Source organism: Staphylococcus sp. HMSC070D05, assembly GCF_001815595.1.
Taxonomy (GTDB): domain Bacteria; phylum Bacillota; class Bacilli; order Staphylococcales; family Staphylococcaceae; genus Staphylococcus; species Staphylococcus hominis.
Map to the genome: position 1 here is coordinate 52659 of NZ_KV821149.1, position 57671 is coordinate 110329.

56 protein-coding genes and 1 tRNA gene (1 of these 57 only partly in view) are annotated in these 57671 nt (G+C 31.4%); 43 read left to right on the forward strand and 14 right to left on the reverse strand.

Annotation, left to right across the window (positions count from 1 at the left end; genetic code table 11):
* Positions 1–65 precede the first annotated feature (65 nt).
* The 3 genes from rnjA to def form a co-directional block, all read right to left on the reverse strand.
* A complete protein-coding gene (gene rnjA / locus HMPREF3046_RS08545; protein WP_070718669.1) occupies positions 66–1745 on the reverse strand; it encodes a ribonuclease J1 in 1680 nt (559 codons plus the stop codon).
* Positions 1745–1963 carry a DNA-dependent RNA polymerase subunit epsilon gene (locus HMPREF3046_RS08550; RefSeq protein ID WP_002448185.1) on the reverse strand — a complete coding sequence of 73 codons (219 nt, stop codon included), beginning with the start codon at positions 1961–1963 and terminating at the stop codon, positions 1745–1747. The genes rnjA and HMPREF3046_RS08550 overlap by 1 nt, the downstream gene beginning before the upstream one ends.
* A gap of 356 nt (positions 1964–2319) precedes the next feature.
* On the reverse strand, positions 2320–2871 hold the full coding sequence (gene def / locus HMPREF3046_RS08555) for a peptide deformylase (RefSeq protein ID WP_002448106.1): 552 nt from the start codon (positions 2869–2871) through the stop codon (positions 2320–2322).
* Between the two features lie 134 nt (positions 2872–3005).
* On the opposite strand from def, the gene HMPREF3046_RS08560 reads away from it, so the two are divergent.
* The 12 genes from HMPREF3046_RS08560 (at position 3006) to auxB (ending at position 14886) form a co-directional block, all read left to right on the forward strand.
* Positions 3006–3635 carry a YkyA family protein gene (locus HMPREF3046_RS08560; protein WP_070718671.1) on the forward strand — a complete coding sequence of 210 codons (630 nt, stop codon included), beginning with the start codon at positions 3006–3008 and terminating at the stop codon, positions 3633–3635.
* Positions 3636–3801: 166 nt separating this feature from the next.
* Positions 3802–4914, forward strand: a complete 1113-nt coding sequence (gene pdhA, locus HMPREF3046_RS08565) for a pyruvate dehydrogenase (acetyl-transferring) E1 component subunit alpha (protein ID WP_002448048.1) — start codon at positions 3802–3804, stop codon at positions 4912–4914.
* 3 nt (positions 4915–4917) lie between these two features.
* A complete protein-coding gene (locus HMPREF3046_RS08570; RefSeq protein WP_070718674.1) occupies positions 4918–5895 on the forward strand; it encodes an alpha-ketoacid dehydrogenase subunit beta in 978 nt (325 codons plus the stop codon).
* Positions 5896–6103: 208 nt separating this feature from the next.
* A complete protein-coding gene (locus HMPREF3046_RS08575) occupies positions 6104–7408 on the forward strand; it encodes a dihydrolipoamide acetyltransferase family protein (protein ID WP_002488351.1) in 1305 nt (434 codons plus the stop codon).
* Between the two features lie 3 nt (positions 7409–7411).
* Entirely contained in the window at positions 7412–8818 is a 1407-nt protein-coding gene (lpdA, locus tag HMPREF3046_RS08580) for a dihydrolipoyl dehydrogenase (RefSeq protein ID WP_002455496.1), read from the forward strand.
* 142 nt (positions 8819–8960) lie between these two features.
* On the forward strand, positions 8961–9233 hold the full coding sequence (locus HMPREF3046_RS08585) for a UPF0223 family protein (RefSeq protein ID WP_070718677.1): 273 nt from the start codon (positions 8961–8963) through the stop codon (positions 9231–9233).
* Positions 9234–9363: 130 nt separating this feature from the next.
* Complete coding sequence (locus tag HMPREF3046_RS08590; protein WP_070718680.1) at positions 9364–9903, forward strand: helix-turn-helix domain-containing protein; 540 nt, start codon at positions 9364–9366, stop codon at positions 9901–9903.
* A 13-nt stretch (positions 9904–9916) separates the two neighbouring features.
* The gene (locus tag HMPREF3046_RS08595; protein WP_070718683.1) at positions 9917–11011 is read left to right on the forward strand and encodes an ABC transporter ATP-binding protein; all 1095 of its coding nucleotides are present in this window, start codon (positions 9917–9919) and stop codon (positions 11009–11011) included.
* Positions 11004–11807, forward strand: coding sequence for an ABC transporter permease (locus HMPREF3046_RS08600; RefSeq protein WP_070718688.1), 804 nt, complete (start codon positions 11004–11006; stop codon positions 11805–11807). The genes HMPREF3046_RS08595 and HMPREF3046_RS08600 overlap by 8 nt, the downstream gene beginning before the upstream one ends.
* Before the next feature lie 5 nt (positions 11808–11812).
* Positions 11813–12622 (forward strand): ABC transporter permease, encoded by an 810-nt coding sequence (locus tag HMPREF3046_RS08605; protein WP_070718690.1) that lies wholly within the window; start codon positions 11813–11815, stop codon positions 12620–12622.
* Positions 12619–13692 (forward strand): ABC transporter substrate-binding protein, encoded by a 1074-nt coding sequence (locus HMPREF3046_RS08610; RefSeq protein ID WP_070718693.1) that lies wholly within the window; start codon positions 12619–12621, stop codon positions 13690–13692. Before HMPREF3046_RS08605 ends, HMPREF3046_RS08610 begins: the two co-directional genes overlap by 4 nt.
* Before the next feature lie 72 nt (positions 13693–13764).
* Positions 13765–14886, forward strand: a complete 1122-nt coding sequence (gene auxB / locus HMPREF3046_RS08615; protein ID WP_070718696.1) for a lipoteichoic acid stability factor AuxB — start codon at positions 13765–13767, stop codon at positions 14884–14886.
* 376 nt (positions 14887–15262) lie between these two features.
* Here auxB and HMPREF3046_RS08620 read toward each other — a convergent pair whose 3' ends face one another.
* Together HMPREF3046_RS08620 and HMPREF3046_RS08625 are read right to left on the reverse strand one after the other, a co-directional pair.
* Positions 15263–16618 (reverse strand): Nramp family divalent metal transporter, encoded by a 1356-nt coding sequence (locus HMPREF3046_RS08620; protein ID WP_070718698.1) that lies wholly within the window; start codon positions 16616–16618, stop codon positions 15263–15265.
* 174 nt (positions 16619–16792) lie between these two features.
* Positions 16793–17404 (reverse strand): YktB family protein, encoded by a 612-nt coding sequence (locus tag HMPREF3046_RS08625; RefSeq protein ID WP_070718701.1) that lies wholly within the window; start codon positions 17402–17404, stop codon positions 16793–16795.
* Positions 17405–17940: 536 nt separating this feature from the next.
* On the opposite strand from HMPREF3046_RS08625, the gene HMPREF3046_RS08630 reads away from it, so the two are divergent.
* Entirely contained in the window at positions 17941–18756 is an 816-nt protein-coding gene (locus HMPREF3046_RS08630) for an inositol monophosphatase family protein (protein WP_070718704.1), read from the forward strand.
* A gap of 68 nt (positions 18757–18824) precedes the next feature.
* Here the strand turns inward: HMPREF3046_RS08630 and HMPREF3046_RS08635 are convergent, their stop codons facing one another.
* A complete protein-coding gene (locus HMPREF3046_RS08635) occupies positions 18825–19016 on the reverse strand; it encodes a DUF5325 family protein (RefSeq protein WP_002448174.1) in 192 nt (63 codons plus the stop codon).
* A 97-nt stretch (positions 19017–19113) separates the two neighbouring features.
* On the opposite strand from HMPREF3046_RS08635, the gene typA reads away from it, so the two are divergent.
* Positions 19114–20958: a translational GTPase TypA gene (typA, locus tag HMPREF3046_RS08640; RefSeq protein ID WP_070718707.1), complete on the forward strand. Its 1845-nt coding sequence runs from the start codon at positions 19114–19116 to the stop codon at positions 20956–20958.
* Positions 20959–21030: 72 nt separating this feature from the next.
* Here typA and HMPREF3046_RS08645 read toward each other — a convergent pair whose 3' ends face one another.
* Both HMPREF3046_RS08645 and HMPREF3046_RS08650 read right to left on the reverse strand, forming a co-directional pair.
* A complete protein-coding gene (locus tag HMPREF3046_RS08645; protein ID WP_070718710.1) occupies positions 21031–21225 on the reverse strand; it encodes a DUF2197 domain-containing protein in 195 nt (64 codons plus the stop codon).
* Between the two features lies 1 nt (position 21226).
* Entirely contained in the window at positions 21227–21712 is a 486-nt protein-coding gene (locus HMPREF3046_RS08650; protein ID WP_070718712.1) for a hypothetical protein, read from the reverse strand.
* Positions 21713–21850: 138 nt separating this feature from the next.
* On the opposite strand from HMPREF3046_RS08650, the gene HMPREF3046_RS08655 reads away from it, so the two are divergent.
* The 3 genes from HMPREF3046_RS08655 to HMPREF3046_RS08665 all read left to right on the forward strand — a co-directional run bounded on the left by HMPREF3046_RS08655 (position 21851) and on the right by HMPREF3046_RS08665 (position 27390).
* A complete protein-coding gene (locus HMPREF3046_RS08655) occupies positions 21851–22132 on the forward strand; it encodes an Fpa/YlaN family protein (RefSeq protein WP_070718715.1) in 282 nt (93 codons plus the stop codon).
* Between the two features lie 239 nt (positions 22133–22371).
* Complete coding sequence (gene ftsW, locus HMPREF3046_RS08660; protein WP_070718717.1) at positions 22372–23604, forward strand: cell division peptidoglycan polymerase FtsW; 1233 nt, start codon at positions 22372–22374, stop codon at positions 23602–23604.
* Positions 23605–23940: 336 nt separating this feature from the next.
* Positions 23941–27390, forward strand: a complete 3450-nt coding sequence (locus tag HMPREF3046_RS08665; protein ID WP_070718720.1) for a pyruvate carboxylase — start codon at positions 23941–23943, stop codon at positions 27388–27390.
* Between the two features lie 123 nt (positions 27391–27513).
* Here HMPREF3046_RS08665 and HMPREF3046_RS08670 read toward each other — a convergent pair whose 3' ends face one another.
* Complete coding sequence (locus HMPREF3046_RS08670; protein WP_070718724.1) at positions 27514–28434, reverse strand: COX15/CtaA family protein; 921 nt, start codon at positions 28432–28434, stop codon at positions 27514–27516.
* Positions 28435–28672: 238 nt separating this feature from the next.
* Here HMPREF3046_RS08670 and cyoE point away from each other — a divergent pair, with 238 nt between their 5' ends.
* From cyoE to HMPREF3046_RS08690, 4 genes are all read left to right on the forward strand, one after another.
* Positions 28673–29584, forward strand: coding sequence for a heme o synthase (gene cyoE, locus HMPREF3046_RS08675; RefSeq protein ID WP_070718728.1), 912 nt, complete (start codon positions 28673–28675; stop codon positions 29582–29584).
* Between the two features lie 29 nt (positions 29585–29613).
* Positions 29614–30075 (forward strand): DUF420 domain-containing protein, encoded by a 462-nt coding sequence (locus tag HMPREF3046_RS08680; RefSeq protein ID WP_070718731.1) that lies wholly within the window; start codon positions 29614–29616, stop codon positions 30073–30075.
* A gap of 342 nt (positions 30076–30417) precedes the next feature.
* The gene (locus HMPREF3046_RS08685) at positions 30418–31476 is read left to right on the forward strand and encodes a CAP-associated domain-containing protein (protein WP_070718732.1); all 1059 of its coding nucleotides are present in this window, start codon (positions 30418–30420) and stop codon (positions 31474–31476) included.
* A gap of 18 nt (positions 31477–31494) precedes the next feature.
* The gene (locus HMPREF3046_RS08690; protein ID WP_070718735.1) at positions 31495–31929 is read left to right on the forward strand and encodes a YlbF/YmcA family competence regulator; all 435 of its coding nucleotides are present in this window, start codon (positions 31495–31497) and stop codon (positions 31927–31929) included.
* Between the two features lie 167 nt (positions 31930–32096).
* Here the strand turns inward: HMPREF3046_RS08690 and HMPREF3046_RS08695 are convergent, their stop codons facing one another.
* Entirely contained in the window at positions 32097–33032 is a 936-nt protein-coding gene (locus HMPREF3046_RS08695) for a glycerophosphodiester phosphodiesterase family protein (protein WP_070718737.1), read from the reverse strand.
* A gap of 144 nt (positions 33033–33176) precedes the next feature.
* Between HMPREF3046_RS08695 and HMPREF3046_RS08700 the strand changes: the two genes are divergently transcribed.
* Entirely contained in the window at positions 33177–33428 is a 252-nt protein-coding gene (locus HMPREF3046_RS08700; RefSeq protein ID WP_070718738.1) for a DUF2129 domain-containing protein, read from the forward strand.
* A gap of 17 nt (positions 33429–33445) precedes the next feature.
* Here HMPREF3046_RS08700 and HMPREF3046_RS08705 read toward each other — a convergent pair whose 3' ends face one another.
* A complete protein-coding gene (locus HMPREF3046_RS08705) occupies positions 33446–33835 on the reverse strand; it encodes a DUF7147 family protein (RefSeq protein WP_070718741.1) in 390 nt (129 codons plus the stop codon).
* Positions 33836–33905: 70 nt separating this feature from the next.
* Between HMPREF3046_RS08705 and rsmD the strand changes: the two genes are divergently transcribed.
* Complete coding sequence (gene rsmD / locus HMPREF3046_RS08710; RefSeq protein ID WP_070718743.1) at positions 33906–34457, forward strand: 16S rRNA (guanine(966)-N(2))-methyltransferase RsmD; 552 nt, start codon at positions 33906–33908, stop codon at positions 34455–34457.
* Complete coding sequence (gene coaD / locus HMPREF3046_RS08715) at positions 34450–34935, forward strand: pantetheine-phosphate adenylyltransferase (RefSeq protein ID WP_070718746.1); 486 nt, start codon at positions 34450–34452, stop codon at positions 34933–34935. The genes rsmD and coaD overlap by 8 nt, the downstream gene beginning before the upstream one ends.
* 46 nt (positions 34936–34981) lie before the next feature.
* Here coaD and HMPREF3046_RS08720 read toward each other — a convergent pair whose 3' ends face one another.
* The gene (locus tag HMPREF3046_RS08720; protein ID WP_070718748.1) at positions 34982–36121 is read right to left on the reverse strand and encodes a nucleotidyltransferase; all 1140 of its coding nucleotides are present in this window, start codon (positions 36119–36121) and stop codon (positions 34982–34984) included.
* 126 nt (positions 36122–36247) lie between these two features.
* On the opposite strand from HMPREF3046_RS08720, the gene HMPREF3046_RS08725 reads away from it, so the two are divergent.
* The 6 genes from HMPREF3046_RS08725 (at position 36248) to HMPREF3046_RS11380 (ending at position 42154) form a co-directional block, all read left to right on the forward strand.
* The gene (locus tag HMPREF3046_RS08725) at positions 36248–36802 is read left to right on the forward strand and encodes a YceD family protein (protein ID WP_070718752.1); all 555 of its coding nucleotides are present in this window, start codon (positions 36248–36250) and stop codon (positions 36800–36802) included.
* 84 nt (positions 36803–36886) lie between these two features.
* Positions 36887–37060: a 50S ribosomal protein L32 gene (rpmF, locus tag HMPREF3046_RS08730; protein ID WP_001830121.1), complete on the forward strand. Its 174-nt coding sequence runs from the start codon at positions 36887–36889 to the stop codon at positions 37058–37060.
* 115 nt (positions 37061–37175) lie between these two features.
* Positions 37176–37916: a TrmH family RNA methyltransferase gene (locus HMPREF3046_RS08735; RefSeq protein ID WP_070718754.1), complete on the forward strand. Its 741-nt coding sequence runs from the start codon at positions 37176–37178 to the stop codon at positions 37914–37916.
* Positions 37917–38267: 351 nt separating this feature from the next.
* Positions 38268–39332: a phenylalanine--tRNA ligase subunit alpha gene (gene pheS, locus HMPREF3046_RS08740; RefSeq protein ID WP_070718757.1), complete on the forward strand. Its 1065-nt coding sequence runs from the start codon at positions 38268–38270 to the stop codon at positions 39330–39332.
* The gene (gene pheT / locus HMPREF3046_RS08745) at positions 39326–41728 is read left to right on the forward strand and encodes a phenylalanine--tRNA ligase subunit beta (protein ID WP_070718759.1); all 2403 of its coding nucleotides are present in this window, start codon (positions 39326–39328) and stop codon (positions 41726–41728) included. Before pheS ends, pheT begins: the two co-directional genes overlap by 7 nt.
* 285 nt (positions 41729–42013) lie before the next feature.
* Complete coding sequence (locus HMPREF3046_RS11380) at positions 42014–42154, forward strand: hypothetical protein (RefSeq protein WP_176746081.1); 141 nt, start codon at positions 42014–42016, stop codon at positions 42152–42154.
* Between the two features lie 16 nt (positions 42155–42170).
* On the opposite strand, the gene rnhC is transcribed toward HMPREF3046_RS11380, so the two are convergent.
* Positions 42171–43097 (reverse strand): ribonuclease HIII, encoded by a 927-nt coding sequence (gene rnhC / locus HMPREF3046_RS08750; protein WP_070718761.1) that lies wholly within the window; start codon positions 43095–43097, stop codon positions 42171–42173.
* Between the two features lie 209 nt (positions 43098–43306).
* On the opposite strand from rnhC, the gene zapA reads away from it, so the two are divergent.
* The 13 genes from zapA (at position 43307) to HMPREF3046_RS08815 (ending at position 56749) form a co-directional block, all read left to right on the forward strand.
* Positions 43307–43573, forward strand: coding sequence for a cell division protein ZapA (zapA, locus tag HMPREF3046_RS08755; protein WP_070718764.1), 267 nt, complete (start codon positions 43307–43309; stop codon positions 43571–43573).
* A complete protein-coding gene (locus HMPREF3046_RS08760; RefSeq protein ID WP_070718767.1) occupies positions 43574–44095 on the forward strand; it encodes a CvpA family protein in 522 nt (173 codons plus the stop codon).
* Positions 44096–44166: 71 nt separating this feature from the next.
* Positions 44167–45879, forward strand: a complete 1713-nt coding sequence (gene polX, locus HMPREF3046_RS08765) for a DNA polymerase/3'-5' exonuclease PolX (RefSeq protein ID WP_070718771.1) — start codon at positions 44167–44169, stop codon at positions 45877–45879.
* 9 nt (positions 45880–45888) lie between these two features.
* Positions 45889–48240: an endonuclease MutS2 gene (locus HMPREF3046_RS08770; protein WP_070718775.1), complete on the forward strand. Its 2352-nt coding sequence runs from the start codon at positions 45889–45891 to the stop codon at positions 48238–48240.
* A 180-nt stretch (positions 48241–48420) separates the two neighbouring features.
* The gene (gene trxA / locus HMPREF3046_RS08775; protein ID WP_070718777.1) at positions 48421–48735 is read left to right on the forward strand and encodes a thioredoxin; all 315 of its coding nucleotides are present in this window, start codon (positions 48421–48423) and stop codon (positions 48733–48735) included.
* 96 nt (positions 48736–48831) lie between these two features.
* Positions 48832–50616 carry an excinuclease ABC subunit UvrC gene (gene uvrC, locus HMPREF3046_RS08780; protein WP_070718780.1) on the forward strand — a complete coding sequence of 595 codons (1785 nt, stop codon included), beginning with the start codon at positions 48832–48834 and terminating at the stop codon, positions 50614–50616.
* A gap of 419 nt (positions 50617–51035) precedes the next feature.
* Positions 51036–51650, forward strand: coding sequence for a succinate dehydrogenase cytochrome b558 subunit (locus HMPREF3046_RS08785; protein WP_070718783.1), 615 nt, complete (start codon positions 51036–51038; stop codon positions 51648–51650).
* A gap of 80 nt (positions 51651–51730) precedes the next feature.
* Entirely contained in the window at positions 51731–53497 is a 1767-nt protein-coding gene (gene sdhA, locus HMPREF3046_RS08790; RefSeq protein WP_070718787.1) for a succinate dehydrogenase flavoprotein subunit, read from the forward strand.
* Complete coding sequence (sdhB, locus tag HMPREF3046_RS08795; RefSeq protein ID WP_037556106.1) at positions 53497–54354, forward strand: succinate dehydrogenase iron-sulfur subunit; 858 nt, start codon at positions 53497–53499, stop codon at positions 54352–54354. The genes sdhA and sdhB overlap by 1 nt, the downstream gene beginning before the upstream one ends.
* A gap of 176 nt (positions 54355–54530) precedes the next feature.
* Complete coding sequence (gene racE, locus HMPREF3046_RS08800; RefSeq protein WP_070718790.1) at positions 54531–55328, forward strand: glutamate racemase; 798 nt, start codon at positions 54531–54533, stop codon at positions 55326–55328.
* Between the two features lie 30 nt (positions 55329–55358).
* Positions 55359–55940 (forward strand): XTP/dITP diphosphatase, encoded by a 582-nt coding sequence (locus HMPREF3046_RS08805; protein ID WP_070718793.1) that lies wholly within the window; start codon positions 55359–55361, stop codon positions 55938–55940.
* Complete coding sequence (locus HMPREF3046_RS08810; RefSeq protein ID WP_070718796.1) at positions 55940–56452, forward strand: YfcE family phosphodiesterase; 513 nt, start codon at positions 55940–55942, stop codon at positions 56450–56452. Before HMPREF3046_RS08805 ends, HMPREF3046_RS08810 begins: the two co-directional genes overlap by 1 nt.
* 223 nt (positions 56453–56675) lie before the next feature.
* A tRNA-Arg gene (locus HMPREF3046_RS08815) sits at positions 56676–56749 on the forward strand.
* A gap of 131 nt (positions 56750–56880) precedes the next feature.
* On the opposite strand, the gene HMPREF3046_RS08820 is transcribed toward HMPREF3046_RS08815, so the two are convergent.
* Positions 56881–57671 carry the 3' portion of a tyrosine-type recombinase/integrase gene (locus HMPREF3046_RS08820; RefSeq protein WP_070718798.1) on the reverse strand. 235 nt of this gene lie beyond the right edge of the window, so the window shows 791 of its 1026 coding nt (coding positions 236–1026); its start codon lies beyond the right edge, outside the window — the gene reads right to left on this strand; the stop codon is at positions 56881–56883.

Sequence of the window (57671 nt, forward strand, 5' to 3'; positions counted from 1 at the left end):
TCTATATTATTTCAATAGAAATTGTCCTTTTTCACTTATCCAGAAACTTTAAGTCCCGGACTTTTTTATTCTTCATTTACTTTCATAATTACTGGTAAAATCATTGGACGACGAGCTGTTTTTTCATATAAATATGGCTGTAACGTTTCAATGATTGAAGATTTAATTTGATGCCATTGAATATCATCATTTGAATTTAGTTTTGAAATAACATCTGTTTTAATTTTTCGTTGTGCATCATAAATTAATTGGCCAGATTCACGCATGTAAACAAAACCACGTGAAATAATATCTGGACCTGAAAGAAGTTTATTTGTTTTAAAATCAATACTTACTACAACAATAACCAATCCTTCTTCAGATAATAATTTACGATCTCGAATGACAACATTACCAATATCACCGATGCCACTTCCATCAACTAATACATTACCAGATGGAATTCGACCAGCTTTACGCGCAGAATCGTGTGTTAAAGCTAAGACATCACCAATATCAAAAATAAAGACATTTTCTTCTTTAACACCACAATCAATACCTGTTTGACCATGAGCTTTTAACATACGATATTCACCATGAATAGGTAAGAAGTATTTAGGTTGGATTAAACGAAGCATTAACTGTTGGTCGCCTTGGGAACCATGTCCTGAAGTATGAATGTTAGAAATCTTACTGTGAATAACATCAGCACCAGCTTTATATAATGCGTTAATTGTACGATTGATACTTTTAGTATTCCCTGGAATAGGAGAAGAACTGAATACTACAGTATCGTCAGGTATAATTTTGATTTGTTTGTGTGTACCATTAGCGATACGTGAAAGTGCAGCCATTGGTTCACCTTGAGAGCCAGTGCATAAAATAAGTAACTCGTGTTTAGGAATATTATTAATTTTGTTAGGCTCAACAAATGTTTCTGGAGGTGCTTTGATATAACCAAGCTCCATACCAATCTTAATATTATTTTCCATTGAACGGCCAAAAGTTACAATTTTACGATTATATTTAATTGCTGCTTCCACCGCTTGTTGGACACGATAGATGTTTGATGCAAAGGTTGCGAAAATAATACGACCTTTACAATTACGAAAAATTTTATCGACATTTTGTCCAACTTCACGTTCACTTAATGTGAAATCAGGAACTAGCGCATTAGTAGAGTCAGATAACAAGCATAATACGCCTTCTTTACCAAGTTCTGCCATTTTTGCAATATTTGCAGGCGCACCAACAGGTGTAAAATCAAATTTGAAGTCACCAGTATGGACAATTTTACCTTCAGGTGTGTCAACAACAACACCATATGCTTCCGGGATACTATGCGTAGTTAAGTAAAAAGAAATTTCAAAATGTTTAGATTTTATAACACTATCTTCTGTAATTTCATTTAGACTAGCATTACGCAGTAAATTGTGTTCTTCTAATTTATTGCGTATTAAACCTAAAGCTAAAGGGCCACCATAAATAGGAACATTAATTTGTTTTAGTAGGTAGGGCACACCACCTATATGGTCTTCATGTCCATGAGTAATAAATAAACCAACAATTTTATCTTGATTTTGTTCTAAGTAGGTATAATCAGGAATAACATAGTCTATACCTAATAAATTATCATCAGGGAATTTGATTCCAGCATCGATGATAACAATTTCATCTTTATACTCCACAGCATAAGTGTTTTTACCAACCTCACCTAACCCGCCTAGAGCATATACACCTACTTCATTAGAATGTAATTGTTTCATTATTGAGCGTTCTCCACATTAAAGTGATCAGAATGTTCTTTTTCATATTCTAAATGTGCGCCCTCTAATTTAGTAATAAATTCGATATTATAATTGCGATCTTTTAAATAACGTCTTACTTGTTCTTCAGTTTCACCTTCAACATAAATTGTATTTGTGTTCTCACGAACAATTACTTCGTCTTTATTATGTTGAAAAAATACTTTAAATACTGCCATGATATATATTTCCTCCTAAATAAATGTTTATTTATTGTCTTATGAGCACAAGTAGAAAATAAATAAAATATACATGTTTATTTATTTTCACATCTAACGTGAATGCTACATAACAGGCATTTTAAATTTTTAATATAAAATAATATTTATTTTACTGTGCTTAAAGGCAAATCATACATGTCGTTCATTTTTTGAAAGATAGTAATTTACTATGATTTCAGTTAATTTTTATTTTACCTTATGTATCAGAATAAATAAAGCAGTTTATATGTAGTAAAAGTAGAAGGAAATTGAATAAAAAAAGAAAAACCTAACACATTTATTACAATAATGTAAAAATGCATTAGGCTTAAATATTAGACTTCAACTGAGTCTGGTAATGGAGTAAGAGGATGATCTTTATCGATATAATCGTAGAACATAATACCATTTAAATGATCAATTTCATGTTGAAATACAATTGCTGGATAACCTTTTAAACGTAATTTAACTTCATTACCATCAATATCATAAGCTTTAATTGTTGTTCTATAATGACGATGAACTAAACCAGGTATATTTTCATCTACACTTAAACAACCCTCACCAGTAGGTAAATAAGCGTGTTGAACACTATGACTAATTACTTTAGGATTGACCAACATATAGTCGTAAGATTTACCTTCCCCATCGTCAGGTAAATACACAGCTATCATTTTTTTTGAAATATTAATTTGTGGTGCAGCTAAACCTACTCCAGAGCGTAGACCATATTTTTTAGCAATTTCATCATCTTGGCTATTAATTAAAAATTCACGCATATCACGCAAAGTATTTTTGTCTTCTTCAGAAAGAGGTAAATTCACGTCTTTTGCTTTTTCGCGTAACGTAGGATGTCCATCTCTAATAATATCTTTCATTGTTAACATGTTATACACCTTCCTTATATAATATAAAATATAACAGATAATATACATTTACGTACATTATATAGTTTCATTTGATTTATAAACTATCTTTATATAATATTACAATCGAAACACTATGAGGAGGAATGACATTAATGAAATTACGTAAAACCATAGTTGTTGCAGCTGCCTCTACACTTTTATTAGCTGGTTGTACAACTGATAAAAAAGAGGTAAAAGCTTATGACGATAATGTTCAAAAAGCATTTGATAAAGAACAATCTATAAATGAGGTTAGTAAAAAACTAAATTCACTTGAAGAAAAGAAACAAGGTTTGTATAAAAAAGCAAATAGTAATGACAGTAATACACGTAGTAAAGCAGCTGACGATGTACTTGATAATATTGATAAACGAGAAAAAACCTTTGATAAGGAAGTTTCAATTTTAAAAAATTCCGAAAAGCAATTTAAAAAAGGCGATTCTCATATTAACGATATTAAAAATGATAATAAAAGAAAAGAAGTTAAACAACTTGATGATGCTATAAAAAACAAATATAAAACACATGACGACTATGCTAAGGCTTATAAAAATGTATTAAGTAAAGAAAAAGATTTATTTGAATTAGTCAAACAAGATGGAGTAACGCAATCTCAAGTAGACGAAAAAAACAATGCGCTTAATAAAGCTCAAGAAAACTTTAAGAAAAAATTCCAGGCTTATGCTAAGGCAATGAATACAGTTAATAAAGAAAAACAAGACGTCGATCATTTAATCTCTTAACATCACTAATACAGTGTTAATTGTTACATTGATACAGTTTCTCAGACTGTATCTTTTTTTAGTAATACAGAACTTTATGAAAATGTTTAACAGTCTAAAATAATTGTGGTACACTATGAGTGGATAAAATGAATTTCTATTATATGGGAAAGGTATGGTGAATTGAATGGCTCCTAAGTTACAAGCCCAATTCGATGCAGTAAAAGTATTAAATGATACTCAGTCGAAATTTGAAATGGTTCAAATTTTGGACGTAGATGGTAATGTCGTAAATGAAGACTTAGTACCTGATTTAACTGATGAACAATTAGTAGAATTAATGGAAAGAATGGTGTGGACACGTATTCTTGACCAACGTTCTATTTCTTTAAATAGACAAGGTCGTTTAGGTTTCTATGCTCCAACAGCAGGACAAGAAGCATCTCAATTAGCTTCTCAATATGCTTTAGAAAAAGAAGACTTCATTTTACCTGGTTACCGTGATGTACCACAACTTATTTGGCACGGTTTACCGTTAACTGATGCCTTCTTATTCTCAAGAGGTCACTTTAAAGGTAACCAATTCCCTGAAGGCGTAAACGCATTCAGTCCACAAATCATTATCGGTGCACAATATATCCAAACAGCTGGTGTGGCATTCGGTATTAAAAAACGTGGTAAAAAAGCAGTTGCTATCACTTACACTGGTGATGGTGGTTCTTCACAAGGTGATTTCTACGAAGGTATTAACTTTGCTTCTGCTTATAAAGCACCAGCAATCTTTGTTATCCAAAACAATAACTATGCTATTTCTACTCCACGTAGTAAACAAACAGCTGCTACTACATTAGCTCAAAAAGCAATTGCAGTAGGTATCCCTGGTATCCAAGTTGATGGTATGGATGCATTAGCTGTATATCAAGCTACTAAAGAAGCTCGTGATCGCGCAATTAATGGTGAAGGTCCAACATTAATCGAAACTATGACTTATCGTTATGGTCCACATACAATGGCTGGAGATGATCCAACTCGTTACAGAACTTCAGATGAAGATGCAGAGTGGGAGAAAAAAGACCCGTTAGTTCGTTTTAGAAAATTCTTAGAAAATAAAGGATTATGGAGCGAAGAGAAAGAAAACGAAGTTATTGAACGTGCTAAAGACGACATCAAGAAAGCAATTAAAGAGGCTGACAATACTCCAAAACAAACTGTTCTTGATTTAATGGATATCATGTATGAAGATATGCCTCAAAATTTAGCTGAACAATATGAAATTTACAAAGAGAAGGAGTCGAAATAAGCCATGGCACAAATGACAATGGTTCAAGCGATTAACAATGCGCTTAAAACTGAATTGCAAAATGACGAAAACGTTTTAATTTTCGGTGAAGACGTTGGTGTTAACGGCGGTGTATTCCGTGTTACTGAAGGTTTACAAAAAGAATTCGGTGAAGACCGTGTATTCGACACACCATTAGCTGAATCTGGTATTGGTGGTTTAGCTCTTGGTTTAACTGCAGAAGGTTTCCGTCCTGTAATGGAAATTCAATTCTTAGGATTCGTATTTGAAGTGTTTGATGAAGTTGCTGGTCAAATTGCTCGTACGCGTTTCCGTTCAGGTGGTTCTAAAACTGCTCCTGTAACAATTCGTACACCATTTGGTGGTGGGGTACACACTCCAGAATTACACGCAGATAACTTAGAAGGTATTTTAGCTCAATCACCAGGTATTAAAGTAGTTATTCCATCTGGTCCTTATGATGCTAAAGGTTTATTACTTTCATCAATCAGATCAAACGATCCAGTTGTATATTTAGAGCACATGAAATTATATCGTTCATTCCGTGAAGAAGTTCCTGAAGAAGAATATACAATTGAAATTGGTAAAGCAAATGTCAAAAAAGAAGGTAATGACATTACATTAATTGCATACGGTGCAATGGTACAAGAATCTGAAAAAGCTGCAGAAGAACTTGAAAAAGAAGGTTACTCTGTAGAAGTTATCGATTTACGTACAGTTCAACCAATCGATATTGATACATTAGTTGCATCAGTTGAAAAAACTGGTCGTGCAGTAGTTGTTCAAGAAGCTCAACGTCAAGCTGGTGTTGGTGCTACTGTAGCAGCTGAATTAGCTGAACGTGCTATTCTTTCATTAGAAGCTCCAATTGCACGTGTTGCTGCTGCTGATACTGTATATCCATTTACTCAAGCTGAAAACGTTTGGTTACCAAATAAAAATGATATTATTGAACAAGCTAAAGCTACTTTAGAATTCTAATAGTATATACAAAACAGTAAGCTATATATGAATCTATATATTTAAAATAAGTATTTTCTATTTATTTTATGTATATATAATTAATTGTAAACTAGAGACGTAGGACAAAATGATAAAGTGTTAACAGACACGACATATTATTCTGTCCTTCCTCTATGTTATAAATTTATTTAAATAATAAATATTTAAATCTTAGGAGGATAAGAACGTGGCATTTGAATTTAGACTACCCGACATTGGTGAAGGTATCCACGAAGGTGAAATCGTTAAGTGGTTTGTTTCAGCCGGAGATACAATTGAAGAGGATGACGTATTAGCAGAGGTTCAAAATGATAAATCTGTAGTAGAAATCCCATCTCCTGTAAGCGGTACAATTGAAGAAGTAGTAGTTGAAGAAGGCACTGTAGCAGTTGTAGGTGATGTCATTGTTAAAATTGACGCACCAGATGCAGAAGAAATGCAATTTAAAGGTCATGATGATGACGATGCTTCATCTAAAGAAGAAGAACCTGCAAAAGAAGAAGCTAAAACTGAAGAAACTCCAGCAGCTTCAACATCACAAGATGAAAAAGTAGACGAAAACAGACGAATTAAAGCAATGCCATCTGTACGTAAATATGCACGTGAAAAAGGCGTGAACATTAAAGCAGTTTCTGGTTCAGGTAAAAATGGACGTATTACTAAAGAAGACATCGATAACCACTTAAATGGTGGCGGTGCTCAAGCAGCAACAGCTTCAAATGAAAGTGCAGCTGCTTCAACATCAGAAGATACTTCTGCAGTTCAAACTCAATCAGTACCTGAAGGAGACTTCCCTGAAACTACAGAAAAAATCCCTGCTATGCGTAAAGCAATTGCTAAAGCAATGGTTAACTCAAAACACACTGCTCCACACGTAACATTAATGGATGAAATTGATGTTCAAGACTTATGGGATCACCGTAAAAAATTCAAAGAAGTTGCAGCTGAACAAGGTATTAAGTTAACCTTCTTACCATATGTTGTTAAAGCACTTGTTTCTGCACTTAAAAAATACCCAGCACTTAATACGTCATTTAATGAAGAAGCTGGTGAAATTGTACACAAACATTACTGGAATATTGGTATCGCTGCAGATACTGAAAGAGGTTTATTAGTACCTGTAGTTAAAAATGCAGATCGTAAATCTATTTTCCAAATTTCAGATGAAATTAATGAATTAGCTGTTAAAGCTCGTGATGGTAAATTAACATCTCAAGAAATGAGCGGTGCTACATGTACAATTAGTAATATAGGTTCTGCTGGTGGACAATGGTTCACTCCAGTTATCAATCACCCAGAAGTAGCTATTTTAGGTATTGGACGTATTGCTCAAAAACCTATTGTTAAAGATGGTGAAATTGTAGCAGCTCCAGTATTAGCATTATCATTAAGCTTTGACCACAGACAAATTGATGGTGCAACTGGTCAAAATGCTATGAATCATATCAAACGCTTATTAAATAATCCAGAATTATTATTAATGGAGGGGTAAAACATGGTAGTTGGAGATTTCCCAATTGAAACAGATACTATTGTAATCGGAGCAGGTCCTGGTGGATATGTTGCTGCAATTCGTGCAGCTCAATTAGGACAAAAAGTTACTATTGTTGAAAAAGGTGACTTAGGTGGTGTGTGCTTAAACGTTGGATGTATTCCATCAAAAGCGTTATTACATGCTTCTCATCGTTTCGTAGAAGCTCAACACTCTGAAAATTTAGGAATTATTGCTGAAAGCGTATCACTTAAATTTGATAAAGTTCAAGAATTTAAACAATCAGTTGTTAATAAATTAACTGGCGGTGTTGAAGGATTATTAAAAGGTAATAAAGTTGACATCGTTCGTGGTGAAGCTTATTTCGTAGATGAAAATAGTTTACGTGTTATGGACGAGAAAAGTGCTCAAACGTATAACTTCAAAAATGCTATTATTGCAACTGGTTCAAGACCAATTGAAATTCCTAATTTTGAATTTGGTAAACGTGTTATCGATTCAACAGGGGCTTTAAACTTACAAGAAGTTCCTGGTAAATTAGTAGTTGTCGGCGGCGGTTATATTGGTTCAGAACTTGGTACTGCATTTGCTAACTTCGGTTCTGAAGTTACAATTTTAGAAGGTGCTAAAGAAATTCTTGGCGGTTTCGAAAAACAAATGGTTCAACCTGTTAAAAAAGGTATGAAAGAAAAAGGCGTTGAAATTATCACTGAAGCTATGGCTAAAAACGCTGAAGAAACTGAAAATGGTGTTAAAGTTACTTACGAAGCTAAAGGTGAAGAAAAAACAATCGAAGCTGATTATGTATTAGTAACTGTAGGACGTCGTCCAAATACTGACGAATTAGGCTTAGAAGAGTTAGGTCTTAAATTTGCTGATCGTGGATTATTAGAAGTAGACAAACAAAGTCGTACTTCTATTAAAAACATCTACGCAATTGGTGATATCGTACCTGGTTTACCACTTGCACACAAAGCAAGTTATGAAGGTAAAGTAGCTGCAGAAGTAATCTCAGGTCAAGCATCAGAAGTTGATTACATTGGTATGCCTGCTGTATGCTTCACTGAACCAGAATTAGCTCAAGTTGGTTATACTGAAGCTCAAGCTAAAGAAGAAGGTTTAGATTTCAAAGCATCTAAATTCCCTTATGCTGCTAACGGACGTGCTTTATCATTAGATGATACAACTGGTTTTGTTAAATTAATTACATTAAAAGAAGATGACACAGTTATTGGCGCTCAAGTAGCAGGTAATGGTGCTTCTGATATTATTTCTGAATTAGGTTTAGCTATCGAAGCAGGTATGAATGCTGAAGATATCGCATTAACTGTTCATGCTCACCCAACATTAGGTGAAATGACTATGGAAGTTGCTGAAAAAGCTATTGGATTACCAATCCATACTATGTAATTTCTTTTTGAAATAATTGAGAATTAAATCGACGTATTTAATTGAAATAATTGAAATAACCATTTACGGTGGGACTATGATTTTTATAAAAATCTAGTTCCACCTTTTTTATAGAAATAAGTTTATATTTTGGAGGGTAACTATGGAATATCAATATCCACTAGATTTAGATTGGTCTAATGATGAAATGATTGATGTTATTAAATTTTTTAATCAAATTGAAAACTATTATGAAAAATCTATAATAGGTACTGAGCTAATGGAACAGTATAAAAGATTTAAACAAATTGTGCCAAGTAAAGCTGAAGAAAAACAAATTTTTAAAGAATTTGAAGAAAAAAGTGGCTATAATAGCTATAAAGTCATCCAAGAAGTTAAAAAACATCCCGATCAAGAAAATTTTAGTAAACATTAAGATTTCTAATTCAATCTAAATTTTTTAATATATCTATTGAATTTAAAGCTGTATTTTGATATTTTTATTAAGCATTAAACAAAATGTTTGATAATAGTAAACAAGATACAGCTTTTTTAGGTGGTTGGTTATGCAAATTGGATATAAATTAAAAAATATAAGACGTCAAAAAAATCTCACTCAAGAAGAGTTAGCGGAACGAACTGATTTATCAAAAGGATACATATCACAAATTGAAAGTGAATATGCGTCTCCAAGTATGGAAACATTTTTAAGTATATTAGAAGTATTAGGTACTACACCAAGTGATTTTTTTAAAGAAAAAGCGAAAGAAAAAGTATTATATAAAAAAAGTGAACGAACGATTTATGATGAATATGACAGAGGATATATTTTAAATTGGGTTGTACCCAGTTCAAATGAATATGAAATGGAACCTCTTATATTAACAATTAAACCTGGATCATCGTACAAATCTTTTGAACCTTCTGAATCTGATACTTTTATTTATTGTTTAGAGGGATGTGTAACACTTACGTTAGGTAAAGAGCGCTATCAAGCTTATGAAGGAGATGTACTTTATTTTAGAGCAAATGAATTACATCAATTACATAATAATTCAAAACATGAAGTTAAAATTCTAATTGTAGCAACAGCATCATATTTATAAAGGAGAAAATGGATTGGAGTCACTATTATCTTTTAAAAAAGTTACTAAGAAATTTGATAATACAACAATATTAAATAATATGAACTTAGTTATTGAATCGGGATATTTTTATACTTTGCTTGGTCCCTCAGGATGTGGTAAAACTACGATTTTAAAACTTATTGCAGGATTTGAACAACCTAATGAAGGTCAAATTATTTATAAAAATCAGTCTATCGAAAAATTACCTGCCAATAAACGTAAAGTAAATACAGTCTTTCAAGATTATGCTTTATTTCCTCATTTAAATGTATATGAGAATATTGCTTTTGGTTTAAGACTAAAAAAGTTTTCTAAAAAAGAAATTGATAAGGAAGTTAAAGAAGCATTAAAACTTGTTAAGTTAACAGGTTATGAACAACGTCATATTAATGAAATGAGTGGGGGACAAAAACAGAGAGTTGCTATTGCCAGAGCTATTGTAAATAAACCAGAAATTTTATTATTAGATGAATCTCTTTCGGCACTAGATTTAAAATTACGTACTGAAATGCAATATGAACTTCGTGAGTTACAAAAAAGATTAGGCATCACTTTTATTTTTGTTACTCATGATCAAGAAGAAGCATTGGCACTTAGTGATTATATTTTTGTGATGAAAGATGGTGAAATACAACAATTTGGTACACCAACAGATATTTATGATGAACCAGTGAATCGATTCGTGGCTGATTTTATTGGAGAATCTAATATTGTTGATGGCACAATGGTTAAAGATTTTGTAGTGAATATATATGGTCAGGATTTTGAATGTGTTGATGCTCGGATTCCATCTGGGAAAAAAATTGAAGTAGTGATTCGTCCAGAGGATATTTCTTTAGTTGAATCGACACAAGGTTTATTCACTGCAACTGTCGATTCAATGCTTTTTAGAGGTGTACATTACGAAATTTGTTGTATTGATGAAAAAGGGTATGAATGGGTTATTCAATCTACTAAAAAGACAACAATAGGAAGTCAGGTAGGTTTGTTTTTTGAACCTGAAGCTATTCATATTATGGTTCCTGGAGAAACTGAAGAAGAATTTGATAAACGTATTGAAAGTTATGAGGATATTGAACATGCGTAATTTAAATAAATTTCTCATCATTCCATATTTATTATGGATGATTATTTTTATTATTATTCCTGTGCTATTACTTGTATATTTTTCATTTATCGATATAAATGGTCACTTTAGTTTTACAAATTATCGACAAGTTTTTTCAATGAAATATTTAAAAATGATGTGGGATTCTATTTTTTATGCGACACTTATAACAATCATTACACTCATTATAAGTTATCCTGCAGCCTATTTTATTAGATCTTCAAAATTCCAAAATATTTGGTTACTTATATTAATCATACCCACATGGATTAATTTATTGTTAAAAACTTATGCTTTTATTGGAATTTTAAGTCACGAAGGTATGATTAATAAAATGTTAGGTATAATGCATATTGGTCCACTAAATTTGTTGTTTACATCAGGTGCGTTTTTACTTGTTGCAAGTTATATTTATATACCATTTATGATTTTGCCTATTTTTAATAGCATGAAATCAATTCCTAATAATTTATTACAAGCTTCAAGTGATTTAGGTGCAAATACATTTACTACTTTTCGTAAAGTCATACTTCCTTTAACTAAAGAAGGTGTGATGACAGGTGTTCAAGTTACATTTATACCAGCACTATCATTATTTATGATTACTAGATTGATAGCTGGAAATAAAGTGATTAATATTGGGACATCTATTGAGGAACAATTTTTAGTTATTCAAAACTACGGAATGGGTTCGACAATAGCTATCTTTTTAATTGTATTTATGGCCTTTGTCTTAATTATTACTAAATCTAAAGAAACAAATGGAAGAGGGTGAATTAAATGAAATGGTACGGGAAACTTTATATAGGAATATTACTTGTTGTATTATATCTTCCTATTTTTTTCTTAATGTTTTATTCGTTTAATTCAGCTGGAAATATGATACATTTTGAACATTTTACTTTAGAACATTATCAATCGTTATTTCAAGATGATTATTTAATGTCTGTAATATTCAATACAATAACAGTTGCATTGCTATCCGCAGCAGTATCTACTATTATAGGAACATTTGGAGCAATATCAATTTATTATTTGCGAAATAAGAAGTTTAAATTGACATTACTTACATTAAATAATGTACTAATGGTTTCATCTGATGTTGTCATAGGTGCCTCATTTTTAATTATGTTCACAGCTTTAGGACATATATTTGGATTAGGGTTAGGATTTGGAACAGTATTAGCATCTCATATTGCATTCTGTATACCTATAGTAGTCATTCTTGTGCTACCACAGCTATATGAAATGAATCATAACATGTTAAATGCAGCTCGTGATTTAGGCGCTACAGAATCTCAAGTACTCGGACGTATACTTTTACCAAACTTAATGCCTGCTATTATTGGTGGGTTTTTTATGGCACTTACTTATTCCTTAGATGATTTTACTGTAAGTTTTTTTGTGACAGGTAATGGATTTAGTGTCTTATCAGTAGAGGTGTATGCCATGGCTCGAAAAGGTATCAGTATGGAAATAAATGCTATTTCAACAATCTTATTTTTAGCTATTGTGCTAGGTATTATTGGATACTATGCACTTCAAAATATATTAAAACGTAGAAGTGCTAAAAGAGGGGCAATAGAATGAAACAATTTTTTCAGTTAATTATCGGTGCCATTGTAGTAGGATTGATATGTTTAGGAATAAGTCATTGGTTTAATTCTCAAGATAATACAAAAACTGGTAAAAAAGTTTATGTATATAACTGGGGAGAATACATTGATCCTGATTTAATAAAGAAATTTGAAAAAGAGACAGGTATGCAAGTTGTTTATGAAACATTTGATTCGAATGAAGCCATGGAAGCAAAAATTAAAAATGGTGGTACACATTATGATGTTGCATTTCCAAGTGAATATACTGTTCAAAAATTAAAAAGAGAACATTTATTAGAACCTTTAGATCATCAGAAAATACCTAATATTAAAAATTTGGATTCTGATTATATGAATATGGCTTATGATCCACATAATAACTATTCAATACCGTATTTTTTTGGAACGGTAGGTATTCTATACAATAAAAAAGTGTATCCTAATGAACAATTTGATAATTGGAGCGATTTATATCAGTCTAAATACAAAAATGATATATTACTTGTTGACGGAGCTAGAGAAATTATAGGATTAGCTTTAAATAAATTGGGTTATAGTTTAAATGATTCCAATCCTGTTCATATTAAACAAGCAGAACAAGACTTACAATCTCTTACACCTCAAGTTAGAGGGGTAGTAGGCGATGAAATTACTATGATGCTTCAACAAAATGAAGGCCATATTGCTGTAGTATGGAGTGGCATAGCAGCGCCACTTGTTCAAGAGGGAGATACTTATGATTATGTGGTTCCTAAAGAAGGTTCTAATTTATGGTTTGATAATATGGTCATTCCTAAAACTGCTCAAAATAAAGAAGGAGCATACCAATTTATTAACTTTTTATTAGATGCTAAAAATAATAAACAAAATACAGAATGGGTTGGGTATGCTACTCCTAATAAGGCGGCTAGAAATTTATTACCAAATAATATAAAAAACGATCACCGTTTTTATCCAACTCAAAAAGAACAAAAACGTTTAGAAATTTATAAAGATTTAGAAGGGAAAACATTAGGAGAATATAACGAAAGTTTCTTGAATTTTAAAATGTCTTTAAAATAAGTGATAATTAGTAGTTATTTTCCTATAAATTAGATATAATAATTTGACAAGTCAATTAAGGAGTTGTAATAAATGTCAGGAGAACGATACACACAAATCAAACGACCTGTGAGCCGTTTAACTGAGAAACTTTTAGGTTGGATTAGTTGGACTTTCTTATTAATATTAACGGTTATTACAATGTTTATTGCACTCGTATCATTCAGTAATGATACATCCATTCAAAATCTTGAAAATTCCATGAATAATAATCAACTAATACAACAAATACTAGTTAATAATAGTCTAAATACGACTCAATTTGTTATATGGTTACAAAATGGAATTTGGGCAATTATCGTGTACTTTATCATTTGTTTATTAATTTCATTTTTGGCATTAATTTCTATGAATATTAGAATTTTATCTGGAATATTATTTTTAATTGCTTCCATTATTACTTTGCCTTTAGTGTTATTATTTATTACATTAATTATTCCAATCTTCTTCTTCATTACAGCGATTATGATGTTTGCAAGAAGAAGTAAATTAGAAACAGTTCCAGCGTATGGTTCTACTTATGATTATCCGACTTATTATAATCAAAGAGATGATTATGATGAAGAACCTACTCAATATTATGATGAAGAAGAGTACATAGAACCCCCTCGTAAGAATAAAAAATCAGAACGTCGTACTCGTCGTAAACCTTCAAGTTATTATAATGAAAGAGAACATGATGATGAAGGTTATACTCATATTACTCAAAACAATAATGAGCAAGATTTTAATGAGGATATTGAGGAAGATAAATATAATCAATACCCTAAACGTGCTGTAACAAGTGAATATCAACAATCTTCAAATGAGGATGATACTTCTGGCGTGCTTTCAAGACAAAGAAAGTATAAATATAAATCAAAAAATAGTATGCCGAATGAAGTTAATGATGATGATGAAAATATATTCAATGAAAATAATATAGAAACAGACTCATATATTGATAAGAAAGAGCAAAAAGCACAACGTAAAAGAGAAAAAGCGGAATTACGTGCTAAGAAAAAAGAAAAACGTAAAGCTTATAATCAACGTATGAAAGAAAAAAGAAAGAATCAGCCAAGTGCCGTTAATCAACGTCGAATGAATTATGAAGAGCGTAAGCAAATTTTAAATAAAGAAGAAAACAAAGAGAAACACTCAGTTGATCAGGAATAATTGAAGGGTATTCGTTTTACGTATAACTCCCAAGCAATTTGAATTAAATTGCTTGGGAGTTTATTTATAATCAATAAAAATAAAATTGTATAAGTATATAATCATAGAAAGATAGAAATTAAAAAATACTCCAATAGAAATGATCATTGCGACTATATCATTTCTATTGGAGTATTTGTAAAACCTACATTATATAACACAGTTAAGTCATTAATTATTAAAATTAAATCTATACTATTCATATTATTACATTGATACGAATGTTTAATATAGTGTGGTTTGTGATGATATTACGCAAGTTATATTGAATTCAAAGAATACAAATAAAAAACTATTGTTAAGATATCATGTTCAATAACTTAACAATAGTTTCATTTTATGCAAATGATGCAAAAAATTCTTTAAACGTTTCGATGATTAAATAAACATTAAGTAGGCTTAGAATAATAATTAAACTCCAAGAACAACAATTAATCCAGTTTTTATTATAAAAGGGCCCCATTAATTTTTTGTTGCTTGTTGCAAGTTGTAAAGGGATGAGTGAAAACGGTAAAGCGATACTTAAAAATACTTGAGAAAATACTAAAAGTTGTTCCATTTTATTTTCATTACCTTTAAATACGATTAAACAAATAATAACAGGAATGACAGCTAAACCTCTAGTAATTAATCGTCTTAACCAGTTTGGAATTGATAATCTTAAAAACCCTTCCATAACAATTTGACCTGAGAGTGTTCCAGTGATTGTAGAATTTTGCCCAGATGCAAGTAGTGCAATAGCGAATAAAGTACTCATTATACTGCCAAGTACTGATCCTAGAAGCGGCTGAGTTTTAAGGGCATGATATAAATCATAAAATCCTCCTAATTTGTCAGCATTAACACCATAAAATAGCGCAGCACCTAATACAAGTAACAAGCAATTTACTATAAAAGCGATGCTTAATTGTATATTAGAATCAATTGTTGCATATGTAATTGCTTGTGCCTTATCGTTCTCATTAGTTCTATCATATTTACGTGATTGTACAATCGAAGAATGTAAATAGAGATTATGAGGCATAATTGTAGCACCAATAATCCCTAAAGCAATATACAGCATACTATGATTTGTAACGATATCCTTATGCGGAATAAAACCGTTAAGAATATTAATCACTTTAGGTGATGAAATAAATACTTCGAATAAGAAAATAATTAGAACAGTAAAAATTAATGTTCCGACAATAGCTTCGATTTTTCTGAAGCCAAATTTCATAATAAAGAGTAAAAGAAAAACATCTAAAACAGTTATAAGTGCACCTATAATTAAAGGAATATTAAACAATAAGTCTAGAGCTATTGCACTTCCGATAATTTCAGCAATGTCTGTAGCGATAATAGCTAGTTCTGCTATTATCCAAAACATAATTGCTAACGGACGATTTAAATAATGTCGTGTCATTTGTGCTAAATCCATATCTGTAGCAATACCTAATCTAACTGTCATGCTTTGCAAAAGCATTGCAGATAAACTTGAAACTAAAATAATAAAAAGAAGGATATAACCAAATTGTGCTCCACCTTGCATAGATGTAATCCAGTTACCTGGATCCATATATCCCACCGCTACTAATAATCCTGGACCTAAAAAAGCTAAAAATTTTTGGCTTGCACTTTTATTACTACTAAAGTCTACTGTATTATTAATTTCATCTAAGCTGCGTTGTTTTTTATCACTAATATGATTCATTCATAAACTCCTAAAATCTTTTTAATTATATTAACCTAATTATATTTTTAGGTCAACCTAAAAATAAAAAAGAATATTACTGAATTTAGATGGGTCCTCAAGACAGTCAGCGACTATCAATAAAATAAAAAATACCTGAGACTTCTAGTAAAGTCTCAGGCAGAAGAATAGTATTTATTCATATAATTTTAAGAATTCATCAAATGTTTCTTTAATAAAAGCTAAAAATGTTTCATCTGATTCTAATCGTTCATCACTAGGAGCTAAAGTACGTGCTATAAAAAATTCTCCTTTTTTCACATTTTTAACACGATCAATAGCTTGATGTAAATCAGTATCACTTAAATCTTTAATATATTGTTTATCTTTTTTCATGTGATCTAAACTAATTTGATAATCATTTGGAAGTTGTTTTAATGCATTAAAATGTTTATCAAAAATTTTAACACGTTCTTCTTTATTTTTTCCTTCATGCATTATTCCATACATGATAAATAATTGATCCCTAAAAAGGCCAATTTGGAAGTGAGGTAACATTTTATAACCACGTTTATTAGGTGCAAAAGCGACCCAGGTATCTATAGGAGGATTAACACTTCTACGCGCATGTTTAGCAACATGTGCATAAAATGTTTCTCCAGTTTGAGAAGTGAAATACTCACTAAAATAATCGCCTAACTGATGTAATTGAGGTCTAATATATTTGTTTAAAGCTTCCATTCGTTCATCTAAACCCTCAACGTCAAATGTTTTAAAATCCTTAGGTGTAAAGGTGTATTGTGTCATTGACCTTCCTCCTATTTTAATAGTATGTTGAGTTTATTGTAGCATATATTTCAAAGTGATAATGATAGAATAGTAATATATAATATAGATAGTTAATTTAAAAAAAAGGTAGATCCAGTACCTAGATGTCAGTCATTTAATTTTTGGGATTTTATCCCTTATGGTTAGGAGAGTGTCATGAGATTAACAAAAATAAACGTAAAAGAAAGAGACTGTAATACAATACTAAAAATTTGAGAGAGATTTGTAGTAAAAATGCATGATTTTTTAAACAAGAAGATAGAATACAATTAAAAAATGATTTTTTACTTATTTTTCTTCCATAATCATAAGATGAATGTACATGTCTATTCATATATTTTAAATGTTTTCAGTCTTTTATAGCATGGATTTGATAGGTTGTCTTTATTATCGACCTATTTTTATGCTTATAACTATTCATAAGAGTTTAATATATAGTGATGAAGGTATAAAATGATGTATAACAATTATAAAATTGTTTTGATGTATAATAGTAAGCAACAGGAGATGATAGTATGTCGCTATATGATTTTGCTAAAGGCTTAGTTTTAGAAGCAGGAAATAAAGTTAGAATAATGATGAAGGAAGAATTAAATATTGAAACAAAATCAAATCCGAATGACTTAGTTACAAATGTGGATAAAGCTACTGAAAATTATATATATGATGCAATTACCCATAGCTATCCAGAACATCGTGTTATTGGAGAAGAAGGACATGGTCATGATTTAACTCACGTTGAAGGTGTCGTGTGGGTAGTGGATCCAATTGATGGCACATTAAACTTTGTACATCAAAAAGAAAATTTTGCTATCTCAATTGGTATCTACCGAAATGGTAAACCATACGCTGGCTTTGTATATGATGTAATGAAAGATGTTTTATATCACGCCAAGGTAGGTGAGGGTGCATTTGAAAATAAACATCCATTATCTACGATTGAATCTACTACTCTAAAGAAAAGCTTAATTGGTATCAATCCAAATTGGGTAACCAAACCTAAAATGGGTCTTATATTTCAAGATATGGTAAATGATGCAAGAAGTTGTAGAGCATATGGTAGTGCAGCTTTAGAAATTATAAGTGTAGCTAAAGGACAATTAGCTGCTTATATCACACCTCGATTACAGCCTTGGGACTTTGCTGGTGGTCTTATTGTATTAAATGAAGTTGGAGGCGTAGCTAGCAACTTATTAGGTGAACCATTAAGTATTTCAAATGCGAATTCAGTACTAGTAGGAAATTCAAATATTCATAAAGAAATATTAGAAAATTATCTAGCATCTAATACAGCTACTTTAATAGAATTACATCAACGCTTTAAAAAATAAAAAATCTAATTTCAATAAAAAAAGCTTGAGACAACAATATCTCAAGCTTTATATATCTTAATGGTTGATTATAACCAATTGTTTTCACGATACTTTTTCTTAAGCGTAAATCCAGCACCAAACGTTGCAATGAATAGTATAAATGTTAAAATCATCATTGGAATACTTCCGGCACCCACGCTGAAACTAAAGAGCACTAAAAATATAACTGCTACAATAGAAAGTATCCAGAATATACCTTTAGATTTTGGTTTTTCCATCCCCATCCCCACCTTTTAGTTATCTTTTGTTAATATTATGATATAATAAAAAAGTTGTAATTAAAAGTGGGAATTACTCAAGAAAGGATATTATAAAATGACTAATAAAAGAGAAGATGTTCGTAATATTGCAATTATTGCTCACGTTGACCATGGTAAAACAACACTAGTTGACGAATTGCTTAAACAATCTGGAATCTTCAGAGAAAATGAGCATGTTGATGAAAGAGCAATGGACTCTAATGACTTAGAAAGAGAACGTGGTATTACAATTCTTGCTAAAAATACTGCGATAAATTATAAAGGTACAAGAATTAACATCTTAGATACACCAGGACATGCTGACTTTGGTGGTGAAGTTGAACGTATCATGAAAATGGTAGATGGTGTTGTACTTGTTGTAGATGCCTATGAAGGTACTATGCCACAAACACGTTTCGTATTAAAAAAAGCATTAGAACAAAATTTAAAACCTGTTGTAGTAGTTAATAAAATTGATAAACCATCTGCTAGACCAGAAGCGGTAGTAGATGAAGTATTAGATTTATTTATTGAACTTGAAGCAAATGATGAACAACTTGATTTCCCAGTTGTTTATGCATCAGCTGTAAATGGAACAGCGAGTCTTGACCCTGAAAAACAAGATGAAAACATGCAGTCTTTATATGAAACGATTCTTGATTACGTGCCTGCTCCAATTGATAACAGTGATGAACCACTACAATTCCAAGTAGCATTATTAGACTATAATGATTATGTTGGTCGTATTGGTATTGGCCGTGTATTTAGAGGTAAAATGCGTGTCGGCGATAACGTATCGCTTATTAAATTAGATGGTACAGTGAAAAACTTCCGTGTAACAAAAATCTTTGGTTTCTTTGGTTTAAAACGTGAAGAAATTGAAGAAGCACAAGCAGGAGATTTAATTGCTGTATCAGGAATGGAAGATATCAACGTAGGTGAAACAGTTACTCCACATGATCATCAAGAAGCGTTACCAGTATTGCGTATTGATGAACCTACACTTGAAATGACATTCAAAGTAAATAATTCACCATTTGCTGGTCGTGAAGGTGATTTTGTAACGGCTCGTCAAATCCAAGAACGTTTAGATCAACAACTTGAAACAGATGTATCTTTAAAAGTTACACCGACAGATTCTCCAGATACGTGGGTTGTAGCTGGCCGTGGAGAATTGCACTTATCTATTTTAATTGAAAATATGAGACGTGAAGGGTTTGAACTTCAGGTTTCTAAACCTCAAGTTATTTTACGCGAAATTGATGGCGTATTAAGTGAACCATTTGAACGTGTTCAATGTGAAGTTCCATCTGAAAATGCTGGAGCAGTGATTGAATCACTTGGTGCGCGTAAAGGTGAAATGTTAGATATGTTAACAACTGATAATGGATTAACACGTTTAATCTTTATGGTACCTGCACGTGGTATGATTGGATATACAACTGAATTTATGTCTATGACACGTGGTTATGGCATTATTAATCATACATTTGAAGAATTTAGACCTCGTGTTAAAGCACAAATTGGTGGTCGTCGTAATGGTGCACTAATTTCAATGGATCAAGGACAGGCAACAGCCTATGCCATCATCGGTCTAGAGGACAGAGGTGTAAACTTCATGGAACCAGGTACTGAAGTTTACGAAGGCATGATTGTAGGAGAACATAACCGTGAAAACGACTTAACGGTTAATATTACTAAAGCTAAACATCAAACTAACGTACGTTCAGCAACAAAAGATCAAACTCAAACAATGAATCGTCCAAGAATTTTAACGTTAGAAGAGGCATTGGAATATATTAATGATGATGAATTGGTTGAAGTAACGCCTCAAAGCATTCGTTTAAGAAAGAAAATCTTAAATAAAGCGGCACGCGAAAAAGAAGCGAAACGTGTAAAACAAATGATGCAAGATCAATAATAAAAAGACGCAAAATCAAATTTGATTTTGCGTCTTTTTATTATTGAAAAATACATGAACATATATGATAGGTTATTCGTTTTCATCTGAAAAATGGAGATTAAATTTACGATTCTCATTTGGTCGTTGTCTAGGTGTATCTAATCGACTTTTACAGTCACTACACATGAATGTTTTGATTGGATTATTACGTAGACGTTTAGCTTCAACTGTACGTTCATCAATTAAGACCTTAGTATCACAAATAATACATTGTACTTCTCGCAACTTAAATCACCTCAATACGAGTTACATATTTAAAGTGATATGAATAGGTGTTCTCCTCGGGGTTATAAACAAAGCTATCTACTGAATTATCATCATACAATCTCTTACCATCTTTAGCAAACTGGAAAAATAGATAAGGTAATAATTCTAATGGGATGTCAATTGAAGATGTATCATTTGAAAGTTTAATTGTAGTTGCACTTTCTAAAGGCTCTGCATTTTTAAAAAATGGTGTCATATTTATTGCAAATGAATCTTCTAATACAGAACGTTTACGATACTTAATTTCAGAGTTTAAAGTAGGAGGATTGGTTTGTCCTTCTAAAATAGCTCTATTCCATTCGCGGTTATCTTCAAATTTAATAGGTTTAGTTCCTTCAAAAATACCGTTTTCAATATCCTCTATTTTTACTTTTCTATCATCAAAAATCCATGTTGTGCTATCTAAAGTAATAGGAAATTTGACGTCTCCTTTAATTTGAATCATCTTGCCCACTCCCTAGTTTCAATCTAACTAATATTTTATCATATTTAAAATGAAGGGTTTATTAAATAAACTTGCTTTTTAAAAGGTAGTAGGATAAAATTCTGATATGAAGATATTTAATGATAGGGGGAGAATGTGATGCCGAAGCAAATGAACATAAATAGTGAAGCTTATGAGCAATTAAATCAAGATGCTGACCGAATCTTGCATTTAATTAAGGTTCAAATGGATAATTTAACTATGCCATCTTGCCCACTATATGAAGAGGTTCTCGACACACAAATGTTTGGTTTACAAAAAGAAGTAGACTTTGCTGTGAAACTTGGTTTAGTTAATAAAGAAGATGGTAAAAGTTTAATGCTTCGTTTAGAAAAAGAATTATCTAAATTGCATGAAGCATTCACAAACGTATCACTCTAAGTCTAATGCTTTTAATATGAAAGTGTTATAATGAGCAAGAATTAATATATGTAATAAATTTATGATAGTGACTGAAATGTTATGTAAATAATATTTTCAGTCCTTTTATTTTATTTTTTACGTTTATGTTTGTTAATTAATAATTACAAAGTATATAATAGTTTAGACAGAATTTAATTTGATAAATCGTTTTAATGAGCATAGATAGTTTAAATTTTTAGAATTGGATGATCTTTTTTATGAATAATTTAAAAAATATATTTCGATACATAGGTAGAATCTCTAAGTTTATCGATTATCCATTATTAATTTCATACGTTATTTTGTGTTTTATAGGTTTAGTGATGGTTTATAGTGCCAGTATGGTGGCAGCTACTAAAGGGACATTAACAGGTGGCGTTGAGGTTTCAGGTACATATTTTTATAACAGACAATTAATTTATGTTATCATGAGTTTCATTATTGTTTTTTTTATTTCATTTATGATGAATATAAATATCTTTAAACAATCAAAAATTCAACAGTGGATAATGATTATCATCTTTGTCCTTTTATTTTTAACATTATTGGTAGGTAAAAATATTAATGGTTCAAAAAGTTGGATTGACTTAGGATTTATGAATCTACAAGCTTCAGAGTTGCTAAAAATTGCTTTAATTCTTTATATTTCTTATGTATTAAGTAAAAAATTACCACAGTTAAGAGGTAATTTAAGAATTATCAAAGGACCAGTTATTTTAATTATCCTTTGTTTAGGTTTAGTACTTTTACAAGGAGATATTGGACAAACATTATTAACATTAATTATTATATTATCAATGTTTTTATTTGTAGGTATTGGTGTTAAAAAAATAGTAAAAGGACCTATATTATATATTATTCTTGGATTTATTCTTATTGCTGGGTTCTTTATTTTCACCGGAATGATGCCAGAATATTTAAAGGCACGTTTTAGTACAATTTACGATCCTTTTAGTTCTTCTTCAGGAACGGGGTATCATTTATCCAATTCATTAATGGCAATCGGAAATGGAGGATTATTTGGTCGAGGATTAGGGAACGGTATCATGAAACTGGGCTATCTTCCAGAAGCGCATACAGATTTTATTTTCGCAGTAATTTGTGAAGAATTGGGACTGGTCGGTGCCTTATTAGTAATTGGATTATTATTTTTTATTGTATTCCGTGCATTTGTATTAGCCACTAAAACATCTTCATATTTTTATAAATTAATATGTGTTGGTGTAGCGAGTTATATTGGTAGTCAAACGTTCGTAAATTTAGGAGGTATATCAGCCACGATTCCTCTTACAGGGGTGCCTCTTCCATTTATAAGTTTTGGTGGTTCGTCTATGATCAGTTTAAGTATTGCTATGGGATTATTATTGTTAGTAGCAAGACAAATTAAAGTTGAAGAAAAAAGAGCAATAAAAAATAAAAAAACCAAAGTGGATATTCCTAGACAGTATTAAAATCACTTAATTATAAGTGTAAATATGTAACTAACATTATTGAGAGTGGAAGCGAGTATTAAAAAAATTTGCTTCCACTCTTTTTACATTTATGTGACAAGTTAAGAGATTACTAGTCTAGAGTAGCGTTTTCAAACCATAAATGATAATATAAAGTTATTAAGTATAATAATTATTAATGATTACACTTTAAAATAGTGATTAAGCTAACTTATTTACTATATTTTCATTTTATAAATTGTATGTAAAAAAGTAATAGCTTTCTCATTTATTTTAAGATAAAATTTTATTATCTAATTAGTTAGAATATTCAAATTATAAAGGGGTGTTTCTTCTTTGAATCATATAAAAAAATTATTAGTAGCCAATCGTGGTGAAATTGCAATTAGAATTTTTAGAGCAGCAACGGAATTAAATATTCAAACAGTAGCAATTTATTCAAATGAAGACAAAAATTCATTACATAGATATAAAGCTGATGAATCATATTTAGTGGGAAAAGATTTAGGACCAGCCGAAAGTTATTTAAATATTGAACGCATTATTGAAGTAGCAAAACGTGCGAATGTAGATGCAATACATCCAGGTTATGGCTTTTTAAGTGAAAATGAAGAATTTGCAAGACGTTGTAATGAAGAAGGCATAACATTTATTGGCCCGCACCTAGATCATTTAGATATGTTTGGTGATAAAGTAAAAGCAAGAACAACTGCAATTAAAGCAAATTTACCAGTCATACCAGGAACAGATGGACCAATTGAAAATTTTGAGGCAGCAAAGGCATTTGCTAAAGAAGCAGGATTTCCTCTGATGATTAAAGCCACAAGTGGTGGCGGTGGAAAGGGTATGCGTATTGTTCGCGATGAAAGTGAATTGGAAGATGCGTTTCATCGTGCGAAATCTGAAGCACAAAAATCATTTGGTAATAGTGAAGTATATATCGAAAGATACATCGATAATCCAAAACATATTGAAGTCCAAGTTATTGGCGATGAATATGGTAATATTGTTCATCTATATGAGCGTGATTGTTCTGTACAACGTCGTCATCAAAAGGTGGTTGAGGTAGCACCCTCTGTAGGTTTACCTGATGAATTAAGAGAACGTATTTGTCAATCGGCATTACAATTAATGAAAAACATCAAATATGTTAACGCTGGAACAGTGGAATTTTTAGTATCTGGGGATGAATTCTTTTTCATTGAAGTCAATCCACGTGTTCAGGTAGAACATACGATTACAGAAATGATTACAGGAATTGATATAGTTAAAACTCAAATTTTAGTAGCAGATGGAGCTAATCTATTTGACGAACGTATCGCTTTACCTCCTCAAGAAGAAATCCAAACACTTGGTTATGCTATTCAATGTCGTATCACTACTGAAGATCCTACAAATGATTTTATGCCAGATTCTGGTACGATTATTGCTTATCGTTCAAGTGGTGGTTTTGGTGTACGTTTAGACGCAGGAGATGGCTTCCAAGGCGCTGAAATTTCACCTTACTATGATTCACTATTAGTGAAATTATCCACTCATGCCATTACTTTTAAACAAGCTGAAGAAAAAATGGAACGCTCTTTACGAGAAATGCGTATTCGTGGTGTGAAAACAAATATCCCATTTTTAGTTAACGTCATGCGTAATGAAAAATTCCGAAGTGGAGATTATACAACAAAATTTATTGAAGAAACACCGGAATTATTCGATATTGCACCTACATTAGACCGTGGTACTAAAACATTAGAATACATTGGGAATGTAACCATTAATGGTTTTCCGAATGTCGAAAAACGTACGAAGCCAGACTATGAGTCAACTTCGATTCCGCAAGTTTCAAAAAAGAAAATTCAAAATCTATATGGTACAAAACAATTACTAAATGAAAAAGGCCCTAGTGGAGTTGCAGATTGGGTTAAAACACAAGATGATGTTTTAATTACTGATACGACATTCCGCGATGCGCACCAATCTTTACTTGCTACGCGTGTACGTACAAAAGATATGTTAAATATAGCTTCTAAAACTGCTGAAGTATTTAAGGATAGTTTTTCTTTAGAAATGTGGGGAGGCGCTACTTTTGATGTAGCATACAACTTCTTAAAAGAAAATCCTTGGGAGCGTTTAGAAAAACTTAGAAAAGCGATTCCAAATGTATTATTCCAAATGTTATTAAGAGCTTCAAATGCTGTGGGTTATAAGAATTATCCTGATAACGTGATTCAAAAATTCGTAGATGAAAGTGCTAAAGCAGGTGTAGATGTTTTCCGTATTTTCGACTCATTAAACTGGGTAGATCAAATGAAAGTGGCAAATGAAGCGGTACAAAAAGCAGGTAAAATTTCAGAAGGGACTATTTGTTACACAGGTGACATTTTAAATCCAGAACGTTCAAATGTATTCACTTTAGATTACTATGTTAAATTAGCTAAGGAATTAGAGCGTGAAGGTTTCCATATTTTAGCAATTAAAGATATGGCTGGCTTATTAAAACCTAGAGCAGCATATGAACTGGTTGGAGAATTAAAAGCTGCAGTTAATTTACCAATACATCTACATACACATGATACAAGTGGTAATGGTTTATTAACCTACAAACAAGCCATCGATGCTGGTGTAGATATTATCGATACAGCTATTGCATCGATGAGTGGCTTAACAAGTCAACCAAGTGTGAACTCTTTATATTATGCATTAGATGGATTTAAACGAAATATGCGTACAGATATTCAAGGTTTAGAAGAATTAAGTCACTATTGGAGTACTGTTCGTCCATACTATGTTGACTTTGAAAGTGATATTAAGTCACCTAATACAGAAATTTATCAACATGAAATGCCAGGTGGTCAATACTCTAATTTAAGTCAACAAGCTAAAAGTTTAGGTCTTGGTGAACGTTTTAATGAAGTCAAAGATATGTATCGTCGTGTTAATTTCTTGTTTGGGGATATTGTTAAAGTGACACCATCTTCAAAAGTGGTAGGAGATATGGCGTTATATATGGTACAAAATGATTTAGATGAACAAACTGTTATTGAACAAGGTTATAAATTAGATTTTCCTGAATCAGTAGTATCATACTTTAAAGGTGAGATTGGTCAACCAGTAAATGGGTTTAATAAACAATTACAAGATATTATTTTAAAAGGTCAACAACCGCTAACTGAACGTCCAGGAGAATATTTAAAACCAGTAGATTTTGATGAGATACGAGAACAATTACAAGATAAGAATTATGGTGAAGTGACTGAGCAAGATATTATAAGTTATGTACTTTATCCAAAAGTATTTGATCAATTTATTCAAACTAGACAACAATATGGTAATTTATCATTACTTGATACACCGACATTCTTCTTTGGTATGCGTAACGGTGAGACTGTAGAGATTGAAATTGAAAACGGAAAACGTTTAATTATTAAACTTGAAACAATTAGTGAAGCAGATGAAAATGGTAACCGAACAATTTATTACGTGATGAACGGTCAAGCACGTCGTATTACGATTAAAGATGAAAACATAAAAACAAATGCGAATGTAAAACCTAAAGCAGATAAAACAAATCCAAATCATATAGGAGCTCAAATGCCAGGAAGTGTGACTGAAGTTAAAGTTTCAGTAGGTGATGAGGTTAAAGTAAATCAACCACTATTAATTACCGAAGCAATGAAAATGGAAACAACAATTCAAGCTCCGTTTAATGGAGTGATTAAAAAAGTTACTGTTGAAAATGGTGATGCTATTGCAACGGGAGATTTATTAATCGAAATTGAAAAATCTGAGTAAGTATTAAAAAGTTTAAAAGCATAAGATAGAAAGTTAAATGACATTCTATCTTATGCTTTTTCGCATAAAAAACACGTTAGAGATTACATGTTCTACAATAACTCTAACGTGTCTTTTAAACCTTTATTTAATTGTTGAATTTTCACTTCTAATTGAACGAAGCATAAGTAAAATAAAGTAAGCGATTAAACCAAAAAGTATAGTAATACAAAGTGCGTGTAGCAATGCAACAATTAAATTAACATTTGTCATTACAGACAAAGCACCCGTAATCACTTGTAAAATAATTAAAATAAATGCAGCAGTATAACCATATCTAATTGTACGGTTCTCAGAATAATTTTTGATGGCATGAATAAATGTAATCATAATCCAACAAAAAGTGATAAATGCCATACCGCGATGTGCAAATTGTACCCAATCTTGCTCAGTATGGGGTACTAAATCATTAAACGGTAATGGCCAGCTTCCATATGCTAAACTTGCTTTAGCATGGCGAACTAAAGCACCAGTATAAATAGTGATATAAACAACGCCCGTCATAATCCAAGTAAGATTGCGCAATGGTTTTTTTATAAATAATTCATCAGCTTCATATTTTTTATCCACTTCAAAAATAATAAGCATTAATACGAACACTGAAGAAAAACTAATTAATGAAATCCCAAAATGTAAAGCTAAAACATAAGAATTTTGTTGCCAAATAACAGCTGCTGCACCAATCAAGGCTTGAATTAATAGAAAAGCAACACTAATAATTGCTAAAGGTTTAACCTCTTTAATGTATCCTATATTTTTCCAAGCTGTGATGGCCAACCATAACACAACAATTAATGATAAACCTGATACAGCTCGGTGACTCAATTCAATGATTGTAGCAATTGGCAAATTTTGAGGTAATAAAGCGCCGTGACATAAAGGCCATGAAGCACCACAGCCATCTTCAGAACCCGTCTTAGTTACTAAGGCGCCTCCAAGTTGTACCATTGCCATAATAATTGTTGCTACGATTGATAACCATTTAAGGTTTCGTTTGTTAAACAAGTTTAAACACCCCACCATTAATTTAAAATATTTTGTAATATGATATCCATTTATGCTCTGATTTTAATATAAAAAATATAATTATAAATATTACAACTATTATACTACAATAATTAAAGACAAAAAATTAGTGAAACAGAAAGTCGTTAAAGTGTCACAATTTAAATAGATATAACCTAGCCTTTTATAAGTAATTATTATATCATAATACTATATGAAAATTTTAAGGAGGGGAACCATGAGTAAAGAACACACTTTATCACAGCCGTCAAGTAGAGTGTCTTTTAAAGAACTACAACAAATTATTAAAATGGGCTTGGTACAGGGTAACTTAATTCCTGCTTTTGCAGGCGCTTGGTTAGCTATTGTAATGACAAATCATTCCTTCCTATCGTCAATACCTCAAATCCTATTAATGTTGATAGGTTCGACATTAATTATGGGTGGTGCTTGTGCATTAAATAATTATTATGATCAAGATATTGATAAAATTATGCCAAGTAAACAAAGTAGACCAACAGTAAACGATAGAATTTCTGATAAACATTTATTGATGTTAAGTTTTGGTATGATGTTAGTAGGAGAAGCATGTCTATTCTTATTAAATGTGCCATCAGGTGTTTTAGGGCTTTTTGGAATCGTAGGATATGTATCATATTATTCAATCTGGTCTAAAAGACATACGACTTGGAATACAGTAGTAGGAAGTTTTCCAGGCGCTGTGCCACCTTTAATTGGATGGACAGCTATTGATGGACAAATCAGTCTTGTAGCTTTTGCTTTATTTTTAGTTGTTTTTTGTTGGCAACCTATTCATTTCTATGCTTTAGCTATTAAACGTAGTGATGAATACTCATTAGCAAATATTCCTATGTTACCTTCAGTAAAAGGTTTTAAACGTACAAGAGTAAGTATGTTTATTTGGTTAGTATTTTTATTACCATTACCTTTCTTATTATCTAGTTTAGGCACTACGTTTGTTGTATTAGCAACTTTATTAAATTTTGGATGGATTTTTATAGGTTTAACAACATTTAAAAAAAATACCGATCAAACTAAGTGGGCAACAAAAATGTTTATCTATTCACTAAATTATTTAGTAGTATTCTTTGCATTAGTTGTTGTCATCTCTTTAATAAAAATGATTTAAAATATCTATGTTAAATAAGGATGGAACATATGAGTTTACCAATTCTACCAACTATTAGTACAAGCTGTATCGTAATTAGTGCTATTTTAGTAGCGATAGGATGGTGGCAAATTGCTCATCGTCATGTTAATACTCACAAAAAAGTTATGTTATGGGCAGCATTTTTCGCATTAACGTTTTTTATTATTTACTCAACTCGAACGATATTTATAGGTAATACAGATTTTGGTGGTCCAGATTCTGTTAGAACATATTATAAGATATTCTTAATCTTCCACGTTAATCTTGCTACGATCGGTGGTGTATTAGGATTAGTTCAAATTATTACTGCATTTAAAGATAAATTTAAATGGCATAGAAAAATCGGACCTGTCGCTTCAATTATATGGTTCTTTACTGGTATTACTGGTGTGGCAGTATACTTATTATTATATGTAATTTATCCAGGTGGAGAAACTACATCGGTGATTAAAGCCACACTAGGTTTATAACAATATTGAATAATTTTAAAGAATGACCTGGGACATAAGGAGTTGTCTCAGGTATTTTTAATATTTGAGCAGTCGATGATCAAATTGTTAAGGAGGACGACGAATTCAAAATGAATTCTGATTCACTTTCTTTTTTTATCATGAAATAACAACAGTGGATTCTATATTGATATGATAAAATTGTTTAGTATAAGTTATGTCTTAATATTAATTGGTTAGTTTATTTGTAAATAGGTATAATGTAGTTTAATTAATAAATTTGGAGTTTAGAAAAATGAATGGCTTGATTGTTAAAATAGTTATTCTGTACAATATATGTAATTCTAAAGAGGTGGGGGAGCAATGATTAAGTTGGTAATTAAAGTTTTAGGAATCGTATTTTTAATTACATTTCTAATTTATTTATTTTACTCACCAAGATTAAAATTTGATGTCCTTGAAAATCCTAATAACAACAATAAAATCAGTCATTCAAATCAAGTATCACATTCTGTGAAAAAACAGACTGAAAATCCTGTTCCCAAAAATGGGATAGGTACTTGGATAGGGAAAGATATTAATTATCTTACAAACAAATATGGACAAGCAAATCGTACATACCCTGTTAAAGGCGGATATACTGATTATATATTTAAGAGAAAGCAACAATATTATATTGTCACTACAAAACATGATGAAATTAAATCTGTTTATGCTACTGGAGAAAAAGCTCAAACCGAATCATTAAAAATCAATGAAAATGCTTCACATATATTTGAAAAAACTAGTATTAATCCTGACCCTTCTTTTAAAGTAAATGGAAAACAATATAATTTTGAGTTATCAGATGAAGATATTAAAACTCAAACTCTAATTAAATATGGTAATATTTATGCTCAAGTTTATGTAGATCAACAATCAAATCGAATTATGGGTATTCGATATCTAGATAAAGAACTATTAGCATTTATAAAACCTTATCAATTAACAGAAGAAGAGATATCAGATGATAAATTTAATAATGATAGAAATAATAAAGAGTCATTACCATATGAACAAAACCCAAATCAATTGATAACACTCTATGAAATTACTAATCAAATGAGAGATTTAAAACATATCCCACCATTGAAAGTAAATTCAGACATATCACATATTGCTTCAGCAAACTTATATGAAGCAACTGATACAGAAGATGTTGAATTTACAGAAGACGCACTTAAGAACCAACTTGGTAACGAAAATATTGATTTTATAGCTACAAGTCAAAATGTGGGCTATAATTTCGATGATGTGCCTACATTAATTCATAGTTGGATGAATTCAGATATACACCGTTCAAGAATGTTAAATAAAAAGTATAATGAAATGGGTGGAGAAGTAATGAGAAATTATTATTCACTTATTTTTGTACAAAAATAGGTTGTGAGGTGAGCGATAATGTATACAGAGGAAACATTATCAATTTTAGATGAAATTGAAGATTTATCAGATATGATTGTACAATCAAAAGTGTATTTTAATTATAGAGAAGCTCAAAAAAAACTTAAACAAGATGATGAAGCACATTTATTGTATCAAGCTTTTTTAAGATCAAAAGAACGTTATGATGAAGTGATGCGTTTTGGTAGATATCACCCAGATTATCAAAATGTAATGTTAGATACACGTCGACGTAAGCGAGCTTATGAAATGTTGCCTAATGTAATGGATTATAAATCTAAGGAAGTACAATTACAAAATTTAATAGATGAAGTGTTGACTAAAATCGCATTATCTGTGTCAGAAAATGTAAAGATTGAAGTAGGTAATCCATTTTTTAAAACGGATTCTAAAGGTTGCGCCTCAGGAGGCACATGTAATTGTAGTTTATAAATAAGAATACAATCTAGTAAATCAGAGGTTGAGTTGCAAAATTAGGTGTAAGCATGTTTTTATTTTAGTTATAGATGACTAACATATTAAAAGAATCTGAGACAACTATGATGTATGTCCCAGATTTTTTTATACATATATTTTAATTTTATATAGAATGAGTGTATTTAATTTGAGATATGTTGTTTTAGTAGTGATTTAAATTGTTTACCTAAATCAGGACGGTCAGTAACAATGGTGTGAACACCTTTTTGATACAAATCATACATTAAGTCAACACTATTGATGCCATAATAACCTGGCACAATATTTAATAAGTTAAGCCATTGAATAAAATGAGTTGATGATAATGGGATACCTTTGAATTTTATAGGCATTTGAAATGTGTCAGCTTGTGGATGATAATGATAGCCTAGTCCTAAAATAAACTTAATCGCACCTTCAGTCACTTCATGTTGACTTGCGCCAGTAGCGATTTCTCCATTGCTTATTGCTCTAAAACGTTCATTTTGTTCTTTATGAAAACTCGTTACAAGTACACGTTTCTCAGCATGATGATGCTTTATAATATCATACATTTTTTTAGGCGCAATAGATCCTTCATAACTACTTGGAGCATCTTTTAAATCTACATTGATATATTTGCTAGGATACATTTCTAAAAGTTCATCGAAAGTTAAAATTTTAGCTTGTTGATGCCCTCTGTAAATATGTCGACCATTAATATCAGTAAAATGAAATCCTGCATCTAATTTTTTTAATTCTTTTAATGTGTAATCACATACTTTTCCGGAACCATTAGTAGTACGGTCAACTGTAGCGTCGTGAAAAACAATCAATTCTTCATCTTTAGTTAGTCTCACATCTGTTTCAAAGCCATCTAAACCATAATCGACAGCATTATCGAAAGCTAATTGTGTTTGTTCTGGTCGAACTGACATTCCACCTCTATGTGCAAAAATATAAGGGACTGGTCCATTAAAAAAGTAAGGTATGTCTTTAAGCATTTTAGGCTTTTGTTTTCTTTTTAAAAGTAATAAACTGCTTAGTATACCTATACTAGTGATACCCAAACTAAAAAAATTCTTCTTAATTTGTTTCAAGATATAACCTCCTAAAGTTCATTTAAAATTAATAATTAAAAAAATATTTTTTGAAAGTTAAGTATTGAGATATTGAATGTATTTTATAAAATTATTAGTCATGGTATAGTAATTATGCATAATAAATGGAGTGAGTGAAATAATATGGAATTGATTCCAAGAGTTAGCTTAATTATTTACTTAAAGCATATTAAACATGAAAGACAGATACGTAAATATGGACATATCGTTTATACTAATAAACCTCGAAAGTATGTAGTAATGTATGTTAATGAACATGAAGTAGACGATATTCTCCAGAAATTAATGAAATTAAAATATGTCTTATATATTGATGGATCCCCCTATAAAAACTTAAAAAAAACATATGATAAAGAAAAGCATGAAATGCTTTAAGATGTATTTAAAAATTGTTACTGCATCGGTGGGATCCAATTTTGTAAACGAAGTACGCTAATTAAATATTTAAAATATAAATCATTTGTATGAAATGCATTTGGCGGTTGAACATCAATGCCGACAATAGGAATGTCATACGATTGAGCTTGTTCATTAATCATCTCAAATTTTTTATTACTATTTGGGTAGGGGTATTTTAAAGCGTTTAACATCATATACATGGCTTGAAATTGTCTACCGGTCGTAGGATTCATAATAATTGCGACTGATGATAATTGTTTGTCTGACTGTGGTGTATGGAAATAGACAACTTTGTCTATTCTTGCATGATTATATTCAATAAGAGTAAGAAATTCGAATAAATCTGTAAGTCCTTCTCCTAAAAAAATAAATGATTGTTTCATAAATATTTAATTCTCCTTTTTCAAAATAAATTATAGTAAATAAATGAATGAAATGGAAGTGTAAGTCAAAATGAGAGTCATTGCTGGAAAACATAAAAGTAAACCACTAGAGAGTTTAGAAGGACGTCATACTCGTCCAACAATGGATAAAGTTAAAGAAGGCATTTTTAACAGTTTACATGAAGTATACGGCTTAGGTTTAGACTTATTTGCTGGAAGTGGTGGTTTAGGAATTGAAGCACTTTCTAGAGGTATGGATAAAGTTATATTTGTAGACCAAAACTTTAAAGCAGTTAAAGTGATCCAAGCTAACCTGAAACAATTAAATTTAGAGGAACAATCTGAAGTATATAAAAATAATGCAGATAGAGCGTTAAAGGCTATCAATAAAAGAGACATTCAATTTGATTTTATTTTTTTAGATCCTCCTTATAATAAAGGACTAATAGATAAGGCTCTAGACCAAATTTCTCAGTTTAATTTATTAAAAGAACATGGTATTATCGTTTGTGAGTTTAGTAATCAAGAAAAAATCAATACATATGATTTTGAAGTAATTAAGCAATATCATTACGGTTTAACAGATACTTTGTTATTAAAAAAAGGAGAACACAATGACTAAGACAAAAGCAGTCATTCCAGGTAGCTTTGATCCTATTACTTATGGGCATTTAGATATTATAGAAAGAAGTTCTGATCGATTTGATGAACTTCATGTATGTATATTAAAAAACAGTAGTAAAGCAGGTACATTTTCTATTGAAGAACGTATGGAATTAATACGTGAATCTGTAAAACATTTGCCAAATGTGAAAGTACATAATTTTAATGGATTACTTGTCGATTTTTGTGATAAAATTGGCGCTAAAACAATTATTCGTGGCTTAAGAGCAGTGAGTGATTTTGAATATGAATTACGTTTAACTTCAATGAATAAAAAATTAAATAGTAATGTTGAAACCATGTATATGATGACAAGTACAAACTATTCATTTATCAGTTCAAGTGTTGTGAAAGAAGTGGCTCAATATAAGGCAGATATTTCAGATTTTGTACCTAGTCATGTTGAAAAAGCATTAAAAGAAAAATTTGAAAATTAAAAAATGAGCGTATAGAACAGAAATGAAATGTTCCATACGCTTTAATTTAATTATTTAATCTAATGATAGGTGTATTAAAATCATTTTTCTTTTGACCTGATAATAAGTTATAAATATCGGTAGCTTTAATTTCATTTTTAAAAAAATGAGCAGATGTTTTATTAATATTAGTGATGAATTGACGCTCCGGAAATTTGGTTTTTAATTGTTTTAGATAACTTTGTCCGCGACGATTCATTCCTAAAATTCTTACAGCTGAAATGGATTGAATATAATCTTCTTTTTTTACATTTAAAAGGATTTGCATAAGTATGCGTTGTAAATGAGTATAGGTAAAGCGTTTTGTCTTCAGTAAAGACATAAAGGATTCAAAAGAAGTTGCTTGATTAATATATTTTTTTAATCGATGTTCTAGTCCCTCAGATATAGTGTATATATGAGCCATTTCATGAATTGAATGACTTAAGATATGATATTTAATAAAGCTAAATGTATCCTCTTTAGTTAAATGAGGTGTTGTATAAAGTGATTGAATTGAAGAGGGAACAACTGTAGTCCACTGAGTTTCTTGAGTGGTTAACGACTGCCTAATTGCAGAACCACTTGCATAGGGTGATGTTTCAATTGTCGCATCATGATGATGAGCATGCACACGTTGGATAGCAAGGCCTTTCATGTGAGGTGCAAATTGTTGTATAGCTTTTAAGTAAGTGATTGCTAAAATATTATTAGGCATTTTTAGTAAAGTATTATCGCTAATTAAATCATTTATAATTTTTGCATAATTACTACCTTCTTTTACTTTTTGATTAAAAGTTGAACTATGTTCTAAATTGATTATTTCATTTGCAGCGTTTTTAAGGCGAGTTATATCAGGTGTTTCACTTCCAAAAGCAATAGTATCAACATCTAGATAACGAGCAATTTGAACAGCTATTTGTGCAAAATAATCACTTGAAGAAAGACTAGCGATAAGGGGTAACTCAACAACTAAATCGACATTGGAAAGTGCCATTTGTGTACGTAGAAATTTGTTATAAATAGCAGGTTCACCTCTCATAACGAAGTTACCACTCATGATTGCAATAGAGATCTCTGCATCGGACTGTACTTTAGCTTGTTGCGCATGATAAGCATGACCGTTATGAAATGGATTATACTCTGTAATCAATCCAACACTTTTCATTTGCAATTCGTCCTTTCAGTATTCATTATTAGTATTGTAACAGATAATAAGATGTTAAGAAAAAATCTTGACAACTTATAATAGTAAAGTTAAAATAAATTTTGTGTTTGTTAGAGGTGAAGCCATATGAAATGGTCAATAACGCAATTGAGAAAATATCAAGGTAAACCTTTTGAATTCAATGAAAAGGCGAACTTTGACGATTTAATAGAACCTTTAGGTCTGATTAATTTATCAGAGGTGAATATCGAAGGTGAATTAACCATAAAATCAAGTGAAGTGATAGCAGATATGCATGTTACTGGTATGTACACTATGCCTTGTGCTCGTACATTAGTGCCTGTAGATGTGCCACTTGATGTCAGAACTTCCGAAGTATTTGATTTAGAAGGTTATAATAGTTATACCGAAGAAGAAGTAGATGAAGATGAACATTATCATCTTGCTACAGATGGTATGATTAATATCCGAGATATTGCTAAAGAATTGGTTATTATTGAGAAGCCAATGCGTGCATTTTCTGAGAATAGTGATCAAATGCTTACAGAAGGTAACGGTTGGGAAGTTATTGATGAAGAACAAGCGCTTGAGCTTGAACACTCTAAAGATAACGACGATTCCCAAACACGCCAAGTTGATCCTAGGCTTCAAAAATTACAACAGTTATATGATAAAGAGTAATAGCAGGTTAATTTAATTTATAGTATAATAATTAAATGACCGAATACTTGAGATTATGTGTTTTAATATTAAGGAGGATATATCATGGCAGTACCAAAAAGAAGAACGTCTAAAACTAGAAAAAATAAACGTCGTACTCATTTCAAAATTTCAGTACCTGGTATGACTGAATGCCCAAACTGTGGCGAGTACAAATTATCTCACCGCGTATGTAAAAACTGTGGTTCTTACAATGGTGAAGAAGTCGTTTCTAAATAATTTATATCTATTTAAAAAAGGTGGAATACGAATTCATTATGAATTCTATCCCACTCTTTTTTTATATTATCTTAATCTATACCATTGCTATCAAAAATAATTTGGAGAGACTATGATGGAACAAATTACTTCAACACAAAATAATAAAATTAAATTAGCAAATAAACTGAAAAAGAAAAAAGAACGCGATAAAACAGGATTGGCTCTCATCGAAGGCATACATTTAATTGATGAAGCATTTAAAAGTAATATGATAATTAAACAATTATTTGTAATTGAGCCAGAAAGAACAGATTCTAGACTTTTAGAGTATGCAAAAGAAGCTTACGAAATTAATATGAAAGTAGCTGAATCATTATCAGGGACTATTACACCGCAAGGTTTTTTTGCAGTCATTGAAAAACCTAAACATGATATCTCAAAAGCGAAACAAGTGTTATTACTTGATCGTATACAAGATCCTGGTAACTTAGGCACGTTAATTCGTACAGCAGATGCTGCGGGTATAGACATGATTGTAATGGAAAAAGGTACAGCAGACGCATACCAAGACAAAGTAATGAGAGCAAGTCAAGGAAGCGTATTTCACATTCCTATTGTCACAATAGGATTAAATGAATTTATTGAACAATTTGATGGCCCAGTGTATGGTACAGCCTTAGAAAATGCTGTGTCCTATAAAAACATCGAATCGCAAGACACATTTGCTTTATTACTTGGTAATGAAGGAGAAGGTGTTAATAAAGAATTATTAACACGTACCTCGCAGAATCTTATTATACCTATATACGGCGAAGCGGAAAGTTTAAACGTGGCGATTGCTGGAAGTATTTTGCTTTATCATTTGAAAGGTTGACCTTTTGATTTAAAATCGACTATACTTAATTGTATACAAAATTAAAATGATATGTTTATTAAAGATAAATATAAACCGATAAAAAGACGTAAACTAAATGATTAATTGCACAGGGAAAGTAAGCGTGACTGAAACTTACTTCAATTTACATTAGTTTTTTTCACCTTTTTGGTTACTTAAAGAAATTTAAGTCGGAGTGCATCTTCGTTAACAATGCTAACAAGTGTATGCTTAGGCATAAATTTGGGTGGTACCACGGAAGGCTTTCGTCCCAGTTATTTAGGGATGAAAGTCTTTTTTTTATTTAATAAAGTAAATTTTATGATAAATAGAAAGTATGAGGTGTAAGTCATGACTCAAAATGATTCAATGACAGAATTAAGACAACAAGCTTTAGTAGACATTAACGAAGCGCAAGATGAACGTGCTTTACAAGATGTTAAAGTAAAGTATCTAGGAAAAAAAGGTTCTGTAAGTGGCTTAATGAAAAATATGAAAGATTTACCAAATGAAGAAAAGCCAGCTTATGGACAAAAAGTAAATGAGTTAAGACAAGCAATTCAAAATGAACTTGATGAAAAACAAGAATTATTAAAAAATGAAAAGTTAAACCAACAACTTGCTGAGGAAACAATTGATGTTACATTACCTAGTCGTCAAATTAATATTGGCTCAAAACATCCATTAACTAGAACGGTTGAAGAAATTGAAGATTTATTCCTAGGATTAGGATATGAAATTGTTGATGGATACGAAGTAGAACAAGATTATTATAATTTTGAAGCTTTAAACCTTCCTAAATCACATCCAGCCCGAGATATGCAAGATAGTTTTTATATTACAGATGAGATTTTAATGCGTACTCACACATCTCCAGTGCAAGCACGTACAATGGAAAAACGTCACGGTCAAGGACCTGTAAAAATTATTTGTCCTGGAAAAGTGTATCGACGAGATTCAGATGATGCTACACATAGTCATCAATTTACACAAATTGAAGGTTTAGTGGTAGATAAACATATTAAAATGAGTGATTTGAAAGGAACGTTAGAGTTAGTAGCTAAAAAATTATTTGGTGCTGATCGTGAAATTCGATTACGACCAAGTTATTTCCCATTCACAGAGCCATCAGTGGAAGTAGACGTCTCTTGTTTCAAATGTAAAGGTAAAGGATGTAATGTATGCAAACATACTGGATGGATTGAAATCTTAGGTGCAGGTATGGTACATCCTAATGTTCTAGAGATGGCCGGTTTTGATTCAAATGAATATTCTGGCTTTGCATTTGGTATGGGGCCAGATCGTATAGCAATGTTAAAATACGGAATCGAAGACATTCGTCATTTCTATACAAATGATGTGAGATTCCTTAATCAATTTAAAGCTGTAGAAGATAGAGGTGAAGCAAAATGTTGATTTCAAATGAATGGTTAAAAGATTACGTAGATGCTGGTGTACCTGCTAAAGACTTAGCTGAGCGTATTACACGTACAGGTATTGAAGTAGCAGATATTATAGATTACTCAAAAGATATTAAAAATTTAGTAGTAGGATATGTAAAATCTAAAGAAAAACATCCAGATGCAGATAAATTGAATATCTGTCAAGTTGATATAGGTGAAGAAGAACTTGTTCAAATTGTTTGTGGGGCACCTAATGTTGATGAAAATCAATATGTGATTGTAGCTAAAGTAGGTGGACGTTTACCTGGAGGTATTAAAATAAAACGTGCCAAATTACGCGGAGAACGTTCGGAAGGTATGATTTGTTCCTTACAAGAAATTGGTGTCTCAAGTAATGTTGTACCAAAAGATTATGAAAATGGAATTTTCGTATTTCCTAATGAAGTGACACCAGGAACTGATGCACTAGACGCATTATATCTTAATGATCAAATTATGGAATTTGATTTAACACCTAACCGTGCAGACGCTTTAAGTATGGTGGGAACTGCATATGAAGTTGCGGCGTTATATCAAACTGAAATGACTAAACCAAACACAACGCTTAACGAAACTGAAACTTCAGCAACAGATGAGTTATCAGTGACAGTTGATAATCCTGAAAAAGTCCCTTATTACAGTGCAAGAGTTGTTAAAAATGTGAGAATTGCACCATCACCTATTTGGATGCAAGCACGTTTAATTAAAGCTGGTATCCGTCCAATTAATAATGTAGTTGATATTTCTAACTATGTATTACTCGAATATGGTCAACCACTTCATATGTTTGATCAAGATCATATGGGTTCTAAAGATATTGTTGTACGTCAAGCAAATGAAAATGAAACAATGACAACATTAGACGATACTGAAAGAACTCTTATTGATACAGATATCGTTATCACAAATGGTAAAGAACCTATTGCATTAGCTGGTGTTATGGGTGGAGATTTTTCAGAAGTGACTGATCAAACAATGAATGTCGTAGTAGAAGGTGCGATTTTTGACCCTGTATCTATTCGTCACACATCACGTCGTTTGAATTTACGTAGTGAGTCTTCAAGTCGCTTTGAAAAAGGTATCGCAACAGAATTTGTCAATGAAGCAGTCGATAGAGCTTGTTATTTACTTGAACATTATGCCTCTGGCGAAGTATTAAAAGATAGAGTGGCACAAGGGGATTTAGGTTCACTTGTTACACCAATTGATATTACTGCTGAAAAAGTAAATCAAACAATTGGTTTTAATTTATCAAATGATGAGATTAAAGCTATTTTCGAACAATTAGGATTTAAAACGATTCAAAATGCCGATACTTTAACAGTATATGTACCTTCACGTCGTAAAGATATTTCAATTAAGGAAGATTTAATTGAAGAAATAGCAAGAATATACGGTTATGATAATATTCCTTCAACTTTACCAGTGTTCGATGATGTAACTAGTGGAAAATTGACAGATCGTCAATATAAAACGCGTACGGTAAAAGAAACACTCGAAGGTGCAGGATTAAATCAAGCCATCACATATTCACTTGTGTCTAAAGACCATGCCAAAGATTTTGCATTACAAGAACGTCCTACAATTAGTCTACTTATGCCAATGAGTGAAGCGCATTCTACATTACGTCAAAGCTTATTACCACATTTAATCGAAGCAACAGCTTATAACGTAGCACGTAAAAATAAAAATGTAAGATTATATGAAATTGGACGTGTATTCTTTGGTAATGGCAAAGATGAATTACCAGATGAAATAGAATATTTAAGTGGTATTCTAACTGGAGAATATGTAGTTAATACTTGGCAAGGTAAAAAAGAAGAGATTGATTTCTTTATTGCTAAAGGTGTAGTCGATCGAATTGCTGAAAAATTAAATTTAGATTTCACTTATGAAGCTGGCGAAATTAAAGGTCTTCATCCAGGTAGAACTGCGATTGTTTCATTAGAAGGTAAAAAAATAGGATTTGTAGGAGAATTACATCCTCAATTAGCAGCTGAAAATGATCTTAAACGCACATATGTATTTGAATTGAATTATGATGCAATGATGCAAGTAGCTGTAGGTTACATTAATTATGAACCAATTCCAAAATTCCCTGGTGTATCAAGAGATATTGCTATGGAAGTAAACCGTGACATGCCTTCCTCAGAATTATTAGACATTATTCATGAGAATGGTGAAGACATTCTAAAAAATACGCTTGTATTTGATGTTTATGAAGGTGAACACTTGGAAGAAGGTAAAAAATCAGTAGCCATTCGTTTAAATTATTTAGATACTGAAAATACACTTACTGATGAACGTGTTTCTAAAGTTCATGATAAAATTTTAGAAGCATTAAAAGCTACAGGCGCTACAATTCGATAAAAAAATAAAGAAGAGTTTGGAACTTACATCCTAGAAAAATAGCCAGTAAATGCGTTTATTATATAGTCATTTACTGGTTTCATTATTTACAATACTTTATATAGTTGACTCGCCTTATTAGGGGCAGATTCAGTCTGAAGTCTTTAGCGTATAGAGTCTAGCTCAAATATTTTGTCTTTATATGTAATTTTACATTTGAATATTAAAAAATAAGGCCTTTTCGTATAATTTAATAAACTTCACTAAGCTAAATTAACGAGGTGCCTTATTTATAAATATTCTAACATGACTCAACTTACTCTACCGATAGAAACTTCAGCACTTGTTCCCACAAATGCTGTGTCACGATATGTAAATAATAGTGTTGAAACAATTCTCGATACTGAATTTGATGAATTCAGACATCGTCGTAGTGTTACCTTATAGCATTCTAAAATGTTCTTTATTGATACTTTTTATTAACCAATGTCCATGCTTTATCACGATTTTTAAAATGTTTTTTTGAAATAGAGTCTAACTTACTAATATTATATTTTTCAATAATTTGAGCAGCAATTAAATCTACTTTATGACTCGCGCCTTTTGGAATGTCAAAATGCATCATTTTTGATATTGAATTCATGTGCTTAATAAAAGCATAGCGAGAAATGATACTTGCTGCTGCAATAGCAAGGGATTTAGATTCTCCCTTTGTTTCAAATTTTGTTTGATTTGGAAAAGGTAAGTCGCTTAGAGCATAATGCTTGTAGACGTTACGTTCTGCAAATTGGTCAATGACAATGTAGTCTAATGCTTTAGTATCTATCTTGTTAGTTACATTTTTTATCGCTTCATTATGAAGGACTGCTTTCATTTTTACTTGAGACCAACCTAGTGCTTGTCTTTCATTATATTTAGTATTGTTTAATGTAAGTAATGAATGAGGAATAAAGGTAATCAGTTGTTCTGCAAGTTCAATAATTTTAGTGTCTGTTAATTTTTTCGAATCATCTACGCCTAGTGTTCTTAAAATATCTATTTGCTCGTTAGGTACATAAGCAGCACAAACCGTTAATGGGCCGAAATAATCACCACTTCCCGCTTCATCACTACCAATACAGTTATAATCATCATATGTGATATTATGGAAACCATCTGCCTTTGAAGATTTTGAATTAGTTCCAGAATCAGTAGTACAAAATTGACGCGCTACATGTTCAGCATGTTTTCCTTGAAACATAACTTTACCAGAATTGTAAATACTAATGACAGTGTCATGATATTTGGTTCTTGCTTTCATCCCATTAGGTAAATTGGATGTACTAAAGTTAATTTGGTTCATCAGTTGCTCAATATCTTGATTAGTTAATTTATGTACTACATTTCCCATAAATTGTTTAAACCTCTCTTTTAAAATTCTAATAGATATACTTTAACATAATGAATATAAGAACGTAGGTTTAGTGGTATAAATAGTATTTTAAATCTATAATTACAAATAAGAGACGCTCATGTATAATAATAATAATCTACTTATTCACTCAACAAAACATTAGTCAAAGAAATTTAAAATATTATCAAAAGTCAGGAGTTAATACAATGGGAGAATTTAAAAATCGTATTAATGTATCGATCAATGATCAAAATTTTACGATTATCGGTGACGATGATCCTGAACACATACGTTATGTAGCACATTTAGTAGATGAACAGCTAAGATTATTAGGACGTAAATCAGCAGGATTAGATACAACAAGAAAAGCAATTTTAACTGCAGTGAATATCATGGACGAAAAAGTGAAATTGGAAGAAGAAAACGAAATATTAAAACAAATGATTTATGAATTAAAACATCAGGATAGCTAAATGACTATAGATTTAGTAATGATACTTATTATGTTGATGTATATGATAATTGGTTTTAGAAGAGGTCTTTGGCTGAATAGTCTTCATTTGTCGTCTACACTTGTCTCACTATTCATTGCGCATCGTTTTTACCAATATATATCAAAACAAATGATTGTTTTTGTTCCATTTCCTAAAACAGTTGCTTTTGATACGCACTTCGCATTTCACTACCATGATGTACAACAACGTTTTGATACTATGGTGGCATTTTTATGTATTGCTTTTATAAGTAAGTTGCTTTTATATCTTATTATTGTAACTTTTGATAATATAGTGTCATATCATAATATTCATGTTACAAGTCGAATATTGGGAAGCGTATTAGGTAGTATTGCAAGTGTGATTGTACTGCAACTTGTTTTATATTTAGTATCTTTATATCCTAATGAATGGATTCAGGAAAGTTTAAAACACGGTTATTTAAGCCATATTATTCTATTTAAGATGCCGTTTTTATCATCTTATATACTAAATTTATAAATAAAAAAGATAAAAGGTCAGGACTAGGTGATGATATAAACCTCCTGGTCTCTTTTTATGGAGTGAATGTAATGACAAAGAAAGATGTAATTCAACTACTAGAAAAAATTGCTATATATATGGAATTGAATGGAGAAAATACGTTTAAAGTATCTGCTTATCGCAAAGCAGCACAAAGTCTTGAAATAGATGAACGCCCTTTAGATGAAATCAAGGATGTTACTGAATTAAAAGGAATTGGAAAAGGGGTAGGAGAGGTCATTAGCGAATATCGAGAAACAGGTACCTCATCAACTTTAAAAGAATTGCAACGTTTAGTTCCTGAAGGATTAATTCCTTTAATGAAAATTCAAGGTTTAGGTAGTAAAAAAATTGCAAAGTTATATAAAGAGTTAAATATTACAGATAAGGAAAGTCTTCAAGAAGCTTGTGAAGCGGGAAAAGTTAGTGAATTAAGTGGATTTGCTAAAAAAACGGAACAAAATATACTTGAAACAGTAAAAGCACTAGGAGCTAAAAAAGATTATTATCCTATTGATTTGATGCGACATTTAAATAAAGATATTATGACTTATCTAGAACAATTAGAAAAAGTTAAACATTATTCTGAAGCAGGTAGTTTCCGTCGTTATAAAGAAGTAAGTAAAGATTTAGACTATATTATTAGTACACGAAACCCACTTCATGTACAACAACAGCTTTTAAATATTCCAAATAAAGTGAAAGAGGTCGCAGTTGGAGAAACGAAAGTATCACTTGAATTGGAATATGATGATGAAACGATAGGTGTAGATTTTAGACTTGTTGAACCAGAAGCTTTTTATCATACCTTACAGCACTTTACAGGTTCCAAAGATCATAACATTCGCATTAGACAACTTGCTAAAGCACAAAATGAAAAAGTAAGTGAGTATGGTATCGAACAACAAGATGGAACGTTACTCCAATTCCAAAGTGAAGCTGAAATTTACCAACACTTCGGTAGGAATTGGATTGCTCCAGCAATGCGTGAAGATGCTAGTGAGTTTGATCGTGATTTAAACTCAATCATTACATTAGATGATATTAAAGGTGATCTTCATATGCATACAACGTATAGTGACGGCGCTTTCTCTATACGAGAGATGATTGAAGCAAACATAAAAAAAGGCTATGAATACATGGTCATTACGGATCATTCAAAGAGTTTAAAAGTTGCTCATGGATTACAAGTTGAACGACTATTACGTCAAAATGAAGAAATAAAAAATTTGAATGAAGAATACACAGAAATAGATATTTACTCAGGTACAGAAATGGATATTTTACCTGATGGATCATTAGATTATGAGGATGATATATTATCACAACTTGACTATGTTATTGCAGCTATTCATCAAAGTTTCAATCAATCTGAAGAAGAGATTATGAAGCGCCTAGAATATGCATGTCGTAATCCTTATGTTAGACATATTGCACATCCAACCGGTCGTATTATTGAGCGACGTGAAGGGTATCAACCTAATATAGAACACTTGATGCAACTTGCCGAAGAAACACAAACAGTAATGGAAATTAATGCTAACCCAAAACGATTAGATTTAAATGCTGCCACTGTTAAAAAATATCCAAATATTAAATTAACAATTAATACAGATGCTCATCATGTGGATCATCTTGATTTTATGAAATATGGCGTAGCTACTGCGCAAAAAGGATTTGTAAATAAAAATAGAGTGATTAATACTATGACGCGTGACGCTTTTAAAAACTTTATTAATAATAATACTAAATTACAGAAATAGAGGGATTGTATGAGACAAAAAACATTAGACGTCTTAGAGTTTGATAAAATCAAATCATTTGTAGCTTCTGAAACGATAAGCGATTTAGGACGTGAAAAAGTGTCTAAAATGTCTCCAGCAACTGATTTTGAAACTGTAGAATTTCAAATGAATGAGACAGATGAAATATCACAAATTTATAATAAACATCGTTTACCTAGTTTAAGTGGTTTATCAAAAGTATCACCATTAATTCACCGTGCTAAAATTGGTGGTGTGCTTAATGTTACCGAATTAAATGTAATTAAGCGGTTGGTACAAGTACAAAATCAATTTAAAACATTTTATAATCAACTGCTTGAAGAAGATGAAGGCGTCGTAAAGTATCCAATTTTAAATGAAAGAATGAATCAACTACCTGTACTTACTGATTTATATCAAGAAATAAATGAAAAATGTGATGCTTATGATTTGTACGATAATGCAAGTTATGAATTACAAGGTATTCGAAGCAAAATATCAAGTACGACTCAACGCATTAGACAAAATTTAGATCGTATTGTTAAAAGTCAAGCTAATCAAAAAAAACTTTCAGATGCTATTATTACAGTGAGAAATGATCGTAATGTGATACCGGTAAAAGCAGAATATCGACAAGATTTTAAAGGAATTGTGCATGATCAATCAGCTTCAGGACAAACCCTTTATATTGAACCATCTTCCATTGTTGAAATGAATAATCAAATTAGTCGATTAAGAAATGATGAAGCAGTAGAACGTGAACGTATATTAACAGAATTAACAGGTTTAGTAGCTGCTGATGATGATAATTGTTTAGTGGCAGAGTCAGTTATGGGTCAAATTGATTTCTTAACGGCTAAAGCGCGTTATGCACGATCAATTAAAGGGACAAAACCTACTTTTTATAAAGAAAGAACGGTTTATTTACCTAATGCTTATCATCCTTTATTGAATAAAGATACAGTCGTAGCAAATACAATTGAATTTATTGATGATATTGAAACGGTTATTATTACGGGACCTAACACAGGTGGTAAAACTGTCACTTTAAAAACGTTAGGACTTATCATTGTGATGGCTCAATCCGGGTTACTCATTCCTACATTAGATGGCAGTCAATTGAGTGTATTTGAAAATGTATACTGTGATATAGGTGATGAACAATCGATTGAACAATCGCTATCTACGTTTTCATCACATATGAAAAATATTGTAGAAATTTTAAAAGAAACTGATAAAAATAGTCTTGTTTTATTTGATGAATTAGGTGCTGGAACCGATCCGAGTGAAGGTGCTGCCTTAGCTATGAGTATTCTCGATCATGTAAGAGATATTGGTTCGCTAGTTATGGCAACGACGCATTATCCAGAGCTTAAAGCTTATAGTTATAATCGTGAAGGCGTTATGAATGCAAGTGTTGAGTTTGATGTGAATACGTTAAGCCCGACTTACAAATTATTAATGGGTGTTCCTGGACGTTCCAATGCCTTTGATATTTCTAAAAAATTAGGTTTAGGATTAAACATCATTAATAAAGCTAAAACAATGATTGGCACAGACGAACAAGAAATTAATTCAATGATAGAATCATTAGAGAAAAACTCTAAGCGTGTGGATGAACAACGTATTGAGCTTGAAAAATTATTGAGAGAAGCACGAACAACGCATGATGATTTGGAACGACAGTATCAACAATATAAAAATTATGAACAAAAATTAATGGATGAAGCTAAAGATAAAGCTAATCAACGCATTAAAATAGCTACAAAAGAAGCAGATGACATTCTAAAAGATTTAAGAGAAATGCGAGATAAAAAAGGGGCCGACGTTAAAGAACATGAACTAATTGATAAGAAAAAACATTTAGAAGATCAATATGAAGCTAAATCCTTAAAACAAAATGTAAAAAAACAAAAATGGGATGATATTCATGCTGGCGATGAAGTTAAAGTATTATCTTATGGACAAAAAGGTGAAGTATTAGAATTAAGCGGAGAACATGAAGCTATAGTTCAAATGGGTATTATCAAAATGAAATTACCTATTGAAGACTTAGAAAAAACGAAAAAGAAAAAAGAAAAACCAACTAAAATGGTGACACGCCAAAATCGTCAAACTATTAAAACAGAATTAGACTTAAGAGGCTATCGTTATGAAGAAGCGGTTGGAGCTTTAGATCAATATATTGACCAAGCTGTATTAAGTAACTATGAACAGGTTTATATTATTCATGGTAAAGGTACAGGTGCACTTCAAAAAGCAGTTCAAAATCATTTAAAAAAACATAAAAGTGTTCAATCTTTTCGTGGTGGAATGCCAAGTGAAGGCGGATTTGGTGTTACAGTAGCAGAACTTAAATAATATAAAACTATAATGTTGATTTTTTTAAAATTTGTCGTACAATAAAGCAAGCGTTTAATCTTAACACAAGTGTATGACAAGATTAATAATTAGTGATAAAGATGAGCAAGAGCAATGCAGATATATAGAAAGTCTGTTATAATTTGCTCATCATTGAATATTTAAGGAGGATTGGCAATTATGGCAATCGTAAAAGTTACAGATTCAAATTTTGATGAAAACATTCAATCAGGTGTTAAATTAGTAGACTTTTGGGCAACTTGGTGTGGACCTTGTAAAATGATCGCGCCTGTGTTAGAAGAATTAGCTGGAGACTATGATGGTAAAGCAGACATCTTAAAATTAGACGTAGATGAAAACCCATCTACTGCTGCTAAATTTGAAGTAATGAGCATCCCAACTTTAATTGTATTTAAAGATGGAGAAGCAGTAGATAAAATAGTAGGTTTCCAACCTAAAGAAAACTTAGCAGAAGTTTTAGATAAACATCTATAATATTTAGTACAATTATAAAAGAATGGAGCATTACATGTTATGTAATTGCTCCGTCTTTTTTATGTGAACTTCAAGTTAATAGAAAGGAGGATACGGATGACCGACTACGAAGAAAAAATTAGAGATAAATTAAGTGTCGTCCCATTTGAACCAGGCTGTTATTTAATGAAAGATCGAAATGACCAAATTATTTATGTAGGTAAAGCAAAACGTTTAAGAAATCGACTACGTTCTTATTTTACTGGTGCACATGATGCAAAAACTACACGTCTTGTTAGTGAAATTCGCAACTTCGAATTTATTGTAACTTCAAGTGAGACAGAATCATTATTACTTGAGTTGAATTTGATCAAACAATATCAACCTCGCTACAATATTTTATTAAAAGATGATAAAAGTTATCCTTTTATAAAGATTACTAAAGAAAAACATCCACGTTTACTTGTGACTCGTACAGTAAAAAAAAGGACAGGAAAATATTTTGGACCTTATCCTAATGCATATTCAGCACAAGAAACTAAAAAATTATTAGATCGTATTTATCCTTTTAGAAAATGTGATAATATGCCCGATAAATTATGTCTATATTATCATATCGGTCAGTGTATGGGACCATGTGTGTATGATGTAGATCAACAAACATATGCACAAATGACGCGTGAAATTACTGACTTTTTAAATGGAGAAGATAAAACAATTCTTCATAATCTTGAAACACGCATGCTAGATGCTAGTGAAAAGTTAGATTTTGAACGTGCTAAAGAATATAGAGATTTAATTCAACATATTCATAATTTAACTAAAAAACAAAAAATTATGTCTTCAGATAATACAATTAGAGATGTTTTTGGATATAGCGTTTCTAAAGGTTGGATGTGCATTCAAGTATTCTTTATTAGACAAGGAAATATGATTCAACGTGATGCAACAATGATTCCTCTACAACAAACAGAAGAAGAGGAATTTTACACTTTCATTGGACAATTCTACAGCTTAAATCAACATATTTTACCTAAAGAAGTACACGTACCGAAAAATTTAGATAAAGATATCATTCACTCTGTAGTTGATACAAAAATTGTTCAACCTGCGCGTGGAACAAAGAAAGAAATGGTTGATTTAGCTAATCATAATGCTGAAGTTGCACTAGAAAATAAATTTCAATTAATCGCTAAAGACGAGTCCAGAACGGTAAAAGCCATTGAAGAACTTGGTGAAAGAATGGGTATTCAAACACCGATTAGAATTGAAGCATTCGATAACTCAAATATCCAAGGTGTTGATCCTGTTTCGGCAATGGTAACATTTGTGGATGGTAAACCGGATAAAAAAGGATATCGTAAATACAAAATTAAGACTGTGAAAGGTCCTGATGATTATAAGTCGATGAGAGAAGTTGTACGCCGTCGTTATACGCGTGTACTTAATGAAGGTCTTCCATTGCCAGATCTTATTATCGTTGATGGTGGTAAAGGACATATGTCTGGTGTCATAGATGTACTAGAAAATGAACTAGGTTTAGACATTCCTGTTGCTGGATTAAGAAAAAATGATAAACACCAAACGTCTGAATTATTGTATGGTGCAAATGCTGAGGTTGTACCTCTAAAGAAAAATAGTCAAGCCTTTTATTTGCTCCATAGAATCCAAGATGAAGTGCATCGTTTTGCGATAACATTCCATCGTCAAACCCGACAAAAAACTGGATTACAATCTGTTCTTGATACAGTAGATGGTATAGGAAGTAAACGAAAAACAAAATTATTAAGAACATTTGGTTCCATTAAAAAAATGAAAGAAGCTAGTATAGAAGATTTAAAAGCTTCAGGATTACCTAAAAAGGTAGCTGAAAATCTACAATATGCTTTAAAAGAAGATTAATTTCAAAAAAAGGGGTATGACTTTGAATTTCATACCCCATACATATAGAAAGAATGTTACAATATAGTTAACAAAAAGCTTATTTTTTTAAGAAAGTATGGAAGCGTTTTCTAAATGAGAGATATTATTATTTTATAGTAGTTGCATGGTTATTGTGTAATACTTGTATATCTCATTTATTCGTCTTGTTTTTAATTGTATTTACTTTTTTAAGACATACTTGTAGTTATAAAAAATAATAATACTCAAACTAATAAAAAAAGATGTTTGATTTGTTTAATTTTCAGAAAATTTACAATCATTATAACTATTATATGTTTATACATACAAGTACTAAATAAAATAGTAAATGCGTTTATAGTACTATCTTAAAAAGAAGCTATTTAAATTTATAAGTTTTATAACAGGGGGGACTCCTTTTGGCTAAGTCTAAAAATGAATTTTATCTTAGACGTCTTCATTCACTACTAGGGATTATTCCGATTGGTGCGTTTTTAATTGTTCATTTAATGGTTAACCACCAAGCGACTCAAGGAGCTGAGGCTTTTAATAAGGCTGCAGGCTTTATGGAATCTTTACCATTTTTATTAGCAGCTGAACTTATTTTAATTTACATTCCAATTTTATATCATGGATTATATGGTATTCATATTGCTTTTACTGCTAAAGAAAATATCGGCCATTATTCATTATTTAGAAACTGGATGTTTGCGTTACAAAGGTTAACAGGGATTATTGCTTTCGTATTCATCTTTGTACACCTATGGCAAACACGTTTACAAAAACTTTTCTTTGGTAAAGAAATCAGTTATGACATGATGCATCAAACGTTACAAAATCCAATTTGGGTTATTGTGTACGTTATTTGTGTTATTGCTGTCATTTTCCATTTTTCTAATGGTATTTGGTCATTTTTAGTAACATGGGGATTTTTACAATCTAAAAAATCACAACGTATTTTCACATGGGTTTCATTAATTATTTTCTTAATTCTGTCATACATAGGTGTGACTGCAATTTTAGCTTTTGCATAAAAAATGAAAGTAATAAAAGCATAGTTATAAAAGGAATCAATAGATTAGTTTCAGATATATTTTAGGGGAGTGACAATTCTATGGCAGAGAAAAAAATTATTGTTGTCGGAGGTGGCCTCGCGGGGCTAATGTCAACAATTAAAGCTGCAGAACAAGGTGCACATGTGGACTTATTCTCAATTGTACCTGTTAAACGTTCGCACTCTGTATGTGCCCAAGGTGGTATTAATGGTGCGGTAAATACTAAAGGTGAAGGAGATTCACCATGGATTCATTTTGACGATACAGTATACGGTGGAGATTTTTTAGCAAACCAACCACCAGTCAAAGCAATGACAGAAGCTGCACCAAAAATTATCCATTTACTAGATCGTATGGGCGTTATGTTTAATAGAACAAATGAAGGATTATTAGACTTTAGACGTTTCGGAGGGACACTTCATCATAGAACAGCATATGCTGGGGCAACTACAGGACAACAATTACTTTACGCTTTAGATGAACAAGTTCGTTCTTTTGAAGTTGATGGTTTAGTTACTAAGTATGAAGGATGGGAATTTTTAGGATTAGTTAAAGATGATGAAAATGCAGCAAGGGGTATTGTTGCTCAAAATTTAACTACTTCTGAAATTAAATCTTTCGGTTCTGATGCTGTTATTATGGCTTCAGGTGGTCCCGGTATTATTTTTGGTAAAACAACGAATTCAATGATTAATACTGGATCAGCTGCATCTATCGTATATCAACAAGGCGCTAAATATGCAAATGGAGAATTTATTCAAATACATCCTACGGCAATTCCTGGTGATGATAAATTACGTCTAATGAGTGAATCGGCACGTGGTGAAGGTGGTCGAATTTGGACTTATAAAGATGGAAAACCATGGTACTTCTTAGAAGAAAAGTATCCTGATTATGGTAATTTAGTACCACGTGATATTGCAACACGTGAAATCTTTGATGTATGTATCAATCAAAAATTAGGTATTAATGGTGAAAATATGGTGTATCTTGATTTATCTCATAAAGATCCACATGAATTAGATGTTAAATTAGGTGGTATTATTGAGATTTATGAAAAATTCACTGGTGATGATCCACGTAAAGTACCTATGAAAATATTCCCAGCAGTACATTATTCAATGGGTGGATTATATGTAGATTATGATCAAATGACAACTATTAAAGGGTTATTTGCTGCAGGAGAATGTGATTTCTCTCAACATGGCGGTAACCGTTTAGGTGCTAACTCGTTATTATCAGCGATTTATGGCGGTACAGTAGCAGGTCCAAATGCAATTAAATACATTGAAAATATCGAAACATCATATACTGAGTTAGATGACAGTATTTACCAAAATCGTGTAGATGAAGAACAAAAACGTTTCGACGAATTACTGAATATGCATGGTACTGAAAATGCTTATAAACTTCACCGTGAATTAGGCGAAATTATGACAGCTAACGTTACAGTAGTACGTGAAAATGATAAATTATTAGAAACGGATAAAAAAATTGTTGAGTTAATGGAACGTTATCAAAATATTGATATGGAAGATACACAAACTTGGAGTAACCAAGCTGTATTCTTTACACGTCAATTATGGAATATGTTGCAACTCGCACGTGTTATAACCATTGGTGCGTATAACCGTAATGAATCTCGTGGCGCACATTATAAACCAGAATTCCCAGATCGTAATGACGATGAATGGTTAAAAACAACTTTAGCTGAATATCAAGGTGAATATGAAGCACCTAAATTCACATATGAACCTGTCGATATCAGTTTAATTCCACCACGTAAACGTGACTATACAAGTAAATCTAAAGGAGGTAAAAAATGATGGCTAACAATCAATCAGTAAAAGACACTCCAGAAGAATTACGTCATACAGATGAACAACATAATCAAGAAACAACACATAAAAAAGAAAAACACACGCAAAAAACAGTTAAATTGATTATTAAACGTCAAGATAACCAAGAAGCAAAAGCGTATGAAGAAACATTTGAAATTCCTTATAAAGAGAATTTAAATGTGATTGCTTGTTTAATGGAAATAAGACGCAACCCTGTTAATAGTAAAGGAGAAAAAACAACGCCAGTAGTATGGGATATGAACTGCTTAGAAGAAGTATGTGGTGCTTGTTCAATGGTTATTAACGGCCGTGCACGTCAAGCCTGCTCAGCCATTGTTGACCAATTAGAACAGCCGATTCGTTTGGAACCTATGAGTACATTCCCAGTCATTCGTGATTTACAAGTTGATCGTACAAGAATGTTTGATAACTTAAAACGTATGAAGGCTTGGATTCCAATTGATGGTACTTATGATTTAGGCCCAGGTCCACGTATTCCAGAAAAGAAACGTCAAACAGCATATGAATTATCAAAATGTATGACATGTGGTGTATGTTTAGAAGTATGTCCTAATGTAACACGTAATAATAAATTTATTGGTGCGCAAGCTATTTCACAAGTACGTTTATTTGATCTACATCCAACTGGTTCAATGACTAAAGATGAACGACTGAATGCTTTAATGGGTGAAGGTGGTTTACAAGAATGTGGTAACTCTCAAAACTGTGTTAATGCATGTCCGAAAGGTATTCCATTAACAACGTCAATTGCAGCAATGAACCGTGAAACATCGTTCCATATGTTTAAATCATTCTTTGGTTCTGATCATCAAGTAAATTAAATATGTCATATTTGCCAGCGAAGTGAAAACTTTGCTGGTTTTTTATTAATGAGAAATTCGATACGGATATAAACGTTTATTTAGTAAAATAAAAATGAGCAAAAATATCAATTAATGAATGATTAGGTTTGTCTATGGTAAAATAAACGTATTATGTATTATAAGGATGAATATAAATGAATAAACCCATTGGTGTCATAGACTCTGGAGTTGGAGGACTAACTGTAGCCAAAGAAATTATGCGACAACTTCCTAATGAGACAATATATTATTTAGGCGATATCGCAAGGTGTCCATACGGTCCAAGACCTGGAGAAGAAGTAAAAACCTTTACGACGCAACTTGCTAATAAACTGATGGAATTTGATATAAAAATGTTAGTCATTGCTTGTAATACTGCAACTGCAGTGGCTTTAAAACATTTACAGCAGTTATTACCAATTCCAGTTATTGGAGTCATTGAACCTGGTGCTAGAACTGCTATTATGACGACAAAAAATCAAAAAGTTTTAATTTTAGGTACTGAGGGCACGATTAAATCAGAAGCTTACCGCCATCATATTAAAAAAATTAACCCAAATGTCGAAGTATATGGGGTAGCATGTCCAGGTTTCGTACCACTCGTTGAACAAATGCGTTATGATGACCCTACAATAACTAGTATTGTAATACATCAGACTTTAAAACATTGGCGTAATACAGATGCTGATACTGTTATTTTAGGCTGCACGCATTATCCATTATTATATAAACCTATTAATGATTATTTTGGTGGAAATAAAAGAGTTATTTCTTCTGGGCTTGAAACTGCACGTGAAGTCAGTGCATTACTTACGTTTAGTAATGAACATGCAAGCTATACTCAACAACCAAAACATCGTTTTTTTGCAACAGGTGATACCGTTCATATTAAACATATTATTGCTCAATGGTTAAAATTAGATGTAGAAGTTGAACGTATAAAAGTAGATTAAATTTAAAACAGAATTGAAAGGAAGATTTAAGTGGCAGACATTGTTATAGCTTCTAATAACAAAGGTAAAATAAATGATTTTAAAGCTATTTTTCCAAATGATAATGTTATTGGTATTTCAGAAATTATAAAAGACTTTGATGTTGAAGAAACAGGCACTACCTTTGAAGAAAATGCTCGATTAAAATCTGAAGCGGCAGCTAAAGCACTCAATAAAAGTGTGATTGCTGATGATAGTGGTTTAGAAGTATATGCTCTAAATGGTGAGCCTGGTGTATATTCTGCACGTTATGCTGGTCTTGGGAAAAATGATGAGTCAAATATTGATAAAGTACTTAAAAAGTTAGAAGGTAAGACAAATAGAAAGGCACAATTTGTATGTGTGATTAGCATGAGTGCGCCAAATGAACCAACACGTATATTCAAAGGAACTGTATCAGGAGAAATTACAACAGAACGTAAAGGTGAACATGGATTCGGGTATGATCCTATTTTTTATCTTCCAGAGAAGAACAAAACCATGGCTGAATTAACTACAGAAGAAAAAAGCGATGTGAGTCATCGTGGAAATGCAATTAAAGCTTTAAATGAATATTTGGAGCGTGAAAAATAATGTCTAAATGGTTAATTGTAAGTGATAATCATACAGAATCTGGAATTCTATATGAATTATATGACTATCATATAGACGCAGATATATGCTTACATTTAGGAGATTCTGAATTTAAATATAACGATACTGAATTAAGCTTGTATCAACGTGTAAAAGGTAACTGTGATTTTTATCCTGAATTTCCAAATGAAGACATCATTGAAAAGAACAGTATTAAAGCATTATACACCCATGGTCATCTTTATGGTGTAAATCAAACGCGTATGCGTTTGGCTGAAAAAGCACAATCTCTTGGTTGTCAACTTGCTTTTTATGGGCATACACATATAGCTAAATATGAAAAATTAGGCGACGTCCATATTATAAATCCTGGTAGTATTTCACAGTCGCGTAGTAATATAGAAGAAACGTATGCAGAACTACTTATAGAGGATGAAAGTAAAAAAGCTACGCTGAATTTTAGAAGTAGAGATCATCAAGTCATTCAATCAATAGAATTCGAAATTAATTAACTATTAAAAGGGCTAGGATTACAATGTAAGATAGTCTAGTCCTATCTAATTTCAAATTTGATAACAAACATTTAGCTATTTAGTTTAACTAAATAGCAACGAAGAAAGTAGGTGATTAGTTGCAATTATACGTAATTAGTGGAAAATATAAACTTTTTTTATATTAAAGCTATTGCTAAATAAGATTTCTTTAGATATAATAATACTTGTGTTAAAAAATAATGTCCTGGTAGCTCAGCTGGATAGAGCAATGGCCTTCTAAGCCATCGGTCGGGGGTTCGAATCCCTCCCAGGACGCTAATAGCTTTTAATTAAGCACCTTTTCATTTCAAGAACGCTGTAATGACGGCGTTCTTTTTATTTTTCCTATTAATTGAATATCATAGTCTATCAATTTTTAGGGACTTTTCAGGGACCCGAGTCCCCAACTACATTGCATTGATTATTTCTACTGCTTTTTGATTTTCTTCTTTATATTGTTCTTCCAATAAATGTGAATACACATCCGTTGTAACTGAAATATTTTTATGGCCTAATCTTTTTGAAATGTAATAAATAGAAATGCCTTTTGCTAAAAGATAAGAACAATGTGTATGTCTTAATGCATGAGAAGTTATTTCTTTTATTCCTAGATCATTACAATATGCTTTTAATCTTTTATTAACTGCATTAATAGTTAGATTACCAAAAACACTGCCGTCAATCGTTGCTGGTAACTTTGAAACAGATTGTATGATGAATTTCATATCATCTTTACTCACTTCTACGTATCTAGGTGATGAGTCTGTTTTGTGTTCATCTATATATATTTCATTTTTTACTTGGTTAAGATACTCTCTCTTTAAATTTAATGCACCGCTAACACGACAACCTGTGCAAATCATAATATATAAAACTAACGAAGATGCATTATCTTTAGTTTTTAGATACTGCTTTAATTTCTCATAATCTTCTAGGTTGATAAATTTACTATCTTCACTTTTATTAGGATTACTCGCTTTATAATTTACTTTGAATGTAGGGTTTTTAGTTATTAAACCTTCATACACTGCATCATCTAATGACGTTCTAATATAACCGTTTAATTTTCTGATTGATTCTTTAGAATGAGATTTAGAGTAATCATTTATAAAATTTTGATAGTGATACCTAGAAATGTCTTTTAAAGATTTTTTACCGATACTATGTTCACTTATATGTTTTATAGCTGAAGCATACG

Excerpts from the sequence above, each read along its gene's own strand:
- lpdA (WP_002455496.1), top strand. The coding sequence starts at position 7,412 with ATGGTAGTTGGAGATTTCCCAATTGAAACAGATACTATTGTAATCGGA.
- ftsW (WP_070718717.1), top strand. The coding sequence starts at position 22,372 with ATGAATAATTTAAAAAATATATTTCGATACATAGGTAGAATCTCTAAG.
- zapA (WP_070718764.1), top strand. The coding sequence starts at position 43,307 with ATGGGAGAATTTAAAAATCGTATTAATGTATCGATCAATGATCAAAAT.
- HMPREF3046_RS08760 (WP_070718767.1), top strand. The coding sequence starts at position 43,574 with ATGACTATAGATTTAGTAATGATACTTATTATGTTGATGTATATGATA.
- HMPREF3046_RS08680 (WP_070718731.1), top strand. The coding sequence starts at position 29,614 with ATGAGTTTACCAATTCTACCAACTATTAGTACAAGCTGTATCGTAATT.
- HMPREF3046_RS11380 (WP_176746081.1), top strand. The coding sequence starts at position 42,014 with ATGACTCAACTTACTCTACCGATAGAAACTTCAGCACTTGTTCCCACA.
- rnhC (WP_070718761.1), bottom strand. The coding sequence starts at position 43,097 with ATGGGAAATGTAGTACATAAATTAACTAATCAAGATATTGAGCAACTG.
- HMPREF3046_RS08620 (WP_070718698.1), bottom strand. The coding sequence starts at position 16,618 with ATGAATCATATTAGTGATAAAAAACAACGCAGCTTAGATGAAATTAAT.
- HMPREF3046_RS08625 (WP_070718701.1), bottom strand. The coding sequence starts at position 17,404 with ATGACACAATACACCTTTACACCTAAGGATTTTAAAACATTTGACGTT.
- auxB (WP_070718696.1), top strand. The coding sequence starts at position 13,765 with ATGTCAGGAGAACGATACACACAAATCAAACGACCTGTGAGCCGTTTA.
- sdhA (WP_070718787.1), top strand. The coding sequence starts at position 51,731 with ATGGCAGAGAAAAAAATTATTGTTGTCGGAGGTGGCCTCGCGGGGCTA.
- pheS (WP_070718757.1), top strand. The coding sequence starts at position 38,268 with ATGACTCAAAATGATTCAATGACAGAATTAAGACAACAAGCTTTAGTA.
- racE (WP_070718790.1), top strand. The coding sequence starts at position 54,531 with ATGAATAAACCCATTGGTGTCATAGACTCTGGAGTTGGAGGACTAACT.
- uvrC (WP_070718780.1), top strand. The coding sequence starts at position 48,832 with ATGACCGACTACGAAGAAAAAATTAGAGATAAATTAAGTGTCGTCCCA.
- HMPREF3046_RS08735 (WP_070718754.1), top strand. The coding sequence starts at position 37,176 with ATGGAACAAATTACTTCAACACAAAATAATAAAATTAAATTAGCAAAT.
- HMPREF3046_RS08770 (WP_070718775.1), top strand. The coding sequence starts at position 45,889 with ATGAGACAAAAAACATTAGACGTCTTAGAGTTTGATAAAATCAAATCA.
- coaD (WP_070718746.1), top strand. The coding sequence starts at position 34,450 with ATGACTAAGACAAAAGCAGTCATTCCAGGTAGCTTTGATCCTATTACT.
- HMPREF3046_RS08585 (WP_070718677.1), top strand. The coding sequence starts at position 8,961 with ATGGAATATCAATATCCACTAGATTTAGATTGGTCTAATGATGAAATG.
- HMPREF3046_RS08655 (WP_070718715.1), top strand. The coding sequence starts at position 21,851 with ATGCCGAAGCAAATGAACATAAATAGTGAAGCTTATGAGCAATTAAAT.
- polX (WP_070718771.1), top strand. The coding sequence starts at position 44,167 with ATGACAAAGAAAGATGTAATTCAACTACTAGAAAAAATTGCTATATAT.
- rnjA (WP_070718669.1), bottom strand. The coding sequence starts at position 1,745 with ATGAAACAATTACATTCTAATGAAGTAGGTGTATATGCTCTAGGCGGG.
- HMPREF3046_RS08685 (WP_070718732.1), top strand. The coding sequence starts at position 30,418 with ATGATTAAGTTGGTAATTAAAGTTTTAGGAATCGTATTTTTAATTACA.
- HMPREF3046_RS08725 (WP_070718752.1), top strand. The coding sequence starts at position 36,248 with ATGAAATGGTCAATAACGCAATTGAGAAAATATCAAGGTAAACCTTTT.
- sdhB (WP_037556106.1), top strand. The coding sequence starts at position 53,497 with ATGGCTAACAATCAATCAGTAAAAGACACTCCAGAAGAATTACGTCAT.
- trxA (WP_070718777.1), top strand. The coding sequence starts at position 48,421 with ATGGCAATCGTAAAAGTTACAGATTCAAATTTTGATGAAAACATTCAA.
- HMPREF3046_RS08690 (WP_070718735.1), top strand. The coding sequence starts at position 31,495 with ATGTATACAGAGGAAACATTATCAATTTTAGATGAAATTGAAGATTTA.
- HMPREF3046_RS08700 (WP_070718738.1), top strand. The coding sequence starts at position 33,177 with ATGGAATTGATTCCAAGAGTTAGCTTAATTATTTACTTAAAGCATATT.
- HMPREF3046_RS08605 (WP_070718690.1), top strand. The coding sequence starts at position 11,813 with ATGAAATGGTACGGGAAACTTTATATAGGAATATTACTTGTTGTATTA.
- typA (WP_070718707.1), top strand. The coding sequence starts at position 19,114 with ATGACTAATAAAAGAGAAGATGTTCGTAATATTGCAATTATTGCTCAC.
- HMPREF3046_RS08590 (WP_070718680.1), top strand. The coding sequence starts at position 9,364 with ATGCAAATTGGATATAAATTAAAAAATATAAGACGTCAAAAAAATCTC.
- HMPREF3046_RS08630 (WP_070718704.1), top strand. The coding sequence starts at position 17,941 with ATGTCGCTATATGATTTTGCTAAAGGCTTAGTTTTAGAAGCAGGAAAT.
- HMPREF3046_RS08635 (WP_002448174.1), bottom strand. The coding sequence starts at position 19,016 with ATGGAAAAACCAAAATCTAAAGGTATATTCTGGATACTTTCTATTGTA.
- HMPREF3046_RS08720 (WP_070718748.1), bottom strand. The coding sequence starts at position 36,121 with ATGAAAAGTGTTGGATTGATTACAGAGTATAATCCATTTCATAACGGT.
- rsmD (WP_070718743.1), top strand. The coding sequence starts at position 33,906 with ATGAGAGTCATTGCTGGAAAACATAAAAGTAAACCACTAGAGAGTTTA.
- pheT (WP_070718759.1), top strand. The coding sequence starts at position 39,326 with ATGTTGATTTCAAATGAATGGTTAAAAGATTACGTAGATGCTGGTGTA.
- HMPREF3046_RS08705 (WP_070718741.1), bottom strand. The coding sequence starts at position 33,835 with ATGAAACAATCATTTATTTTTTTAGGAGAAGGACTTACAGATTTATTC.
- pdhA (WP_002448048.1), top strand. The coding sequence starts at position 3,802 with ATGGCTCCTAAGTTACAAGCCCAATTCGATGCAGTAAAAGTATTAAAT.
- HMPREF3046_RS08610 (WP_070718693.1), top strand. The coding sequence starts at position 12,619 with ATGAAACAATTTTTTCAGTTAATTATCGGTGCCATTGTAGTAGGATTG.
- HMPREF3046_RS08810 (WP_070718796.1), top strand. The coding sequence starts at position 55,940 with ATGTCTAAATGGTTAATTGTAAGTGATAATCATACAGAATCTGGAATT.
- HMPREF3046_RS08600 (WP_070718688.1), top strand. The coding sequence starts at position 11,004 with ATGCGTAATTTAAATAAATTTCTCATCATTCCATATTTATTATGGATG.
- cyoE (WP_070718728.1), top strand. The coding sequence starts at position 28,673 with ATGAGTAAAGAACACACTTTATCACAGCCGTCAAGTAGAGTGTCTTTT.
- HMPREF3046_RS08550 (WP_002448185.1), bottom strand. The coding sequence starts at position 1,963 with ATGGCAGTATTTAAAGTATTTTTTCAACATAATAAAGACGAAGTAATT.
- HMPREF3046_RS08560 (WP_070718671.1), top strand. The coding sequence starts at position 3,006 with ATGAAATTACGTAAAACCATAGTTGTTGCAGCTGCCTCTACACTTTTA.
- HMPREF3046_RS08650 (WP_070718712.1), bottom strand. The coding sequence starts at position 21,712 with ATGATTCAAATTAAAGGAGACGTCAAATTTCCTATTACTTTAGATAGC.
- rpmF (WP_001830121.1), top strand. The coding sequence starts at position 36,887 with ATGGCAGTACCAAAAAGAAGAACGTCTAAAACTAGAAAAAATAAACGT.
- HMPREF3046_RS08570 (WP_070718674.1), top strand. The coding sequence starts at position 4,918 with ATGGCACAAATGACAATGGTTCAAGCGATTAACAATGCGCTTAAAACT.
- def (WP_002448106.1), bottom strand. The coding sequence starts at position 2,871 with ATGTTAACAATGAAAGATATTATTAGAGATGGACATCCTACGTTACGC.